Source organism: Shewanella sp. SP1S1-7 (genome assembly GCF_031932105.1).
GTDB lineage: Bacteria > Pseudomonadota > Gammaproteobacteria > Enterobacterales > Shewanellaceae > Shewanella > Shewanella baltica.
In genome coordinates this window covers 115343-173013 of record NZ_JAUOEU010000007.1, presented here as the reverse complement: position 1 = coordinate 173013, position 57671 = coordinate 115343, and the positions used below count along the sequence as shown (strand labels likewise).

General features: G+C 47.3%; 47 protein-coding genes (1 of these 47 cut by a window edge). 40 read left to right on the top strand and 7 right to left on the bottom strand.

Translation table 11 applies throughout. The features are described from left to right. The 28 genes from Q4Q49_RS08270 to Q4Q49_RS08135 form a co-directional block, all read left to right on the top strand. Positions 1 to 207, top strand: partial view of a fimbrial assembly protein gene (locus Q4Q49_RS08270; RefSeq protein WP_311999105.1) — the final stretch only. It extends 396 nt beyond the left edge of the window; only the last 207 of its 603 coding nucleotides appear in the window; its start codon lies beyond the left edge, outside the window; it ends in the stop codon at positions 205 to 207. Continuing rightward, the gene (locus Q4Q49_RS08265; RefSeq protein ID WP_259511413.1) at positions 204 to 854 is read left to right on the top strand and encodes an MSHA biogenesis protein MshJ; all 651 of its coding nucleotides are present in this window, start codon (positions 204 to 206) and stop codon (positions 852 to 854) included. The genes Q4Q49_RS08270 and Q4Q49_RS08265 overlap by 4 nt, the downstream gene beginning before the upstream one ends. Beyond that, positions 841 to 1161, top strand: coding sequence for an MSHA biogenesis protein MshK (locus tag Q4Q49_RS08260; protein ID WP_311999104.1), 321 nt, complete (start codon positions 841 to 843; stop codon positions 1159 to 1161). The genes Q4Q49_RS08265 and Q4Q49_RS08260 overlap by 14 nt, the downstream gene beginning before the upstream one ends. A 14-nt stretch (positions 1162 to 1175) precedes the next feature. Further along, positions 1176 to 2855, top strand: a complete 1680-nt coding sequence (mshL, locus tag Q4Q49_RS08255) for a pilus (MSHA type) biogenesis protein MshL (protein WP_311901059.1) — start codon at positions 1176 to 1178, stop codon at positions 2853 to 2855. Between the two features lie 6 nt (positions 2856 to 2861). Continuing rightward, positions 2862 to 3770, top strand: a complete 909-nt coding sequence (locus Q4Q49_RS08250) for an AAA family ATPase (RefSeq protein WP_311901058.1) — start codon at positions 2862 to 2864, stop codon at positions 3768 to 3770. After that, on the top strand, positions 3767 to 5134 hold the full coding sequence (locus Q4Q49_RS08245) for a tetratricopeptide repeat protein (protein WP_311999103.1): 1368 nt from the start codon (positions 3767 to 3769) through the stop codon (positions 5132 to 5134). Before Q4Q49_RS08250 ends, Q4Q49_RS08245 begins: the two co-directional genes overlap by 4 nt. Then, the gene (locus tag Q4Q49_RS08240) at positions 5131 to 6891 is read left to right on the top strand and encodes an ATPase, T2SS/T4P/T4SS family (protein ID WP_311999102.1); all 1761 of its coding nucleotides are present in this window, start codon (positions 5131 to 5133) and stop codon (positions 6889 to 6891) included. The genes Q4Q49_RS08245 and Q4Q49_RS08240 overlap by 4 nt, the downstream gene beginning before the upstream one ends. A 2-nt stretch (positions 6892 to 6893) precedes the next feature. Then, positions 6894 to 8114, top strand: a complete 1221-nt coding sequence (locus tag Q4Q49_RS08235; RefSeq protein ID WP_259511419.1) for a type II secretion system F family protein — start codon at positions 6894 to 6896, stop codon at positions 8112 to 8114. A gap of 50 nt (positions 8115 to 8164) precedes the next feature. Further along, on the top strand, positions 8165 to 8659 hold the full coding sequence (locus Q4Q49_RS08230) for an MSHA biogenesis protein MshF (protein WP_311999101.1): 495 nt from the start codon (positions 8165 to 8167) through the stop codon (positions 8657 to 8659). A gap of 75 nt (positions 8660 to 8734) precedes the next feature. Then, on the top strand, positions 8735 to 9352 hold the full coding sequence (locus Q4Q49_RS08225) for a prepilin-type N-terminal cleavage/methylation domain-containing protein (RefSeq protein ID WP_063883339.1): 618 nt from the start codon (positions 8735 to 8737) through the stop codon (positions 9350 to 9352). A 111-nt stretch (positions 9353 to 9463) separates the two neighbouring features. Continuing rightward, positions 9464 to 9982 carry a type II secretion system protein gene (locus Q4Q49_RS08220; protein WP_311999100.1) on the top strand — a complete coding sequence of 173 codons (519 nt, stop codon included), beginning with the start codon at positions 9464 to 9466 and terminating at the stop codon, positions 9980 to 9982. Between the two features lie 171 nt (positions 9983 to 10153). Further along, complete coding sequence (locus tag Q4Q49_RS08215) at positions 10154 to 10651, top strand: type II secretion system protein (RefSeq protein WP_311999099.1); 498 nt, start codon at positions 10154 to 10156, stop codon at positions 10649 to 10651. After that, positions 10641 to 11195: a type II secretion system protein gene (locus Q4Q49_RS08210; RefSeq protein WP_311999098.1), complete on the top strand. Its 555-nt coding sequence runs from the start codon at positions 10641 to 10643 to the stop codon at positions 11193 to 11195. The genes Q4Q49_RS08215 and Q4Q49_RS08210 overlap by 11 nt, the downstream gene beginning before the upstream one ends. Beyond that, a complete protein-coding gene (locus tag Q4Q49_RS08205) occupies positions 11195 to 12055 on the top strand; it encodes a type II secretion system protein (protein WP_311999097.1) in 861 nt (286 codons plus the stop codon). The genes Q4Q49_RS08210 and Q4Q49_RS08205 overlap by 1 nt, the downstream gene beginning before the upstream one ends. Beyond that, positions 12045 to 12524, top strand: coding sequence for an MSHA biogenesis protein MshP (locus Q4Q49_RS08200; RefSeq protein WP_311999096.1), 480 nt, complete (start codon positions 12045 to 12047; stop codon positions 12522 to 12524). The genes Q4Q49_RS08205 and Q4Q49_RS08200 overlap by 11 nt, the downstream gene beginning before the upstream one ends. Beyond that, positions 12514 to 17145 carry a DUF6701 domain-containing protein gene (locus Q4Q49_RS08195; protein ID WP_311999095.1) on the top strand — a complete coding sequence of 1544 codons (4632 nt, stop codon included), beginning with the start codon at positions 12514 to 12516 and terminating at the stop codon, positions 17143 to 17145. Before Q4Q49_RS08200 ends, Q4Q49_RS08195 begins: the two co-directional genes overlap by 11 nt. Before the next feature lie 340 nt (positions 17146 to 17485). Further along, the gene (locus Q4Q49_RS08190) at positions 17486 to 18535 is read left to right on the top strand and encodes a rod shape-determining protein (protein ID WP_105251284.1); all 1050 of its coding nucleotides are present in this window, start codon (positions 17486 to 17488) and stop codon (positions 18533 to 18535) included. A 44-nt stretch (positions 18536 to 18579) separates the two neighbouring features. Next, positions 18580 to 19590, top strand: a complete 1011-nt coding sequence (gene mreC / locus Q4Q49_RS08185) for a rod shape-determining protein MreC (RefSeq protein ID WP_242326472.1) — start codon at positions 18580 to 18582, stop codon at positions 19588 to 19590. Further along, positions 19587 to 20075, top strand: a complete 489-nt coding sequence (gene mreD, locus Q4Q49_RS08180; protein WP_226059500.1) for a rod shape-determining protein MreD — start codon at positions 19587 to 19589, stop codon at positions 20073 to 20075. Before mreC ends, mreD begins: the two co-directional genes overlap by 4 nt. A 2-nt stretch (positions 20076 to 20077) precedes the next feature. Beyond that, the gene (locus tag Q4Q49_RS08175) at positions 20078 to 20680 is read left to right on the top strand and encodes a Maf family protein (protein ID WP_311999094.1); all 603 of its coding nucleotides are present in this window, start codon (positions 20078 to 20080) and stop codon (positions 20678 to 20680) included. 242 nt (positions 20681 to 20922) lie between these two features. Then, positions 20923 to 22389, top strand: coding sequence for a ribonuclease G (rng, locus tag Q4Q49_RS08170; protein ID WP_220592998.1), 1467 nt, complete (start codon positions 20923 to 20925; stop codon positions 22387 to 22389). Continuing rightward, the gene (locus Q4Q49_RS08165) at positions 22389 to 26645 is read left to right on the top strand and encodes a YhdP family protein (protein WP_311999093.1); all 4257 of its coding nucleotides are present in this window, start codon (positions 22389 to 22391) and stop codon (positions 26643 to 26645) included. Before rng ends, Q4Q49_RS08165 begins: the two co-directional genes overlap by 1 nt. Then, a complete protein-coding gene (locus tag Q4Q49_RS08160) occupies positions 26569 to 27399 on the top strand; it encodes a carbon-nitrogen hydrolase family protein (protein WP_311999092.1) in 831 nt (276 codons plus the stop codon). The genes Q4Q49_RS08165 and Q4Q49_RS08160 overlap by 77 nt, the downstream gene beginning before the upstream one ends. Before the next feature lie 113 nt (positions 27400 to 27512). Next, positions 27513 to 28961, top strand: a complete 1449-nt coding sequence (tldD, locus tag Q4Q49_RS08155) for a metalloprotease TldD (protein WP_311999091.1) — start codon at positions 27513 to 27515, stop codon at positions 28959 to 28961. A 265-nt stretch (positions 28962 to 29226) separates the two neighbouring features. Continuing rightward, the gene (locus tag Q4Q49_RS08150; protein WP_311999090.1) at positions 29227 to 30648 is read left to right on the top strand and encodes a TolC family protein; all 1422 of its coding nucleotides are present in this window, start codon (positions 29227 to 29229) and stop codon (positions 30646 to 30648) included. Continuing rightward, complete coding sequence (locus tag Q4Q49_RS08145; RefSeq protein WP_006083247.1) at positions 30638 to 31612, top strand: HlyD family secretion protein; 975 nt, start codon at positions 30638 to 30640, stop codon at positions 31610 to 31612. Before Q4Q49_RS08150 ends, Q4Q49_RS08145 begins: the two co-directional genes overlap by 11 nt. Positions 31613 to 31692: 80 nt before the next feature. After that, the gene (locus Q4Q49_RS08140; protein ID WP_172481251.1) at positions 31693 to 32910 is read left to right on the top strand and encodes an ABC transporter permease; all 1218 of its coding nucleotides are present in this window, start codon (positions 31693 to 31695) and stop codon (positions 32908 to 32910) included. Position 32911: 1 nt separating this feature from the next. After that, positions 32912 to 34057: an ABC transporter permease gene (locus Q4Q49_RS08135; RefSeq protein WP_311999089.1), complete on the top strand. Its 1146-nt coding sequence runs from the start codon at positions 32912 to 32914 to the stop codon at positions 34055 to 34057. Positions 34058 to 34147: 90 nt separating this feature from the next. Here Q4Q49_RS08135 and Q4Q49_RS08130 read toward each other — a convergent pair whose 3' ends face one another. After that, on the bottom strand, positions 34148 to 34549 hold the full coding sequence (locus Q4Q49_RS08130; RefSeq protein WP_220776333.1) for a hypothetical protein: 402 nt from the start codon (positions 34547 to 34549) through the stop codon (positions 34148 to 34150). Between the two features lie 388 nt (positions 34550 to 34937). Here Q4Q49_RS08130 and Q4Q49_RS08125 point away from each other — a divergent pair, with 388 nt between their 5' ends. Beyond that, positions 34938 to 35093, top strand: a complete 156-nt coding sequence (locus Q4Q49_RS08125) for a hypothetical protein (RefSeq protein WP_311999088.1) — start codon at positions 34938 to 34940, stop codon at positions 35091 to 35093. Beyond that, the gene (locus tag Q4Q49_RS08120; protein ID WP_311999087.1) at positions 35090 to 36421 is read left to right on the top strand and encodes an APC family permease; all 1332 of its coding nucleotides are present in this window, start codon (positions 35090 to 35092) and stop codon (positions 36419 to 36421) included. Before Q4Q49_RS08125 ends, Q4Q49_RS08120 begins: the two co-directional genes overlap by 4 nt. Before the next feature lie 137 nt (positions 36422 to 36558). Here Q4Q49_RS08120 and Q4Q49_RS08115 read toward each other — a convergent pair whose 3' ends face one another. Together Q4Q49_RS08115 and yjgA are read right to left on the bottom strand one after the other, a co-directional pair. Beyond that, the gene (locus tag Q4Q49_RS08115; protein ID WP_311999086.1) at positions 36559 to 39069 is read right to left on the bottom strand and encodes an Ig-like domain-containing protein; all 2511 of its coding nucleotides are present in this window, start codon (positions 39067 to 39069) and stop codon (positions 36559 to 36561) included. A 29-nt stretch (positions 39070 to 39098) separates the two neighbouring features. After that, positions 39099 to 39635: a ribosome biogenesis factor YjgA gene (yjgA, locus tag Q4Q49_RS08110; RefSeq protein WP_011847919.1), complete on the bottom strand. Its 537-nt coding sequence runs from the start codon at positions 39633 to 39635 to the stop codon at positions 39099 to 39101. 174 nt (positions 39636 to 39809) lie between these two features. Between yjgA and pmbA the strand changes: the two genes are divergently transcribed. Continuing rightward, complete coding sequence (gene pmbA / locus Q4Q49_RS08105; protein ID WP_311999085.1) at positions 39810 to 41153, top strand: metalloprotease PmbA; 1344 nt, start codon at positions 39810 to 39812, stop codon at positions 41151 to 41153. 221 nt (positions 41154 to 41374) lie between these two features. On the opposite strand, the gene Q4Q49_RS08100 is transcribed toward pmbA, so the two are convergent. After that, positions 41375 to 43501, bottom strand: coding sequence for a TonB-dependent receptor domain-containing protein (locus Q4Q49_RS08100; protein WP_311999084.1), 2127 nt, complete (start codon positions 43499 to 43501; stop codon positions 41375 to 41377). Between the two features lie 268 nt (positions 43502 to 43769). Then, positions 43770 to 44618 carry a transporter substrate-binding domain-containing protein gene (locus tag Q4Q49_RS08095; protein WP_311999083.1) on the bottom strand — a complete coding sequence of 283 codons (849 nt, stop codon included), beginning with the start codon at positions 44616 to 44618 and terminating at the stop codon, positions 43770 to 43772. A gap of 275 nt (positions 44619 to 44893) precedes the next feature. Between Q4Q49_RS08095 and Q4Q49_RS08090 the strand changes: the two genes are divergently transcribed. Together Q4Q49_RS08090 and fumC are read left to right on the top strand one after the other, a co-directional pair. Then, positions 44894 to 45118 (top strand): ribosome alternative rescue factor ArfA, encoded by a 225-nt coding sequence (locus Q4Q49_RS08090; RefSeq protein WP_006087026.1) that lies wholly within the window; start codon positions 44894 to 44896, stop codon positions 45116 to 45118. Between the two features lie 216 nt (positions 45119 to 45334). Continuing rightward, positions 45335 to 46738: a class II fumarate hydratase gene (fumC, locus tag Q4Q49_RS08085; protein WP_311999082.1), complete on the top strand. Its 1404-nt coding sequence runs from the start codon at positions 45335 to 45337 to the stop codon at positions 46736 to 46738. Between the two features lie 172 nt (positions 46739 to 46910). Here the strand turns inward: fumC and rimO are convergent, their stop codons facing one another. Then, positions 46911 to 48329, bottom strand: a complete 1419-nt coding sequence (gene rimO, locus Q4Q49_RS08080; RefSeq protein ID WP_311999081.1) for a 30S ribosomal protein S12 methylthiotransferase RimO — start codon at positions 48327 to 48329, stop codon at positions 46911 to 46913. Between the two features lie 417 nt (positions 48330 to 48746). On the opposite strand from rimO, the gene Q4Q49_RS08075 reads away from it, so the two are divergent. Beyond that, positions 48747 to 49460 carry an oxidative stress defense protein gene (locus Q4Q49_RS08075; protein ID WP_311999080.1) on the top strand — a complete coding sequence of 238 codons (714 nt, stop codon included), beginning with the start codon at positions 48747 to 48749 and terminating at the stop codon, positions 49458 to 49460. A gap of 97 nt (positions 49461 to 49557) precedes the next feature. Here Q4Q49_RS08075 and Q4Q49_RS08070 read toward each other — a convergent pair whose 3' ends face one another. Then, positions 49558 to 51711, bottom strand: coding sequence for a TonB-dependent siderophore receptor (locus Q4Q49_RS08070; RefSeq protein ID WP_311999122.1), 2154 nt, complete (start codon positions 51709 to 51711; stop codon positions 49558 to 49560). Between the two features lie 292 nt (positions 51712 to 52003). Here Q4Q49_RS08070 and Q4Q49_RS08065 point away from each other — a divergent pair, with 292 nt between their 5' ends. The 6 genes from Q4Q49_RS08065 (at position 52004) to Q4Q49_RS08040 (ending at position 57327) form a co-directional block, all read left to right on the top strand. Next, positions 52004 to 52777 (top strand): EAL domain-containing protein, encoded by a 774-nt coding sequence (locus Q4Q49_RS08065; protein ID WP_311999079.1) that lies wholly within the window; start codon positions 52004 to 52006, stop codon positions 52775 to 52777. 122 nt (positions 52778 to 52899) lie between these two features. Then, complete coding sequence (locus Q4Q49_RS08060) at positions 52900 to 53361, top strand: hypothetical protein (protein ID WP_006087020.1); 462 nt, start codon at positions 52900 to 52902, stop codon at positions 53359 to 53361. A 254-nt stretch (positions 53362 to 53615) separates the two neighbouring features. Then, positions 53616 to 54473 carry a methyltransferase domain-containing protein gene (locus Q4Q49_RS08055; RefSeq protein WP_311999078.1) on the top strand — a complete coding sequence of 286 codons (858 nt, stop codon included), beginning with the start codon at positions 53616 to 53618 and terminating at the stop codon, positions 54471 to 54473. 569 nt (positions 54474 to 55042) lie between these two features. Then, a complete protein-coding gene (gene pnuC, locus Q4Q49_RS08050) occupies positions 55043 to 55612 on the top strand; it encodes a nicotinamide riboside transporter PnuC (RefSeq protein WP_409373167.1) in 570 nt (189 codons plus the stop codon). Between the two features lie 161 nt (positions 55613 to 55773). Then, complete coding sequence (locus Q4Q49_RS08045) at positions 55774 to 56508, top strand: nucleoside phosphorylase (protein WP_006087017.1); 735 nt, start codon at positions 55774 to 55776, stop codon at positions 56506 to 56508. A gap of 126 nt (positions 56509 to 56634) precedes the next feature. Further along, positions 56635 to 57327: a Crp/Fnr family transcriptional regulator gene (locus tag Q4Q49_RS08040; RefSeq protein ID WP_311999077.1), complete on the top strand. Its 693-nt coding sequence runs from the start codon at positions 56635 to 56637 to the stop codon at positions 57325 to 57327. Positions 57328 to 57671 lie beyond the last annotated feature (344 nt).

Below are 57671 nucleotides of genomic sequence, written 5' to 3'. Positions count from 1 at the left end.
CTTAGTCATATTGTCATTAATGAGCAAGATTTTATGTTCGAAGGTTTTGCCGACCATCCCCAAAGCATTCCGCAGTGGATTGGCAAACTTAAGACTACGCAGACTTTAAAGGGGCAAGCTTTCTCGTCGATGAGCATGGATCGCGGTGAAGATAAACCTTTGGCCTTTACCTTGAAGAGCGATAACAAGGAGGAGGCCGCGCAATGAAGCAAAAGTTAGCCCAACTAGGACAACAGTTTGATGCGTTAAGTCGCCGTGAGCGAGTGCTGATCTCAGTCGCTATTCTGGCCGTGGTCGGTATGCTGAGTTATTTACCCTTAGAGTCCCTGTGGAAAACCCATGTGGCGTTGTCACAACAGCTAAAAGCCTTAGAGCAAGAAAACGCGATTTCGGCCCAGCAGGTTGACTTGTATCAGCAACGTTTAGCCTTAGATCCCAATCAAGATTACCAACAGCGTTTAGTCTTGTTAGAGCAACAAAATCAAGCCTTAGATGCCCAGCTCAATGAGCAGATGGTGGATATGGTGCCGGCAGACTATATGCCACAGCTGCTGGGTAATTTACTGGGACAAGTGCAAGGGATTAAATTAATTAAGTTTATGTCGATAGCGCCCATTCCCCTGTTAGCTGTGGGTGAAGAGAAGAAACTCAATCTGTATAGCCATGGTATTCGTATGAGCTTAGAGGGCGATTATTTCTCTGTGCTGCGCTTTGTGGAAGCCGTTGAGGCCATGCCTGATAAACTTTATTGGAAGCGTCTCGACTATAAAGTCGCAGAATATCCCCAAGCGACAGTAGAGATTGAACTTTATACCTTGAGCATTAATAAGGACTTTATCAGTGTCTCTAAATAAGTCTTATATTATCAGTGTGTTGTTATTGGTCAGCAGCCCTATGGTGTCTGCTGAATCACTGCGCGACCCTACCTTGCCTGGTAAAGGTTTTGCGGTGGTCGGTCATGCGAGCCAAGCGCAGGCTCAGGCAATGGTACTTAATAGCATAGTGAGTTCAGGCAACACGGCTTATGCTGTGATAAATAACAAGATATTGTCTGTTGGCGACAGCATTCAGGGGCTGAGTATCGTCAAGATTACCCCCACTTATGTGTCGCTGTCCGATGGACGGAAATTGACATTGTTTCAAGCAATAACAGAGAGATAGGGAATACACCTCAGATGAAAGCGATTAAATACTTTACACCTCTGCTCTCACTTTGCCTTGTGGCGTGTCAGACCACAAATAGGCCACAGCCGGAGGCGAGTAAGGCGGCACTAGCGGCCTCAATGGCGACGGCGACGGCATCAACGACGCCACCGCCTGCTACTATGCCGGATGCGGTTCAGCGAGAATTGAATTCGGGCGCTTTACTGTCAGGCTTAACCCCTGCGCTGGAAACAGAGCGTCGTTTCGATGTCTCTGCCCATGATGTGGATGCCAAAGTATTTTTTCCAAGCTTAGTCCAAGGTACGCCGCTGAGTGTTGCCGTGCATCCTGATGTGCAAGGTACGATTTCGTTATCCCTTAAAGGTGTAACCTTAAGCGAAGCGATTCAAGTGGTTGAAGATATCTACGGTTACGAAGTGAGCCGTGAAGGGCGTATTCTAAGAGTGTTCCCCGCTGGAATGCGTACTGAGACGTTTCCGCTGAATTATCTTTATATGGAGCGTGATGGCTTATCAGTGACTTCAGTGAGTTCTGGACGCATTTCCGATAGCAATAATTCCAATAGCAATTCGAGCAATAACAACTCAAATAATAGTGGTTCGAGTAATAACAGCTCCAACAGCAGTAATGGTAATAACTCCAGCAGCAATGGCAGCAGCGATAGCAGTAACGGCACATTTATCCGCTCGCGCACTAAGACTGATTTTTGGGGCGAGCTGAAAGAAACGCTGACGGCGATTATTGGTGACACAGGAAATGGGCGGCAAGTGGTGGTTACGCCGCAGGCGGGTTTAGTGACCATTCGTGCTTTCCCAAGTGAATTACGCCAAGTTCGCACTTTCTTAAATTCCGCCGAGAGTCATCTGCAGCGCCAAGTAATCTTGGAGGCTAAGATCATCGAAGTCACATTATCTGATGGCTATCAGCAAGGTATCCAATGGGAGAATGTGCTGGGTCATGTCGGCAATACGAATGTGAATTTTGGGACTTCGAAAGGCCCTGGTTTAAGCGATAAAATCACTTCGGCGATTGGTGGTGTGACCTCGCTGAGTATTAAAGGCTCCGACTTTACGACCATGATCAATCTATTAGATACCCAAGGCGATGTGGATGTATTGTCTAGCCCAAGGGTGACTGCATCGAATAATCAAAAAGCTGTGATTAAAGTCGGTACCGATGAGTATTTTGTCACTGACGTTTCATCGACCACAGTAGCGGGCGCAACGCCTGTGACCACTCCACAAGTCGAGCTCACGCCGTTTTTCTCAGGCATTGCCTTAGATGTCACGCCGCAAATTGATAGTGACGGTAATGTGTTATTGCACGTGCATCCATCCGTTATCGATGTGAAAGAGCAGACTAAAGATATCAAAGTGAGTGATGCTTCGTTGGAGCTACCTTTAGCACAGAGTGAAATTCGCGAGTCTGATACCGTTATCCGCGCCGCTTCCGGTGACGTAGTCATCATAGGTGGCTTGATGAAGAGCGAAAATACCGAAGTCGTCTCGCAAGTGCCTTTGTTGGGTGATATTCCTTTCCTCGGGGAATTGTTTAAAAACCGCAGCAAGCAAAAGAAGAAAACTGAGCTGATTATTCTGTTAAAACCTACGGTAGTTGGCGTCGATACCTGGAAAACTGAGCTACAACGTTCTAAGACCTTATTAGATCGTTGGTATCCGGAGACAAAATAAGCTTCTATGTATCAGAAGCATTTTGGCCTAAGCCAAACCCCATTTTCATTGACACCCAATACCGGATTTTTTTTCGGCCTATCGCCACACGTAGAAGCCTTGCAAGTGTTGCAAACTGCGCTACAAACGGGTGAAGGTTTTATCAAGGTGACAGGGGAAGTGGGGACAGGTAAAACTCTGATTTGCCGCAAGCTTATCAATGAATTACCGACTAAGTTCCATTGCGCTTATCTACCCAATCCTTACCTCACGCCTGCAGAGTTACGCTGGGCGGTGGCGAGTGAGTTAGGCCTTAAATACGCCAGCAATATCGACCAGCAGCAGCTCACTGGGCTTATCCAGCAGCAGCTTTTAGCTTTGAGCGCCCATGGTCACGCCATCGTATTAGTGCTCGATGAAGCGCAGGCATTGCCGGACGAGAGTTTAGAGGCGCTGCGGTTATTCACTAATCTCGAAACCGAGACGCGTAAGTTATTGCAGGTGGTGTTATTTGGGCAACCCGAACTTGATGAAAGACTTAAACGCCAAGAATTCAGGCAATTAAGACAACGTATTACTTTTAGCTACAACCTTCGCCCACTGACATGGGATGAAACCGATGCTTATATTCGTCACAGATTAGCCATAGCAGGGCGTGCGGGCGAACCACTCTTTACATCACGGGAAACACGTCAGATTGCCTATGCGTCCCGAGGGATCCCCAGATTGATCAATATTCTTGCCCACAAAGCCTTGTTACTGAGTTTCGGCGAGGGTGCTACGCGTGTGCAAACCTCCCACGTTAAAGCGGCGATTCAAGACACTGAAGATGCGAGCGTACGCCGATTATTGTCGTGGAAATGGCTGCCTTTTTTCACTCTGATAACTGTGGTGTTCGGTTTGGGATTACAACACGTTTTGAGGAGTGTTGTATGAGTGTGATCAACAAGATGTTGCAGGACCTCGACAAACGTCAGCAGGGGCACGAACTCAGCAATGTGGCTCAACCGCAGGTGCAATATTTAGCTCGCAGGCGTTCATCATCTCACTGGCTGCTGCTCTGTGGTTTGTCACTGCTACTCGGTGGCGGCGCGGTTTATGGCTGGCAATTTTTCATGGCAGAGCCTGCAGAAGCGACAGCTTCATCTCAAGCGCAGGAACAACATACATTAACCGCCCAAACAGAGTCTGTGCGGATCGACAGTGTTGCCTCAAAAGAAGCTTCACCTAACGTCGATGCCGCTGCTGAACCATTGAAGCTTGCGACTGCGCAGAAGATTGCGGCGGCGATGACAGCGAATAGTGAAGAGTTTGAACTAAGTGCCACCGAAGTGGCACCGAGTCAGGCACCAGAATTAGGAACCGCAAAAGAAGCTAAGCATGAGCAACAAGCTCAGTCTCAGTCGCAACCACAACAAAAACCACAAGCAGACGTGAGCCTTGCACTCGCAGATGACAAGGTCGATACGGTAAGCGAGCCAAGCCACTCGCAGCCAAGCCATTCACAGCCAAGTAGTGCGACATCGAGTGTGCGTAGCGCCGAGGTCACTGTAGCTGCGCCCTCTGCGTTAATGATGTCGGAGCGGGCCAGTGTGGCCGCCGATAATGAAGGTCACGCGAGTAATGGGCTTAACGTACAAGAAGTTAACGCTGATGCAGGTACTCATCGACTCGCGCCCAAAGAACAAGGGCAAATGGCAATTACTGAGGTGAAGTTAACGCCAAAGCAGCTGGCAAAGAAGCGGTTCACGCTAGCGAGCGAGGCCGAAAGGGATGGCAAGCTCAAAGAAGCCATTAGTTACTATGAGCAAACATTAGGCTTTGATCCCAGTATGCATGAAGCGCGCAAGCAGTTAGCTGCGCTGCACTATGGGCAAGGTCAATTAGCCAAAGCCAGCGAAGTGTTGCAGCAAGGTATGCTGTTATTCCCGCAGCAATTAGACTTTGCCTTATTGCTCGCTCGGGTTCAGCAAGCCGCTGGTCAGGCTGACCTCGCATTAGTGACGTTAGCTAACATACCTGATACGCATCCGCTGGCGAGACAAAAGTGGATGGCACAATCGGATCTGGCGCAAAAGCTAGGGCAGTTTTCCGTGTCGGAACAAGCCTACAGGCAGTTATTACAACAAGAACCCCAACAGGCTAAATGGTGGATGGGACTGGCTTATACGCTTGATTCGCAGCAGCAATTTACCCAAGCACGCCAAGCCTATCGGACTGCATTAGGCCACAGAGGCTTATCGGCGCAGGCGAGTGCCTTTATCGAACAACGTTTGACTCAGCTAGGAGATAGCCAATGAAACCCAGATTAAAAATGCGTTTAGGCGATCTGTTAGTTCAAGAAGCCATTATTACCGAAGCCCAGCTACAACAGGCGTTAGGCGAGCAGCGCAATACGGGCAAAAAACTGGGCCGTACCCTCATTGATCTGCAATCGATTACTGAGCATCAGTTACTGCAGTTCTTGTCGCAACAATTGAATGTACCTTTGCTGGATATCAGTAAAATGCCAATCCCTGCGGAAGTGGTACATCTTATTCCTGAGGTGCAAGCCCGACGTTTCCGTGCTTTAGCTGTTGAAGACAGGGGCGATAGCGTACTGGTAGCAATGAGCGACCCCGCCGATTTGCAGGCGCTCGATCATCTCGAAATGCTTATCGCACCTAAGCGTTTGAAGTTAGCGGTAGCGCCCGAGCAGCAACTGCTGCAAGCGTTTGATAACTTATATCGCCGTACAGATCAAATTGCTCAGATCGCCGGTAAGCTTGAAGAAGAATACGCCGCCGATGAGATGTTCGATTTAGCCAGTCTGACTTCGGGCGACAGTGACAATGAAACCACAGTGGTTAAGTTGCTGCAGTCGATTTTTGAAGATGCGGTGCAAATGCGCGCCTCGGATATTCATATCGAACCCGGTGATAAAGCCTTGCGTATTCGCCAGCGTATCGATGGCCAGCTACACGAAACGATTCTGAATGAAGTTAATATTGCCGCGGCTTTAGTATTGCGACTTAAGTTAATGGCTGGACTCGATATTTCTGAAAAACGTTTGCCGCAGGATGGTCGTTTCCACATGGAGATCAAAGGTCATCATATCGATGTACGTATGTCGACCATGCCGATTTACCATGGCGAATCTGTAGTAATGCGGTTACTCGATCAATCGGCGGGTTTATTGACCTTAAACGAAACCGGTATGCCGCCTGCTATTTTGGCGCGTATTCGTAAACAGATTAAACACCCCCACGGCATGTTGTTGGTCACTGGTCCCACGGGTAGCGGTAAAACCACCACTTTGTACGGTATTTTGAGCGAGCTCAATACCGCCGACCGTAAGATCATCACGGTGGAAGATCCGGTCGAGTATCAATTGCCACGGATCAACCAAGTACAAGTTAACCATAAGATTGGCTTAAACTTTTCCAACGTATTGCGCACCACCTTACGTCAAGACCCCGATATCATCATGGTAGGGGAAATGCGTGACCAAGAAACCGTGGAGATTGGTCTGAGGGGCGCATTAACGGGTCACTTTGTGCTATCAACCTTGCATACTAACGATGCGGTCACCAGTGCGCTGCGTTTACTCGATATGGGCGCTGCGAGTTATTTAGTTGCTAGTGCCTTAAGGGTGATTATTGCCCAGCGTTTAGTGCGCCGTGTTTGCCATAGCTGTGGCGTTGAGTATCAGCCGACACCGCAGGAAAAAGCTTGGCTGAGTAGTGTGAGTCGTAAAGATTTTACCCATGCAAACTTTAGAATCGGTACCGGTTGCCAGAGTTGTAACGGCAGTGGTTATCGTGGCCGTATAGGTATTTTTGAGATCCTCGAGCTCGACGAAAAGATGATCGATGCGATGCGTACCGGTAATCCGCAGGATTTCGCCAGAGCCGCGTTGCAGAGCCCTAACTTTACCCCGCTCGCCGAGTCAGCGTTGCAATATCTGAGCGAAGGCATGACGACCATTGAAGAGGTGGCTAAGCTGGTAGAGGATGTGAGTGAATCACAAATACCTTTGTCGAAGGATATTATTAGCCAACAAGGCGTTGAGGCGTAATTATGCCGATTTATCAATACCGTGGACGCAGTGGTCAAGGTCAATCCGTTACGGGGCAATTGGATGCGGCATCGGAAAGTGCCGCTGCTGACATGCTATTGGCGCGGGGGATTATCCCCCTTGAGGTCAAAGTCGCCAAAGTGGTTAAGTCATTCTCACTGGCTAAGTTATTTGGTGGAAAAGTCGCGTTAGAAGAATTACAGATTTTTACTCGGCAAATGTACTCCTTGACCCGTTCTGGCATCCCGATTTTGCGGGCGATTGCGGGCTTGTCTGAAACCGCGCATTCCCAGCGGATGAAAGATGCGCTCAATGATATTTCTGAGCAGCTCACCGCAGGCCGACCCTTGTCATCATCCATGAATCAACATCCCGATGTATTTGATTCCTTGTTTGTTTCTATGGTGCACGTGGGAGAAAACACCGGTAAGTTAGAGGATGCCTTTATTCAGCTGTCGGGTTATATCGAGCGTGAGCAGGAAACACGGCGGCGAATTAAATCGGCCATGCGTTATCCCATGTTTGTCTTGATTGCGATTGCACTCGCTATGGTGATCCTCAATATCATGGTGATCCCTAAGTTCGCTGAGATGTTTTCCCGCTTTGGCGCCGACTTACCTTGGGCGACAAAAGTGCTGATAGGTACATCGAATCTGTTTGTGAATTATTGGGCGCTGATGTTGGTGGTGTTGATTGGCACTATTATCGGCATTCGTTACTGGCACCATACGGAAAAAGGCGAGAAGCAGTGGGATAAGTGGAAGTTACACATCCCTGCCGTGGGATCGATTATCGAGCGCTCGACGTTAGCTCGTTATTGTCGCAGTTTCTCTATGATGCTCAGCGCTGGCGTGCCGATGACGCAGGCCCTAAGTTTAGTGGCTGATGCGGTAGATAATGCCTACATGCACGACAAAATAGTCGGTATGCGCCGTGGGATTGAGTCTGGTGACTCTATGTTAAGGGTATCGAATCAGAGCAAGTTATTTACGCCACTAGTGCTGCAAATGGTGGCCGTGGGCGAAGAAACAGGGCAAATCGATCAATTACTCAATGATGCGGCAGACTTCTATGAGGGCGAAGTAGACTATGATTTAAAGAACCTCACCGCTAAATTGGAGCCTATTTTGATCGGTTTTGTGGCCGTGATTGTTCTCGTGTTGGCCTTAGGGATATACCTGCCCATGTGGGATATGCTCAATGTGGTCAAGGGCGGTAAATAATCGATATGGATAATGTTTATCTCCTCTCTTATGTGTGGGGCTGAGGTTAAATGCAGACTCAGCAAAAGGCAGAAAGCGATCTATTACGCCTCTATGGGCGTATGATAGCCATAGGGTTAGTGTTGGTTATCATGGCGGTGATTGGTGCTAAGTACTTTTTTACCCTACCGCAAATCGCTGCCCGTGGATTAGAAGTCGATCATGCGCGTTTTTTAAATGTGCTGGTGATGGTGCGCTCCCAATGGCTATCTTTGGGCAAGCCGCCGCAGATGCAGTTGAATTGGGAGGCGTTTGACAACATATCCAAAGACACTGAGTTTAGTGTCGTCGATATCAATAGTTTAGGATGGCCACAACCTAAACAGTTAAACGGCCAAGGTTGCCAAGATTTGTGGCAGCAACTTATGGGTGCCGAAGTGGATAACGCAGGGCTGGTTGCTGATTATTTAGTTAAGGATAACAGCTGTCACTATCGGTCGCACAATGGCGATAGTTTAGGCTATCAACTGAACTCTGGCAGGGTCATTTTTTTGACTGCACCCTAAAATATTGTTAACTCAAAGGCTTTTTAAAATTGATTTAGCTGTTAGAATAAAATTTCTTAAGTATGGGGCATATATATGAAAACTAAGCAAACAGGTTTCTCATTAATAGAGCTTGTGATTGTGATTGTGATTTTAGGGCTACTCGCCGCAACCGCGATCCCACGATTTTTAAATGTCACCGATGATGCTGAAGACGCCAGTGTTGATGGTGTCGCGGGTGGTTTATCGACTGCCGTTAGCTTTGTGCGTTCACAGTGGGAAGTCGATGGGCGCCAAAATAGCAGCGTGATCCTCGACGGCAACACAGTTAATGTCGATACACGTTTTGGCTATCCGACAGGAACTTCAGTAACGGATGTGACTGCTATGACGGATGCGAGTTGCCAACAAGTATTTAATACCGTGCTGCAGAGCGCTCCTCGTAATGTGCTCTACACTCAAGATGCACGTAATCAACGTTATACCGTGCGCGTGATTGATGGTGCAGGTGGTAGCGCTAATTCGATTACAGGTACTGTCGTTGCTGGTTTAGATTTATGTGTTTATCACCAAGTGGCTTCACTGGTGCTAAATCAAACAACTGGCGTACCGACTCCAACACCGGATTTATCAACAGCTGGTGCGAAAGGAATCGTGTATAACCCAGGTACAGGTAAGGTGCTAAGCTTTACTCAAACGCCATTTGTGCCATAGGCTGTAATTAACAGTTTTATTTTGTTCATGTTTTAAGTAGCTTAGTTCAGAAGTGACTTAACTTAATCAGTACTCACACGAGTACTCACTTATAAAGAAAGGTAGTTTGATATGAAAAGACAACAAGGTTTTACCTTAATTGAATTAGTCGTAGTGATCATTATCTTAGGTATTCTTGCTGTCACAGCGGCACCTAAGTTTATTAACCTGCAAGGTGATGCGCGTGTTTCTGCACTGAATGGCTTAAAAGCATCAATTCAAGGTGCAAATAGCTTAGTTTATTCAAAAGCTGCGTTAGCTGGTGAAGAAAAAAAAGCATTTGATGCAACAATTCCTCCTTCTGTAGATATAGGTACCGGTACCCCAGCGGTTACACATTTTGGTTATTTACAAGCTGACGAAGCAGAGCTTGAAAATGCTATCGATATTTCTTTCGATGCAGGAACCAGTGCTACAGATCCAACAGTTGTTACTAGCACTGGTGCAGATTGGATTATATTTGAAGGCACTGGTATTGTGACTATGTGGCAAAAAGGTGCTCCAGCAGAATGTCGTATCACCTATGAACAAGCTACGAGTGCGACAGTAGTTCCTGTTTTATCCGCAGTTCCTGATGCTTCAGATTGTTAATATTAGTTAAATAAAAGGCCTGCCTAGCAGGCTTTTTTTTTAGGTAAAATGTGGTTCTTACATGATTTTAAAGAAATGAGCCTGCCAATAATTTACCGACATTTATTTGCGTTAATCATACCGTTGGCAGAAACTGAACCTAGCACTTGAAATCAGCAATTAACCCGAGCGATGCTTAACTTCTCTATGTCAAAACAGGCCGGATTTACCTTAGTCGAATTAGTGACGACCATCATCTTGATTTCAATTCTTGCTGTGGTTGTACTGCCTCGCCTGTTTACCCAGTCTTCCTACAGCGCTTATAGCCTACGTAACGAGTTCATTAGCGAGCTGCGTCAAGTACAGCAAAAAGCGCTCAATAATACTGACAGGTGTTTTCGTGTAACTGTTTCTGGCACTGGTTATCAAGTGAGTCAATTCTCTGCCAGAAATGGAGCAGCTTGTTCTGGTACTGAATTATCGCCAAACCCGCTTTATACCCAAGCTTTTCAAGGTGGTGCTCAATTAGTGCTAGTAAGCCCTAACAGTACTAACAGCAGCAACTTCAGCCTCGATTTCGATATCGATGGTAGCACTTCGTTGGCTTGTAATGGGCCATGCATTAATGTGATTGCTAATGACACTGTGATGATTAACGTCTCCAGCGAGGGTTATATTTATGCGAATTAATCCTCTACTGTTTTCAATAAAAAAATCAATAAAAGCATCCCCAAAAGCCAAACCACAGCAGGGTTTTACCCTTATCGAATTAGTCATTGGTATGTTGGTGATTGGCATTGCGATAGTGATGCTAACCAGCATGTTATTTCCCCAAGCAGATCGTGCGTCCAGCACCTTACATAGAGTACGCAGTGCTGAGCTTGCCCATTCGGTGATGAATGAAATCTGGGGCAAGCGTTACGATCAAAACATTAATGCCAATGGCGGTACGCCGGCCTGTGGTAGTCCGCTAGGAAGCAATTGTTCCATTTCCTTGGGTCCTGAGGTGGGTGAGAGTCGTAACGACTTTAACGATGTGGACGATTACAACGGCTTAAATGAAACCGCGACTATGCTCAATTCGAGCCAAACCTATGCCGCTGCTTATCCTAACTATCGTTTAAGTGTCACTGTCGCCTATGGGCCTGCGCCCAATACTAAGCTAGTCACCATTAATGTGACGACGCCGGACAATGAAGTGATCACTTACAATCTGGTGAGGAGCAATTACTAATGGGCTCTTTAACTGCACAGCGTATGCAAACATCCACACGAGGTTTTACCTTAGTCGAGATGGTCACAGTTATCTTGATTCTGGGGATTCTTGTGGTCGGGGTGAGTAGTTTTATTATTTTTGGTACGCGGATTTTTGTGGAGTCGAGTTCAGTCGATCAGGTACTCGGTCAGAGCCGTTTTGCCGTTGAGCGAATGACCCGTGAGCTACGTAGTGCTTTGCCCAACAGTGTGCGTCTTAATAGCGATTCGCTGACCTATCAATGTGTTGAATTTGTACCGATCGAGGCCAGCACAACTTATCTTACTATGCCAATCATCCCCGCTGCGGCTGCGAGTTCTGGGATAGTTATTCTAGATAATACCGCGAGTGCGATTCGCGTGAATCAATTCGCTTGGATCTATCCTTTGGTTGACGCCGATGTGTATAGCAGCGCGAGACAAAAACGGGCACAGGTTAAAACGATTGCTATCTCGGATCCCTCTTTTGAGCATCAAGTGACACTGACTTTTACTGCGCCAACACGTTTTGCCGAAGCATCACCACGACAAAGGATCTATTTTGGTTCGAGTCCTGTGAGCTATTGCTTTGAAAAGGGTGCAAGCGGTAATGATTTACAAATAGTGCGTTATGCTGGTTATAACTTTAATACCGTTCAACCAAATCCAGCCACTATGGGTACGGGCGTGCTAATGGCGCAAAGTGTGGCGAATCGTCTCGATAATAGTAATGACTTGCCGTTGATCTTAACGCCATCGAGTTTAGTCAATAATGCCATGGTGCACTTGCAGCCAAGATTTAATGTCAATGGTGAGACGTTCCAATATCGACATCAAGTGCAGGTAATCAATGTTCCTTAATTCACAGCGTCGCTCGATAGGGCGTAATTCAGCATCCAGATCATCACTATCAAGATCGTCCTCTCACGCTCTGCCTGTGCGGCAGCGTGGCAGTGCGTTAATCATTGGCGTGTTTGTGATTACCGTGATGTTTCTGCTGGCATCGGCACTGATCAATATTGTGGAAGACGGTGATGTTGGGCTCACCCAAGAAGTATGGGGAACCCGTGCCTTTGCTGCGGCGAACAGTGGCGCCGATGCGTCGCTGGCTAAGTTGTTTCCATTGAATGGCAATGTTGGAACGTGTTTAGCATCAGATGTTTGGACACCGCCCGATGTAACTGGTTTTCATGCCTGTAGTGTGACGTTGACTTGTACAGCATATGCGGTAGACACAGTCACTCAATATCGAATCAGCAGTAAAGCGGTATGCGAAAGCGGCGAAACGCGCGTCAGCCGACAAGTTGAGGTAGAAGCCCGTGGGAATTAATCTTTTTCATCGTGCCATATTGGCAGTACTTATCTTGAGTTTCCCTTCTGCTGTGATGGCATTCGACCCTATTGACCAGAGTGTTATTTTTGCCAAGGTTGCTCAAGGGCATCATGGCGATAACTCTAACGTATGCCATCAGATATCATCGCCACAGCTGATGATAAACGGTAATGGCATTATTAATGGTACTGGTGGTGCTGCATTAGATTATTGTTCGAGTAACGATGGCAGCGGGCTTGCTAATAACAGTTGTGATAACGGTTCTGGTGGAGTGCGTAAATGTACTATCGATGGCAGTGATATTCGAGGGTTAAAATTAACTGGGAGCAATGCTTTTTTATCGAGTAGCGGCGCTGGTGGCGGTTATGGTTCTTGTAATAGTGGCGAGCAATTAACACTTGGTGCTAATGGGCAAAATCAGTTTAGCAATGTTTCGCTTTATTCTGCTTGTACTCTGACTCTATCGGCAACTCAAAATGAGTATCGATTTAACACTATCGCTATTGGGGGCGGGGCGACGCTCGTTTTATCCGAGGGGGACTATTGGGTAGATAGTTTTACCTTGAACCAAAATGCTAAGGTGATTTTGCAAGGTAATGTCCGCATTTTTACCAAACAAAAATTTGAGTTAAATGGCGGTAAATTTAATGAAAATAATACGGCTTCTGCACTTATTATCGGTTATAGCGATATTCAGCTAAATAGTGATGCTTTACTCAATGGGCGAGTTTATAGCGATGCAACATTAAGTTTAAATAATAACTCGATTATTAATGGTCGTGTCACGAGTCGTTATTTAGTCATGAGTGGTGGCAGTATTAATGAAGATTTGCCTGTTGCACCGCTACAATTACAGTTTGGTAAAGCGACCACTACTTCAGTGACGTTTGCCAATGCTTTCCCTGTTGGCGTGAAACCACTTATTTTCCTTATGCCGACAATATCAACGGCGAATACTAGCAACGATGGACCTGCATCAACCTTTGTATCATCTGTGACTAATACCGGATTTACTTGGGTGCAAAGTGAACCAACGAGTCCCTCAAACCGCTATATCGCTTCGAATAGTATGCCGGAAGTGCATTGGATTGCTGTGACGGCAGGTTCACATGTTTTATCCGATGGCAGTCAACTTGAAGCAGGTAGAATCTCTACCGTTAACGCATTGAACATGAGTAACTCTGCCTGGACGAATGTGCCGCTGAATACGTCTCTGAATGTCGTATTGAATCAGTTGCAGACGCGCAATAATTCTTCCTGCTGGCTGACAAGCGTGGCACAGTTAAATTCGAGTGGTATTCAACTCAATTTAGATACCTCTGAGGTCCGTTCTGGAACTCAATGTAAACCTGGTAATCTGCGAAGTTTACAATCAGAAACGATTGGTTATTTAGCGGTAAAATCCAGTGTTGGCACAGTCATACTGAATGGTGAGGATGTTCACTATCAATTCGGTACTGCACTTACCCACACAGGCGGGGGAAATACTAAAACGCTGGCTGAGCAATGTGCTTACAACACGAGTTTGACTGGATTTGTTAATCCTCCGACTTTAGTCGCGGGGAAAGATTCTCGTCGAGGTGGCGATGGTGGCTGGCTAAGACGCTGTAATTTGAGTGCAACTCAAGTCAGTATGGTGAACGACGAAGATACCTATGGCGATAGTGAGCGTAGTCATCTTGCTGAAGACTATGGCTTTGTTGCGCTGGAGAAAGTCGCGCCAGTTGAAGAGTGTTTTACTGATGACTTTTCCCGCAGCAGCTTAGGTAACGATTGGGCAACGAAAGTGCTGGGTTCTTCTACTCCGCCGGCTATCAACGGGGGGCGATTAAGAATCACGCCAGCATTGGGTAATCAGGCCACTGCAAGTACTTACCAGCGGTTATTTCCTGCTGAAGGCAATCTCGTCACGATAGAGTTTGATTATTATGCTTGGTCACCTACATCTGGAACGGGAGGTGATGGGGTTGCGGTTATTTTATCGGACGCTTCTGTTACACCGCAACCTGGCAGCTTTGGCGGTTCACTCGGATATGCACAACGTGATGATGGTACGCCGGGCTTTGCGGGAGGTTGGATTGGTGTCGGTTTAGATGAGTATGGTAATTTTTCCAATCCGAATGAGGGGAAGATCGGTGGCCCTGGATTTAGATCTCAATCGGTAACATTACGCGGTTCTGTGGCGGCAAATTATCAGTATTTGGCTGGTACCGCGGCGAATTTGAATCCTAGAATTGATGTTCGTAGTACGTCAACCGCAGCACCCAATCATAAATATCGGATTAAAGTTGATTCAACTATCACAGGTCAAGCTTGGGTATCGCTAGACAGAGATGTGCGTGATGGTAATGGATATCAGGTACTTGTCCCTCGATTTAATGCGAGAGCGATATCAGGTCAAGATTCTGTTCCTGCCGATTTTTATCTGTCATTTACGGGTTCTACTGGTGGCGCCAATAACAACCACGAAATCGATAATTTTAAAGTTTGTGCAATAAAATCCAAACCGATTGGCTTACAAGTACATCATTTTGAATTTGATTACTCATCATCACCGCTCACCTGTAAGGCAGAGCCTATGCAGATCAGAGCGTGTGCTGATGGAAATATTCCTTGTACCCTGTTTACTGATCCAGTTAGTGCGCAATTGTCACTGAATCCTGCTAGTAATGGCGGTTGGTACCAAAATGGCAGTAGTGTTAGTAATGTCGGTTTCATCAACGGAATCGCCTCTGTTGACTTACGTCATAATGTCACCACCCCAGTCACAATCGGAGTATCGAGTTCAAATCCTGCCACCGTCCCTGGTAGTAATACCTTGTGCCGCAGTGGCGCTGGCGCGTTATCAACCGCGGCTTGTACGCTGTCATTTGCAGATAGCGGCTTTTTAATTGATATGCCAGATAAATTGGCCAATAAAGCCCAAAATGCGACTATTTCTGCGGTCAGGAAGTCAAACGACAACCTAGAGTGCGTGCCGACGTTTGCTGGTCAAACAAAAAGGGTCGATTTATGGAGTCAATATATTTCGCCTGTCGCTGCATCTATGTTTACCCCAACAGCCGTTAGCGTTAACTCAACGCCTATCAGCGGTTCGAGTTCGTCACCTTCTCCCCTGAATTTATCCTTTGATGCCAGCGGTAAAGCAACAATAGCGGTTAATTATAGCGACGCTGGTAAAGTTGGGCTAAACGCCAAATATACTGGTGTCGCAGGCACTCCCGATGAAGGGCTGGTGATGATAGGTAGCGATCCCTTCGTCAGTTTTCCAGTTGGTCTGTGTGTTACGCCCAAAGACAGCGGTGCTTTGTGCTCTGCGGGAGACGTTAGCTGCGCTGTGTATAAAAAAGCCGGTGAGAGTTTTAATTTGCAGATTGCTGCTAAAGCCTGGGTTGCAGATAACGACAGTAATTATTGCGATAACCCAAGTACGCCTAATTACGTTCAATCCAGTATTGTATTGTCGAGTCAATTGGTGGCGCCAAGCTCTGGTGTTCAGGGGGGAGTAGGTATTGCCAGTTACGATCAAGTGGCTGCGACAAATAATCTCAATACAGTCGTTCAAAGTATCAGTGAGGTGGGGGTATTTACCTTTAGTGCTGCGCCGCCCGCGAGTTACTTGGGATCAAGTTTTTACTCAATACCACTGGCAAAGAGTACCAACATAGGCCGATTTGTTCCTGACCGCTTTGGGGTGAACGCATCGAGCGTAATGCCTGCATGTAGCAATAGCTTTAGTTATATGGATCAAAATTTTGCTGTGGCATTTAATCTTAAAGCGCTAAATATCGCTGGCGTTGTGACAGAAAATTATCGTGGCAGTTTTGCTAAGGCATCGGGATTGCTGGTGGGGGAAAATAATGATGATGGTAATGATATGCAGGCACGATTAAATGACGTGGTTGTACCTTTGCAATCGAGTTCTTGGGTGATAGGTGAGGCTAACATAGATTATCAACCTCATTTCTCGCGCCTCCCTGCTTTAGTCGGTGGTGAAGTTGATGGTCCCTATGAACAAATGCTCTTGGGGATTAAAGTATTTGATAATGACGGTAATGTGAGTTCAGTAGCAACACCCAATATGAATGCTTCCACCCTTGGCGACTGCAGTGTCGGTAGCAATTGTGATGCAGTTGTATTATCCGCTAACCAACAGAAATATCGTCACGGCCGTGTGGTGATGGATAACACCTATGGTCCTGAGACAGAAATACTGCGTATGCCGACTCGAGCCGAATATTGGGATGGTAGCAGTTGGGTATTGAATACCAACGATAGCTGCACAACGGCTGTGTATGGTTTGGGTTCGCAGGTGGACAATGCTGGCCTTGGCTACAACTTTGATCCCGACTTAGTGGCGGGGCAAAGTGTTGTACGTTCTGGCGGGACTGCTACATTCCAAGCTGGCCAATTTGAGTTGCTCTGGCAAGCTGTCACCTCAAGTGGTGCGCCATACCGCGGTCAAGTGACGGCGCCCTTGGATGTGCCGCCATGGCTAGAATGGTACTGGAATTGGAATGGCGTATCACCAAGCGTTCTCACAGAACCGCGGGCGAGCGCGTATTTTGGCCGTTATCGTGGCCATGACAAAATCATCTATTGGCGTGAGGTAAACTAATCTGAGTGATTTCAGCTATTGAATCAAACTGAGCCTTTCGTATGAAATGCGCATCAGTTTCATTTATTGAAGGTTGATGAAAACCCTAGTGACAGATTTTAAATGCAATTTCTGAGTTTGACATTTGTTGCTTATTTGTATGTTTCTTCGTTTTAAGTTGTCGATATTTTCGTCAGTAAACAGTATTTTCCGCTTAAATACTGTTTTTTAGAGGACGATTTGAAAAAAAATCACTCCATTAGCGATTGTTAACCTCAACGGTCTTGTGGAATCAGGGTGGCATTGATAAAGTTAGCTGATTTTTCTTTTCTTCTGACTCCACAGAATACAGGCTAGTTACATGTTTAAGAAGCTACGCGGCATTTTTTCTAATGATCTATCGATCGATTTGGGTACAGCTAACACATTAATTTATGTTCGTGGCGAAGGCATAGTCCTCAATGAGCCTTCTGTTGTTGCTATACGTGGTGAGCGTAGTGGCTCCGGTCAGAAATCTGTTGCCGCGGTCGGCACAGAAGCTAAACAAATGCTAGGTAGAACGCCTGGCAATATCCAAGCTATCCGCCCAATGAAGGACGGTGTAATTGCAGACTTTTATGTGACTGAGAAAATGCTGCAGCACTTTATCAAACAAGTGCACAACAATAGTTTTTTTCGTCCAAGTCCACGGGTTCTAGTGTGTGTGCCGGTAGGTGCTACTCAAGTTGAACGCCGTGCGATCCGTGAATCAGCCATGGGTGCTGGTGCTCGCGAAGTGTATTTAATTGAAGAACCTATGGCTGCAGCTATTGGTGCGGGTTTACCTGTATCTGAAGCGACAGGTTCTATGGTGGTGGACATCGGTGGCGGTACGACTGAGGTCGCGATTATCTCGCTAAATGGCGTAGTGTATTCGTCTTCTGTGCGTATAGGTGGTGATAAGTTTGATGATGCCATTATCAACTATGTTCGCCGTAACTACGGTAGTTTGATTGGTGAAGCCACGGCTGAGCGTATCAAGCACACTATCGGTACCGCTTATCCTGGCGATGAAGTGCTAGAAATTGAAGTCCGCGGCCGTAACTTGGCGGAAGGTGTACCTCGTAGCTTTACACTGAATAGCAACGAAATTTTAGAAGCCTTACAAGAGCCATTATCAGGTATCGTAAGTGCTGTGATGGTGGCGTTAGAGCAATCTCCACCAGAATTAGCTTCAGATATTTCTGAGCGCGGTATGGTGTTAACCGGCGGTGGTGCGTTATTGCGTGATTTAGACCGTTTATTAATGCAAGAAACCGGAATTCCGGTCATGGTGGCGGACGATCCATTGACCTGCGTAGCACGCGGCGGTGGTAAAGCCCTCGAAATGATTGATATGCACGGCGGCGATCTGTTCTCCGAAGAAACCTAATTTAACTTCGGTATAGGGCGGTTAATCACCGCCTTAGCTTTCCTATGAAGCCAATTTTTGTTCGTGGTATTTCAAACCAATTCCGTCTGACACTGGCAATTATTTTGTCGGTGGCTTTGCTCGTGGCTAATCATCGCCTCGATCCTGTTCGGCAAAACCTCTCCTCTGTCTTTAGTCCATTACAGTATTTAGCCAGTATGCCAGGCGCAGCGCTCGACTGGTCATCTGAAAGTTTTGCTACCCGTAATATGTTGGCACTGCAGAATAAAGAACTGCTCAGACAACAACTGCTAATGAGTGAACGCTTACAGCGTTTCGAACATTTACGCCAAGAAAATGAGCGTTTGCGGGCATTGTTAGGCTCACCCGCCTATCTGGATTCGCGCAAGATGGTGGCCGAAGTGCTAGAGGTCGCCAGCGATCCTTTCCATCACTACGTGGTGTTGAATCACGGTTCTCGTAGCGGTGTATTTGTCGGCCAGCCAGTGGTGGATGCGCAAGGTGTTGTCGGCCAAGTGGTGCAGGTCAGTGAAATGACCAGTAGGGTGCTATTGCTCTCCGACGTATCACACGGTTTACCTGTGCGTATTACCCGTAATGATGTGCGCCTGGTCGCCAATGGTACGGGTGAGCTTGATGAGATAGAACTGCGCCATGTGGCCAAGAGTACCGACATTCGTGTCGGCGATTTATTGGTGACTTCAGGCTTAGGCAATCGCTTCCCCGAAGGTTATCCCGTCGCACGGGTTTTGGAAGTCTTAACTGAAGACGGCCAAAGCTATGCTCGAGTTACTGCTCAACCACTCGCAGCGTTAGATCGTATTCGTTATGTGTTGTTGATTTGGCCGTCTCCCGATTCAGGTGTGACCTTGCCAAATCAGCCCACAGCTCCTGCTGCGGATCAATCGCTTAGCGAAGAGGCATCAAAAATCGGCAGCGCAAGCCCTGCTGAAGGCACATCTGCAGAGACGACTAAGCCTGTGACGACACCCGCAGCCACTGTGGCCAAACCGGCAACGGAAACCACTCCTTCAGCGACTGAGGTGCATCGATGAGCTTTCAAGCTGCCAATGGGCGCTTTATTGTTTGGGTGACATTATTTATCGGCGTGATTAGCCAGATCATGCCTTTACCGAGTGCGGTTGATGCTTGGCGTCCCGACTGGTTGTTGATGATTGTGCTCTACTGGTCAATCGCATTACCCCATAGATACAACATCTTAACCGCTTGGGTGTTAGGCCTAGTGTTAGATATTTTATTGGGCGCTACCTTAGGCGTGCGCTCTTTAGCTATGTCTTTGGTGATTTATGTCGCCATCTTGCATTGCCAGCGATTGCGAAATTTTCCTAAATGGCAACAGTCGTTGGTGATCATGCTGCTCATTTGTATGTATCACTTAGTGATTTACTGGGTCGAGTTTGTCATGCAAGAGGCGGTGTTCGATACCGATCTATTCTTACCTGCGATTTCGGGACTCGTGATCTGGCCTTGGATATTTTGGATTCTACGTCGGGTTCGACGTCATTATAAGGTTCGCTAACTGTGGATTTAGTTTTAGCTTCGACTTCACCACGTCGTAAAGAATTATTGGCCCACCTTGGGCTCGGTCGTCCTGAGTTTTGTTTCACGCAAGTGGCGCCGGATATCGATGAAACCGTGCAGCAAGGTGAAGCGCCAAGGGATTATGTGCGACGTTTAGCCGCAGAAAAAGCCCATGCTGGACTGGCATTATGCGCAGATATGTCACAGCCTGCTGTATTAGGTTCTGATACTATCGTTGTGCTTGAAAACCAAATATTAGGCAAACCGCTGGATGTGGCCGATGCTAAGCGTACGCTCAGTGAATTATCTGGCCGAACGCATACAGTAATGACCGCTGTGGCGCTGACTTACCAAGCGGATGCCGATTTAAGCTTCAAAACCTCAGTGCGTTTGGTCGAAACACAAGTACGTTTTTGCGCCTTATCGGCCGCCGATATTGATGCTTATGTCGCTTCAAAAGAGCCAATGGATAAAGCCGGTAGTTACGGTATCCAAGGGCTTGGTGGTTGCTTTGTGGCTGCGATTGAAGGCAGTTATTCTGGCGTTGTGGGTTTACCTTTGGTTGAAACCCGTGAGTTGTTAGCCGAGGTTGGGCTGATTTAACGGCTTGTGGCTGGTATTGCGACTTGGGCTTGAGGTTAGAATGAACCTTATGGAGGTTTTAGGCTCTTAATCGAGTATCTCCATGACGTTACCTTTAGCCTTGAACCTTGAACCTTTATTAGGTTTTCATGCTTAGATAGTTGGTAACTTCTAGTTTGTAGCTTCGATTAATTAATCTAGTTTCCCGAATGGGGTGAGTCGTGAATACCAGTCGCTTAAATCCAAATAAAATACAGCGCAAGATGGGTTCAGAATTACTGATCAACGTAACCCCCTCTGAGGCGCGGGTTGCCTTAGTTGAGCATGGCGTGCTGCAAGAAGTACACATTGAACGCCGGATGAAACGGGGTTTAGTCGGCAATATTTACAAAGGTAAAATCAGCCGTGTGTTGCCCGGTATGCAAGCCGCTTTTGTCGATATTGGCTTAGATAAAGCCGCGTTTCTACATGCTTCCGACATAGTGCCGCACACTGAATGCGTCGCCGATGTTGAGAAAGGGCATTTCGTTGTCCGCGATATCGCCGAATTAGTCCGCCAAGGACAAGATATTATGGTGCAAGTGGTTAAAGATCCGCTGGGCACTAAGGGCGCGCGCCTGACAACCGATATCACGCTGCCTTCCCGCTATTTAGTCTTTATGCCTGGCTCTAGCCACGTTGGCGTTTCCCAGCGTATCGAGCTTGAAGAAGAACGCAGTCGCCTTAAACAAATCACTCTGCCCTATGTCGATGATGACGGTGGTTTTATTATCCGCACCGCCGCCGAAGGTGTGGGTGAAGACGAATTATCCCAAGATGCGGCGTTTTTAAGGCGAGTTTGGTCAAAGGTGAGCGAACGACGTAAGCGCAGCGGTGTGTCGCTCTTATATCAAGATTTAGCCTTACCTGTGCGGATTGTACGTGACTTTGTTGGCACTGAGCTTGACCGTATTCAGGTCGATTCTCGCCGTACCTTTGCCGAGTTGCAGTCCTTTGCCCAAGAGTTTATGCCTGAAATTGCCGATAAGATTGAGCATTATTCAGGGCCTGCGCCAATTTTCGATCTCTACGATGTGGAGAACGAAATTCAACGTGCGCTTGGTCGTAAGGTTGAGCTCAAGTCTGGCGGCTATTTGATTATCGATCAGACCGAAGCTATGACGACTGTGGATATCAATACCGGCGCCTTTGTCGGACACAGAAATCTTGAAGAAACCATTTTTAATACCAATCTCGAAGCGACCCAAGCCATAGCGAGGCAGTTACGTCTGCGTAATCTCGGCGGCATCATTATTATCGATTTTATCGACATGATGACGGCGGATCATAAGGCTCGGGTGCTCAGCAGCTTAACCAGTGCCTTATCTAAAGACAGAGTGAAAACCAATGTGAGCGGTTTCTCTGGCTTAGGTTTAGTTGAAATGACCCGCAAGCGAACCCGCGAAAGTCTAGAGCACGTGGTTTGCGGCGAATGTCCCGCCTGCCATGGCACGGGCAGCATGAAGACGGTGGAGACGGTTTCTTATGAGGTATTTCGCGAAATCATCCGCTTAAACCGCGCCTATGATGCCGATGAATTCCTGTTGTACTGTTCGCCTGCCGTGTATCAAAGCTTACATACCGATGAAAATCATCTGATTGCTGAGCTTGAGGTTTATATCGGTAAGCGTATCCGTTTGCAAAATGAGCCTATGTACTCACAGAACAAATACGATGTGGTGATGATGTAGTGGCAGCACCTTTTACTGCAAAAAAACTAAGTCGTTTTTGTTGGCAATTTATCGCGCTAATCTTAGTGCTATTTGCGCTTGCAGTGAGTTTGATCCGTGGCTTATTGCCGCAGGTTGATGGGGTGCGCCAGCAACTGGTTGATTACGTAAAAAACGAATATAAGGTTGATGTGCAAGTGGGGGAATTATCCGCCCACTGGCAAGCGTTTGGTCCGGCAATTAACATAGATAATTTAGTGATCCCGCCGCAGGAACAACTGCCCGTCACTTTGATTATCAAGAATGTGCAAGTAAAGTTAGATTTTTGGCAATCGCTGCTGACTTTCACGCCGCGTATCGAAGATGTCAATTTTGATGGTGTCCATATCGCGTTAAACATGGACAAGCTGACCGAAAATAATCCCGACGCAACCAATAAAGCGCCGCAAGTTGATTGGCTCTATGCCCTATTGCTCAAGCAACTCGACAGATTTTCGTTAACCCATGCCACAGTGCAGTTGCTGAGTTTGCGCCAAGAGTTTCGCCCGATCCATATTCGCCAGCTAAACTGGCGCAATAACGGTGAGCGTCACCGCGGTGCAGGGGAACTGTATCTCGATGATAATGCCTCTGAGCATGAATCTCTGGGATTACAGTTAGATCTCAATGGCGATGGCGCTAATCCCGACAGCTTAACGGGACAGATTTATCTGGCGGCGAACTCATTAGACTTAGGTGAGTGGGCGTCGCGTCAGCCTAACCCCTATGATGCGAGCAAAAAATTACCCTTAGAAGGGGTCGTTAATCTTAAGGCTTGGCTTACGTTTGCCGATCGCAGCATCAGCTCTGCCATGGTGCATTTTGAGCCGAGTTGGTTGCAATGGACCTTAAAGGAAGCGCCACAACGATTTGAAATCCAAGCGGGTGATATCATTTGGCAGCCAAAGGATTCAGGCTGGGAAGTACAGAGCTCAGGGCTCGACTTTGTCACTAACGGTGAGCATTGGCCGCAGTTAACGCTGGCGGCTAAGCGTCAACATGACGAATTCTTTGCCTATGTGAATCAAGTTAACACTCAAAACCTATTACCCCTGTTACCGCTATTCCCCGGAGTCGATAAAACCGTATTACATCAATGGCATGCTTTAGCGCCTGAAGCCAGCATTGGGCCCATTCGACTGTATCAAAAGGCCGATCAGCCTTTGCTCGCCACTACTGAAGTGAAACAGCTACATTGGCAGAAGGTCGACGGTATCCCCAATACCCATCCTTTAGATCTGAACTTACATTGGCAAGACAAGACGCTGTATTTCTCTTTGCCAGCACAAGTTTATAGCGTGGATTTTGGGGATGAATTTTCGGCGCCACTCGTCTTTAACGGTGCGGCAATTGATGGTCAGTTCAATACTGCAGAGTTGAGTTTAAACGTGCCGCAGTTGCAGCTTGAGAACGATGACATAGGCTTAGATGCTGCGCTTAAATTGGATTTCAGTGCTGCGGCGCATATGGCGCTGGCCGCTAATGTTCATATCAATAATGTCGCCAATGCCGACAAGTATTTCCCCAATAAGGCGATGGGCGAATCGCTGGCTGAATATTTGGATACAGGGCTTAAATCGGGTCAGACTCAAGATGCACAGGTCGTTTGGCGTGGTCCGTTAAACGGTTTCCCTTTCGATGACAATAGCGGCGTGTTTCAAGCGGCATTTACTTTAACGGATGCCCAATTCCAGTTTCAACCCGATTGGCCTGCGGTCACAGACTTATCCCTTAATGCTTTGTTTGAAAATGCTCGTATGGATCTTTGGCTCAACCAAGGCAAGCTAATGAACGTGGATGCCACGGGTGCCCATGTATTTATTCCCGCGATTGGCGAGCACACGCTGCTGAGGATTGAAGCTGAACTTGCCACCCAAGGCAGTGCGGCAACTAAAGTATTACAAGCTTCACCTTTGGCGGGGTCAGTGGGTAAAACCTTAGATGTCGTGCAAGTACAAGGCGCTGTGACTGGCAATTTGGATATCAGTATTCCGCTGTATGACGGAGGCGCAGAAGATATTCGTGGTCAAATTAGTTTTGATAACACGCCGGTGTATATTGCCCAGCCCGGACTGCAGCTCAATGGCGTAACGGGTATCGTCGACTTTGCAAATGAGGTGGTGACAGGTAAAGGGATTAAAGCGCGTTTGTTCGAACAGCCGCTCAACTTAACCTTTGATACTCAGCCTAAAGGCAAAGATTTTAGCCTTAATCTTTCACTCAAAAGTCGTTGGGATCTGAATCGTCTCCCCGAAGCATTGCATAATCCTTTGAGTGATTTCTATCAGGGTAAAATCAGTTGGGACGGCGCTATGACTATGCTGTTTACTGAAAAAGGTTATCAAATTCAAGCCAAAGTAACTTCGGATATGGTTGGCACTCAACTGTCATTCCCGGGATATTTTGCCAAACCCGAAGATGAGCCGCGGCCTTTAGTCGCTGAGTTTATTGGCGATCAAAATGATGCGACCTTAGATGTCAAACTGGCGAGTCATGCCGAGTTTATCGGTGGGTTTGATGCTGAAAAAGGTGCTAATTTCAGTTATTTTGATTTGTTATTGGGGCGTTTATTCGATGAGGATGAAGCCCGAAATACTGAGAAAGGTCATATTCAAATTGACCTTGGTAAGGCGAAACTAGCCGACTGGTTACCTGTGATTAATGCCTTTGTTGGCCAAGAGAAATTACCTAAAACCGGCATCCTCGTCGACGATATCGCCCATGACAGTTTATTCCCTGCGGTGGCGAGTATCGATTCCCATATTGGCCGCCTCGACCTTTTAGGACAACAGCTGACCGAGCTTAGGCTCAATGCGAAACCCAATGAAACGGGCTGGCGTTTTAATACCGTTGCCAACGAATTTGACGGCTGGGTCGATTTCTATCCCAACTGGCGAACCCAAGGCCTCAAAGTTGTGGCGAGCAAATTCTATTTTTCACCCGAGGTTAAGTCGGATACCGATGCCGATTTTGCCAGTGATCAAGTGCTCACTAACCTGCCACCCGTGGCCGTGAATGTGGAGGATTTTCGTTTCTTCGATAAGCCTTTTGGCAAGCTAGTCTTGCAGGCGGGCCCACAAGCGGCAGGCTATAAAATCCAAACCCTGTCGTTGACTACGCCCAATGTGACCTTGCAGGGCAGTGGTATTTGGCAACAACAGGCAGGGCAGAATAAAACTGATTTGAGTGTCGAATTGAACGCCACTCAGTTTAATTACCTCTCGGCCCAATTGGGCATAGATCCCGGCGTCAATGAAGCGCCATTAAAGGTTAACGCGGATTTGTCTTGGCAAGGTGCGCCTTATGCTTTCTCCCTCGAAACCTTAAATGGCAAGGTGAAGTTCGACTTAGGCAAAGGGCATTTATCTCAGGTGAGTGATAAGGGCGCGCGCATTTTTTCCTTGTTCAGCTTAGATTCTTTGGTACGCAAACTGTCGCTGGATTTCACCGATGTCTTCGGTCAGGGCATGTATTTCAACTCCTTCAATGGCAATCTGCAAATTGATAACGGTGTAGTGAAAACCACTGATACCGAAATGGATGCGATTGCGGGCAATATGAAGGTCCGTGGCTATACGGATCTCACCACTGAAAGTTTGAATTACGACATCCGCTTTGTGCCGCAATTAGCCTCGAGTGTGCCGACTGTGGTATTGCTCAGTACCAGTGCGTGGACGCTCGGTCTGGGCGCATTTGCGCTGACAAAAGTGCTTGAGCCTGTGATTGAGGTGATTTCAGAAATTCGTTTTCGGGTGACCGGCACTATGGCTGAACCTGTGGTTGAAGAGCTGGAGCGTAAGAGTAAAGAAATTGAAATTCCTGAGGCCATTTTACCTGTTGTTGGAGTTGAGCGCCCAGCGGCGCCGACCGAAGCCGCAAGTCATAATACCGATATCACTCAGCCGGTAGAGACGAAATCTGAGCCACAGCTTCAAGAAGCACAATCAGAAGCGCTTGAGCCAAAAGACGTTAAGCCTGAAGAGGCCAGAACTGAAGAATCAAAGTCAGAAGAGCCAAAGCCAGCCACAGATCAAATGAAAGCGCCCGATTTAAAGTTGGTGCAACCTCAAGCAACGCCTTCGCCTGAAGCGCCGAACACGCCTGCCACACCAGAGAATCAGCCAGCAGTAGAACCGATTAAGCAAATTCAGGGAGATCAGAATGCACATCAGCCTGTTGCAATGTCAGAGCAGTCGCGACGTCAGCGCCAATCTGCTGTTTATCGAATCGCAGCTTAACGAACTCAAACGGGATGCCGATGCGCCCCATTTAGTCGTGTTGCCCGAATGCAGTTTACTGTTTGGTGGCCACGAAAGTCAGCAACTCGCCTATGCGGGTGATGCTCATCAGAGCCCGCTCAAATCGGCGTTAAGTGCACTGGCCGCCAAATATCAGGTATTTATGGTGGCAGGTACTATTCCGGCGCTGGCTGAGGATGGCCGCGTCTATAGCCGCAGTTATCTGTTTGATGATAAAGGTGATACTTTAGGGCATTACGATAAGCTGCATCTCTTTGATGTGGATGTTGCCGATGGTACAAAGCAATATCGCGAGAGCGAAACCTTCTGCCCCGGTGATCACATTAGCGTTATCGATACACCTTTTGGCAAAATTGGCCTAGCCATCTGTTATGATTTACGCTTTCCCGACTTATTTAGGGCGATGCGTCTTGCGGGGGCCGAGATCATTACCTTGCCATCGGCCTTTACCAAAGTGACCGGTGAAGCCCATTGGCAAGTATTGTTACAGGCAAGAGCCATTGAAACCCAATGCGTTATTCTTGCTGCAGCTCAGTGGGGACAGCATAACGAAGGCAGTCGTGAAACTTGGGGGCAGAGCATAATAGTCGGTCCTTGGGGCAATATTTTGGCTGAACGTAAAACGGGTACGGGTTGGGTGCAGGCTGAGGTCGATTTAACCGAAATGCACAGTATTCGCCGTAAAATGCCCGTGATGCAGCATAATCGTTTCCTTGAGCCAAGCTTGAAATAACCGCCCGCACTGGCGAGCGGCAATACCGAATTAGACAGCGATTTACGTACAGAATTAGTACAGCGAATTTACACTCAGAATATCAAGATCCCTTGGGGTCAAAGAGAGCATAGATGCCATTTTTAGCACAAGTAGAGCAAAGTTTATTGAAGAATGGGTTAGCGTTAGAGGGGTTGCAAACCTATCTAAACACCATACATCAGCACAAAATCGATTATTCCGATCTCTATTTTCAAGGTAGTCGCCACGAGTCTTGGGTGCTGGAAGACGGCATCATTAAAGATGGTAGTTTCCATATCGAACGCGGTGTAGGCGTGCGTGCGATCAGCGGTGAAAAAACCGGTTTCGCCTATGCCGATGATATTACGCCAGCAGCCCTAAGCGCTGCCGCTCATGCCGCACGCGGCATTGCCAGTGCCGGTGAGCAAACTCAGGTTCAAGCCTTTAAACGTCAAAAAGCCTTGGCATTATACGACAGCTTAGATCCGATTGCGGCGATGGAAGAAGTCAAAAAAATCAATCTGCTGAAAGAAGCCGATGCTTTTATTCGCAGTTTAGATAGCCGCATTATTCAAGTGGTGGTTAGCCTTGCGGGCGTGCACGAAGAAATCCTTATTGCCGCCAGCGATGGCACTTTAGCGGCCGATATTCGTCCTTTGGTGCGCTTTAACTGCAGCGTGATCTTAGAAGAAAACGGTAAACGTGAACGTGGCGGCGCCGGTGGCGGTGGTCGTCATGACTACAGCGTATTAATGGCAAGCGATGACACTGGTTTACCTATGTGTTTCGCCTTTGCCCGAGAAGCCGTGCGCCAAGCGCAGGTCAATCTCAATGCCATCGATGCGCCGGCGGGTGAAATGCCCGTGGTGTTAGGCAATGGCTGGCCGGGTGTATTACTCCACGAAGCGGTTGGACATGGTTTAGAGGGTGACTTTAACCGTAAGGGCAGTAGTGCTTTCAGCGGTAAGGTGGGTCAGTTAGTCGCCTCTAAGTTAGTGACAGTGGTCGATGATGGCACCTTGCCTAATCGTCGTGGTTCACTCAGCATCGACGATGAAGGTGTGCCGACTCAAAGAACCGTGTTGATTGAAGACGGTATTTTAAAGGGTTACATCCAAGACAAACTCAATGCTCGCTTAATGGGCGTCGCACCAACGGGTAACGGTCGCCGTGAGTCTTACGCGCATTTACCTATGCCACGTATGACTAACACTTATATGACGGCCGGTGAGTCGGATCCAAGCGAGATCATCAAGTCAGTCAAGAAAGGCATTTACGCGCCGAACTTTGGTGGCGGTCAAGTGGATATCACTTCGGGTAAGTTTGTGTTCTCCGCATCCGAAGCCTATTTGATTGAAAATGGTGAAGTCACACAAGCCATTAAGGGCGCTACCTTAATCGGTAACGGCCCTGAGGCTATGAGCCAGATTTCTATGGTCGGTAACGATATGGCCTTAGATCAAGGTGTTGGCGTTTGCGGTAAAGACGGCCAAAGTGTCCCTGTTGGCGTAGGCCAACCCACCTTGAAGTTAGATCGCTTAACAGTGGGTGGTACGGCTTAGTATTCGTTGAGCTTTTAGATGCGCGATGGCAATAAGCGTGGTAATAGGTAAGGCTTTGTTCGGCTTTAGGCTCATATTGAAATGTATGTTCATGCTTAAGTGCATGAGCATGTTGAGCGCCAAGGAGCAAAACGGAGATAAATCGCCTTAGTCGCTCGGTCGCAGAGTACTAGGTTCGATCCTCTGTGATCGTCCTTCTAGCCGCTTACCATGATGGATGTTATCATTCGCAAAGGAAATTAGAGTAACTACTCTAGAGGTGTTAATGAAACTATCACGTGTGGCTTGGCTGTGTTTACTGCCCTTGCCTTGTTTATTGCCTTTGGCTGGTTATGCCCAGCCCACGAGCTTCACCGACGCTTGGCAACAAGTGCTCAAGGTGAGCGACAAGTTGCAAGCGCAATCCCAGGAAGTGAATCGCGCTAAAGGTGAAGAGGAGGCGGGCGAGAGCTTGAATCTGCCCTCCTTGAGCCTTAATGGCAGTTATACCCACCTCGAAAAACCGATTGAACTCGATCTTCGGGATCTCAATCCCTTAGCCTCCCTTGATCCCGCCACTTTACCACCCGCCCTTGGCGGAGCACTGGCGAGTATTCCGGGATCATTGTTTGTCACGCCTTTTACCGAGCAAGATATCTTCCGTGCGAGCTTACAAGCTATGTGGCCGATTTATACGGGCGGGCAGATCACCGCAGCCCAAGGTATACACGCGGCTATGGTGGCTGAGAAGCAACAAGAATTACAGCTCGCCACCCGTGATTTATTTACCCTGCTGGTGGACCGATATTACGCTGTCGATGTCACGCTGGCGCTGGTGAATACCCAAACCGATCTTGTCGGCTCTTTAACTAAGCATGTCGACCATGCGCTAGCATTAGAGCGAGAAGGTCAAATCGCTAAGGTTGAACGCCTCAATGCGCAGGTCGCCTTAGACAATGCCAAAGTCAATTTAGGCAGCGCTCGCCGTCAACATGAAATGGCGGTTATCGCCCTGTCGCGTATGTTGCAGCAAAGCGATGTCGGCACAGAGTCACCTTTATTTGTCTTGCCGCATGCGCCGTCTTTAGGTCAGCTCACTCAAGTGACGTTGAGCCAACATCCAGCGCTTAAATTGCTCGAAGCCAAGGAAGCTCAGGCCAATGGCTTGGTTTCATTAGAACAGGGTAAGTATTACCCCACAGTATTCCTCTTTGGTAATTACACACTTTACGAAGATGACAGCCTGTTTTCTCAGGTAGAGCCCGATTGGATGGTCGGTGTCGGCGTTAAAGTGCCCATCCTCAGCCGCGACGGTCGCAGTGGTAAGGTCGAGGCCGCCAAGAGTGCACTCTTGCAGGCCCGTTACACCAAGGCGCAAACGCGGCAAGACTTGAGTCTGTTACTGGACCAAAGCTATCGCCAATTATTACAGGCCGAAGAAGAAGTGAAGGCGCTCGATACCTCACTTGAACTCGCCACCGAAAACCTGCGCCTGCGGGAAATCGCCTTTAATCAAGGGCTTTCAACTTCTATCGACAGAGTCGATGCCGAGCTGAAACTCAGCGCAGTTAAAACTCAACAACTGGCCGCCCGTTATCGTTATGTGCAAGCCTATGCCAGATTAATGGCCATCAGTGGTCAATTAGATGAATTTATCGGTCGTACCATAGCCCTTACCCAAGTGCAGGAGACAAACAATGCGCGCTAACAGAATACTTGCCCTTGTGGCGTTGGTCGCATTAGGCCTTATCTTGGCCTATGGCCTCAAGCTGGCTTACAGTCCGCAGCCGAGCCTGTTGCAGGGCCAGATTGAAGCCCGCGAATACAATGTCTCCTCTAAGGTGCCAGGCCGCGTCGAGCAAGTGCTGGTGCGCCGTGGTGACAGTGTGGCCGAAGGGGATTTGCTGTTCGCCATCAACAGCCCTGAGTTGGATGCTAAGTTGATGCAAGCCGAAGGTGGCCGCGATGCCGCTAAAGCGATGCAGCTTGAAGCTAACAACGGTGCCCGTAGCCAAGAAGTGATGGCGGCCAAAGAGCAATGGCTCAAGGCACAGGCAGCGGCAACGCTGGCTAAAACTACTTATACTCGCGTCGAAAATCTCTTCAACGAAGGTGTGGCCGCGAGACAAAAACGCGATGAAGCCTTTACCCAATGGCAAGCGGCGAAATACACAGAGCAAGCCGCATTAGCCATGTATCAAATGGCACAAGAAGGCGCGCGGGTCGAAACCAAAGCCGCTGCCGCCGGGAACGCCCGTATGGCCGAAGGCGCGGTAAAAGAAGTTAACGCCATTATGCAAGATAGCCAAATGCGCGCGCCTAAATCGGGTGAAATCAGCGACGTGCTATTGCAGGCAGGTGAATTAGCGCCGAGCGGTTTTCCGATTGTGAGCCTGATTGACATGCAGGATTCATGGGCCGTGTTCCAAGTGCGCGAAGATCAACTTAAGCGCTTCAAGCAAGGCCAAAAAGTTCAGCTGAATATTCCAGCGCTCGGGCAAGATGTGGAATTTACTGTGTCCCATATCAGCGTCATGGGCGATTTTGCCACCTGGCGCTCGACCGAAAGCGGCCACGATTTTGATATGCGCACTTTCGAGATGGAATTGCGTCCAAGCCAGCCGATTGCCGATCTGCGTGTCGGCATGTCTGTGCTGCTGCGCAGTGAGTAAAAGCCGTGACTGAACGCACGCCCAACGCCAATACGGTCGACAAGACTAAGAGTGAATCACAGCCATCGAGCAGAAGCTTTATGGCCTTGCTCATCGCGTTAATTCGCCGTGAGCTCAGTGCGCTGTGGCGCGATCCTTGGCAGTTGGCGCTGATCAGTTATATTCCGCTGATCGGGATTTTCTGCCTGTGGTGGCTATTCAGTGCAGGCTTACCGAGACAACTGCCAGTGGCGATTGTCGATCAAGACCACAGTCAATTAAGCCGTATGCTGACCCGTCAGCTGAAGGCTAATCCTGTGACTGAGCCACAAAACTTCACCGATTTAGCCGCGGCCGTGTCGGCGATGCAGCAGGCGAAAGTCTACGCTATCGTGGTCTTTCCCTATGATATGAAAAAAGATTTGCTCACTGGCCACAAGCCCACCATAGATGTGCGCTACAACAGTCAATTTTTGCTGGTGGGTAAGTTACTCTCAAGCCAAATTCAGTTGAGTCTGGGTGATGGTTTGTTGCAAGTTGCGGGCTTAAAACAGCTCGCCAACGGCACGCCTAAATCCCAAGTGGCAGTCAATTTAAGCCCAATCAAAAGCCAGACAACGGCTTTGTTTAATCGAAATAACAACTATATAGGCTTCTTAGTGCCGCCAGTGCTCGTGGCGCTGTGGCAGTTATTATCTATGTTGGTCATGGCCAACAGCTTAAATCGAGAGCTGCATCTCGCGCCCATGACTCAGGTCAATGGCATATCGAATACCTTAACCGAGCATTTTTGGCCTAAGGTGCTGGCGAAATTAGTGTTGCTTACGCCGATATTGATGCTGCAGGGCGGCTTTATTTTAGCTTGGCTGTACTTGTATCTCGCGCTGCCGATGGCGGGCAGTTTAGCCCTATTGCTGTTAGCGCAATTAGTGATGTTGCTGGCGGTCTGGAGTGTGGTGTTATTAATCTTTGTGGTAATGCGTGACAGTGCGCGGGTTATCAGTTTTTGCACAGCCTTATTTGCGCCCGCTTTTGCCTTTATGGGGATCACTTTCCCCACCCATGATATGCCGCAATTGGCGCAGTGGTGGCGATTGATAATGCCGTCGAGCCACTATATTGAATCCCATGTGAGTATCGTCAGTTATGGCGCCGATTGGCCGAATGTGGCGAACCAACTCAGCGGTTATTGGGGCTTTATCTGTTTGCTGCCTTTGATATATTTGTTATCGCGTAAATTACTGCCCATCACGATCACCGCCAATACTATCGTGACTGCATATGACTCGGACGCAGCCTTACCTGCGAAGGGGCAATAGGATGAATATGTGGCGACTGATATTAACTGAACTTAAGGCCATTATTAGCGATAAAGCGATCGCAGTGACCTTGTTTGGTGGTGTGCTGTTTTATTCGATTTTATATCCTTTACCTTATCTGAACCAAGTGCCGACCGAGCAACAACTGATCGTGGTAGATTTAGATCATTCCTCCCTAAGCCGCCAGTTGATCCGCCATGCTGACGCCAGTGCAAAAATCCAAGTCATAGGCCAAGTGGGTTCGATTACCGAGGCGAAGCGTTTTATTGAGACGCGCAAGGCCCACGGCTTACTGGTGATCCCAGAAGGTTTCCGCCGCGACTTAATGCTGGGTAAGGGAGTGACGTTAAGTTATGGCGGTGACGCCAGTTATTTCCTGATTTACTCCGCGGTTGTCGAAGGCTTAGTGAGCGCGGGTATGGACGCGGGCAAGCAAGTGCAATTGATTGGCATGTTGGCCCAAGGCACAAACCCTAAACAGGCTGAGCAGAGTGTCAACTCGATTCACCTCAATAGCGTGCCTGCCTTTAACCCAAGCCTAGGTTATACGCCCTATGTAGTACCTGGACTATTTTTGCTGATCTTGCATCAAACCTTGCTCATAGGCACAGGTATTTTAGGGGCAGGGCAATGGCGCCAGAAAGGCTATTGGCAGCAGGTCTCGCCCTTACAACTCTTATGTGGGCGAATACTCGCCTTCATGTTGATTTATCTCTTTTTTACTAGCTTCTACGTCGGCTATTGCTACCACTGGTATCACGTCAGTATTCAAGCGAGCCTTGGCACAGTGGCATTATGGTTGTTGCCTTTTTTATTGGCTACCGCCGCTGCTGGGGTCGCCATGAGCACCTTGTTTACCCGTCGCGATTTACCGACCCAAGTATTGTTGTTGATTTCAATGCCAATCCTATTCGTGTCGGGTTTTGTCTGGCCGATAGCGCTCATCCCCGAACCGTTAGTATTAGGTTCGCAGTTTATCCCCGCCGTACCCGCGATTATGGGGATGTTAGAACTCAATCAAATGGGCGCAAGTTGGGCGAGTGTGATGCCCAAGTGGCTACAACTCTGGGGCTTATTTGCGGTTTTTTTCGGCTTAGCTATCTTAGGTATTAAGCGCAGAGTGAGATTGTTGGCTGAAGCTAATTAGTTTTGATGGACTCGCGGGACAGAGTATCTCGCGAGTGTTTACTGGGCTTGAACTTTACAGGGGCAGTTTAGGTACTTCTGTAATTAATCTTTAGAAGTAAAGACTTTCTACAATTTTACCATCGACGAGCATATCGCACTTATCGCCTGAGCTCGATTTAGTCGCTTGAATGACGCCGGCAATCGCGCCAAATGCGCCGCCTTGACTGCTGAGCACTGAGCCGAAATAGCATTGGCTAGAAATCTTGAAATCCTTGTATTTACCGCTCAAGTTTTGGGTCGGAGTATAAGGAGGGAAAGTGCCTTTCATAACAGAGTCGCCATTTACTGAGAGTGAAATGTTTTTGCGTTCTGTATCAAAACTGCCACCAAAAACTAAGTTAATACCATCGATTTCAACGGTTTTTTCTTGAGCGATAATAGGTGGTTTTGCGGCGCAGGCGGCGAGAAAACAGCTGCCAATGGCCAGAGAGATTAAAGTAATTTTACGCATGTCATCTTCCTTTTGATGCGATAAAACAAATGAAGCAGTCGCTTCGCAAATTAAACGGCCCCTGTTTAATTTTTTGCCGAACGATTATATCTATATCTGCTTCATTTCCAATAACAAATTTAATACAAATGAACAATTATCCTGTCTTGAGCTTATCCCTGCTTATTCCGTTAAGTTAACTCTCATCGCGCAGATAGCCAGCAAAGTGCCCTTGTTGGGTTGTCTTCTTATTGGTTTTGGGGGAGAATGCGCGCCGAAAAAATGGCCGAGGTACTCAGTATCTCGGTTATTTTTATTTAGAGAGTATGCGTTTTAAAACAATTGAGGCCGGTAAACATCCGGAAATGATATGAGGTTCGGCTGAACCTATTTTAATGAGGACAAATCAATGGGGCTGTTGTGCGCCGAATTTTTGGTCATTGCCGTAAATCAAGTTGTTGAATTAGCCATTAAGCCTAAAGTGCTGATGGTGAGTGACATGCCAAAACCAATTGTAGATGCATGGTTAGCTGTTCAACCCTGTGTGATGGGGGTGTGCTCATGAGTCAACACAAACCGGGTTTGAAGCAGACCCTCAATTTATGGCAAGTGGTAGTGATGGGGCTCGCCTATCTCACGCCTATGGCTGTTTTTGACACCTTTGGTATTGTTTCCGAGATTACCTCTGGCCATGTGGCTACGTCTTATCTATTCGCGCTGGCGGGAATTTTGTTTACCGCGTTCAGTTATGGCCACTTAGTGCGTAAATATCCCTATGCGGGGTCAGCCTACACCTACGCCCAGAAAACCTTTAGTCCGAATGTCGGCTTTATGGTGGGCTGGTCGTCACTGCTTGATTATATGTTTATGCCAATGATCAACATGTTGTTGGCAAAAATCTATTTAACGGCCATGTTCCCCACTGTCGAACCTTGGATCTTCATTTTCGCACTCGTGACCATAATGACCCTGCTCAATCTTAAAGGGATTGATTTGGTGGCTAACTTTAATGGGGTGATAGTGTTTGTGCAGATCGCCATTATCCTCGTGTTTATAGCATTAATGGCCTATAGCATTTCCCTTGGTGAAGGCGAAGGTGCGATTGCGAGCGTACGGCCTTTTTATACCGATAATATGGCGATAGTGCCGTTATTTACTGGCGCCACTATTTTGTGTTTTTCCTTCCTCGGCTTCGACGGTTTGAGCTCGCTGACTGAAGAAACGAAGGATGCGCAGCGTGTTATTCCTCGTGCTATCGTGTTGACTGCCTTGATTGGTGGGGTGATTTTTGTCGGCGTGTCTTATTTCCTTCAGCTTTATTTCCCCGATATTTCCCGCTTTCAACAGCTTGATGCAGTATTGCCCGAAATCGCACTCTACGTTGGAGGAAACCTATTTCAGTCCATCGTATTAGTGGCGACTACAGTAGCCGTGTTGGCATCCGGCATGGCTGCCCACGCTGGCGTTGCACGGATTTTGTATGTAATGGGGCGAGATAACATGCTGCCACGTAAAGGGTTTGCTTATATCCACCCTAAGTGGCGTACCCCTGCATTTAATGTCTTGTTGGTGGGAGCGCTGGCGCTGTCTGCGGTATCATTTGATTTGGAAATGGCCTTAGCCTTAGTGAATTTTGGCGCCTTAGTGGCGTTCACCTTCGTGAACTTAGCCGTCATAGTGCAGTTTTATGTGAGGGAGCGACGTAATCAATCCTTTAAAGATCACCTGCAATACTTAGTGCTGCCCCTGTGTGGCGCGGGTACTATTGGCGTGCTTTGGGCAAACTTAGAGCCACAGTCATTAGAATTGGGATTAATTTGGGCTGCCGTGGGAGCTTTATATCTAGCCCTGCGTAGCTTACGTTTACGCCGAGCAGTAGAGTTACAAAATTAGTTGCTGCATAGGATCATAGAGTCGCAGCTATTGCTAACAACTGACAAGGGTTTGATTGAGGCATCATAGCCTTCTAATAAAACGTCCAACTGAAAAGACCCGCATTCGCGGGTCTTTTCAGTTTGCTTAATCGAGTTTTAAAGCGATGGCACTGTGAAACCTAAGTTGTCAGTGACCACATTTTTAGGGGTTGTGACTTTCAGCGATACACTGGCATTGGCCGATGCCGTAAATTTCAGCGGCGAACCTAGACTGCCTTTCGCATACACAGTATTGGGCACTTCGAAGGTTTTAGGCGCTCCAGCACAATCGACGCAAAGTTCGATACTTGTGTTAGCAGGCATGATTTGATTCGCACTGTCGTGGACATAAACGACAAACTCAGAGCTAGCACCAACGGCGACAGGTTTGATGTTATTCACACTCGGCAATAACACACCGTCTTGCATCACACTGATATAAGCCTGTGAGCCTGACATGCTCATTACTAAAGCTTTGCGGATATAGGTTTTGTTGGCTTGGTCTTTGCCACAGAGTGTGCTTTCGCATTGTGGACCGTTAAATTTACCATCGGCAAAACTATATTCTTTTGCTTGAGTATTCCAAAATGGTTCGGCTGAATTCCTAATGCCATCTTCATTGTCATCCCTAAACGCATCACCTAGATCACTAAAACCACTAGGAAGATAGGCTTCGATGTCCATACCATTGCCTGTGCATTTTTTTGCAACGCCTGAATTCGTTAAACAAGCCAAGTCAGTCACAGGCGTGCCATTGATGTCTTTACTGATATCGGCATCATCAAAGATGTTATTGCCATTGGTATCGAAGAAGGTTTCGTGACCTAAGGCATAAGCGAGAATCGTGATGCGGTGATCGGGTACGCGTGCCGTTTGTGAAGTCCAAACAACGCTACAAGTCCCTTTTTTAGTTAAACATGGAGAGGTTATGCCGCCACCTTCTGTCGTGAAGTTGACAGCAGTATCATCGGGTGCTGGATTGCCAAAACTATCGGAGGCTCGAATGGTGATCGTTGCGGTTTCACCATTAAAGTCACCCGCTTCTGGATTGAATACTGTCGTTGATAGGCTAAACCCAAGCTGTTGCGGCAAGCCGGTATTGACTGTCAGTTGCTCTGACTGGCTAGTGATGACTTCTTTAGTATCAGTATCAACGGCGGTAGCGACCACACGCACAGGTGTGGGGACAGTGCCGGATAATACGCGCACACTGGCGATACCTTGGGAGTTAGTCAGGCTTTGCGCATTCGCAGTGCCATTAGCAAAACTTAAACCACCAACCACAGTGTCTAAGGTAAAGCTGACTTCTTGCTGCGCTGCGGGTTGGCCATTGGCGCTGGTGACTTTGAAGCTGACTAAAGAGGATTCGCTTGCACCAGTGCCGCCCGCACCTTTAATGCGAATTAGTGCTGGCTCTGCTGACTCAAAACTTAAGCTGGCAAGCGTTTGGCGTTGCAGTGTGAACGGGAAATTTGCCGTTAGCGTCTGATTGCCTGCTACTGTCGTGGCGATGATTTGGTCGCTACGTTCACTGTTGCCACTGCAACTTGTGTCTTGGAAGGTTGAGCTCGCATTACCCGATAAGGTCGTAACTGGGGTATCGAGTGTCGCACTATTACTGCTGGTGCAATCTGAGCTAAAGCTGATGGAAGAGGGGGGTTGCACTCGGGTAATAGTACCGTCATTGGCCTCTAAGACTAAACTTGCGGTCACCCCAAAGCTGCCGCCTGCGCTGATCTTATATGCGCCATTGGCATCGGCGGTTAAGGTGCTCGCCAGTTTACCTTCAGTAAAGACAGCGCCATTGAATGAGCCGAGTTTCAGCGTACCTTCTTGATTGACGGCATCTTTACTCAAAACTTCATACAGACTGCTGGTTTGCAACGATTGACCTTGATAGTCCACTGTTACTGTGAGGGAGTTTGCCCCTAATTCAGTTGCACTTGGCGTATAAGGCACCTGGGCAATACCTTGATTGTCGGTTAATGCACTTGCAGGATTCAGCGCTGCAGAGCCGGCGCTGAACGTCACTTTCGCGCCTTCGATGCCGTTGCTTTCGCTATCGAGCAATATGGCTTGCAGTTGTACCGACTCATCGACTTTGAAGCGAGTCACTAAGGCTGAGCTATTTAAAATACTGGCGCTGAGTTTAGGAGCTGCAGGAGAGGTACCATCGCTAGCACTTAAAAACTCAAACTTGCGCGTAGCTGTTAGCGCCGTTGTGGAATCTTTTGGAGTTGTCGTTGCAGTAATTGTCCCTGCATTGACAAGTAAATCAGGATTACTAACGATAATAATGGCTTCACCGTTATTGTCTGTTAGTTTGCTATTAGGTGTTAATACACCAAGGTCTGTCGTAAAGTCGACTTTCTGATAGCTCACTGTAGCGGAGCCTTTCTTTAACTTCGCGACTGCGCAAAAACCTGTGTCTTTAGGGAAACTATGGAGTGAAGTCAAACTGCCGCATTCAGAACCCGATAAGGTTTTAAAGTCGATAGACAGTTTATAGATACCGTCAGTGGCATCTGTGCCACCGTTATCTTCGTCCGCAGGGCCGTTACAGGCCCCGAGTCCAAATAGTCCAATAAAAAGCAAAGCTAGGCTACATAACGTTTTGCTAAGTCGCATAAGCAACATCCTTGTGGGGCTGAAGTTAATTAGTCTTGGATTTCGCTGCGTAGATATTTAAACAGCTCTTTAGATGATTTTGATTCTGGACCTTTGGCCAGTTCTTTGGTGGCTTGACGCACCAAAGTACGCAGTTTTTGTCTGTCTAATTGCGGATAATGCTCAACTAAGGTTTGAATTTCATCATCACCTTGGGTGAGTAAGCGTTCACGCATTTTTTCGAACATCTGCAACTTCGCAGTTTCGTTGTTGTTTTTATTCAACACGATAGCGAGTGAAGCCTTGATAGGCTCAATATCAAAATTACGCATCAATTTGCCGATATACTGCATGTGGCGACGATACGCCTCAGTATTAACCTTGATTTTGCGTGTTTGCAGGATAGCGTCGTACAAAAACTCATCCAGCTCGATTTTATCTAGCTGAGTCTTGCTCAGTGAAACAAGCTCCATACCGACTTTTTGCACGGCTTCACTATCACGCTTGTCAGTTGTTTTACTGCTGACATAATCTTCATCTATGTCGTAGGGCTGTTTAAAATGTTCTGAATCACCAACAATCTTCATATCGATAAAACCTCAAGTAAATAACTGGCTAATAATAACATCTCCAGCCAAAAATCGCCTAGGTGAATGTGCTTAGGATACGCTCTCAAGCCTAAGTCAGCCGCGAATAATTAATGTGAATGGGATTTGTGTTTGTTATGCTACGGCAATTGCCGACAACGAAAGAGTAGCTTTGTGTCTTTGAACAGAATCGATAGTGAATTGGGCGCGCTGAAAGATGCGGTGGCCGTGGCGCTGGAATATGCCAACAAATTAGGAACGAACGCTGCCGAAGTGGCGATCAGTAAACAACAAGGTTTGTCGGTTTCTACCCGTTTAAAAGAAGTTGAAACCGTTGAATTTAATAAAGATGGTGCCTTAGGGATTACGGTTTACCGCGATGGTTGCAAGGGCAGTTCATCGACGTCGGATTTAAGTCCAGAGGCCATCGCCTTAGCGGTGAAAGCGGCCGACGATATCGCCCGTTATACTTCTCCGGATCCATTCAGTGGTCTTGCCGATAAAGCCTTGATGGCAACTCAGATCCGCGATCTTCAGCTGTATTATCCAGAAGATATTTCCCCCGATGAGTTAGCCCAACTGGCGATCCGCGCCGAAACTGCGGCACTCGATGCCGATCCGCGCATTAATAATTCCGACGGCGCCAGTGCCAATGCCCACACTGCGGTTAAAGTGTATGGCAACAGCCACGGTTTCTTAAACGGGTATTGCAGCTCGCGTTATAGCTTAAGTTGCAGCGTGATCGGTGAAGATAGCGAAGGCAATATGCAACGGGATTACGATTACACTATCGCCCGTAAATTCAGCGAGATGCTTGCACCTGAAACGGTCGGTTTAAAGACTGCCGAGAAGACAGTAAGCCGCCTCGGTGCACGCAAGATTGCTACCACGCGTTTACCTATTTTATTAGCGCCAGATATCGCCACAGGGTTAATCGGCCACTTTATCGGTGCGATCAGCGGTGGCAGTTTATACCGTAAATCCAGTTTCTTATTGGATTCGATCAACACCCAAATCTTCCCCGATTGGTTCAATATCGAAGAGCAGCCGCATTTACTGGGCGCACTGGCGAGCGCGAACTACGACAGTGAAGGCGTGTCGACCCAAGATAGACGTATTATCGACCGCGGTATGTTAGAAACCTATTTGCTGACCAGCTACTCAGCGCGCAAGTTAGGCTTAACCAACACGGGTCATGCGGGCGGTATCTATAACTGGACCCTTGGCCACACAGGCCAAACCTTCGACGAATTGGTAAAAGACATGGGCACAGGTTTGATTGTGACCGAAGTCATGGGCCAAGGCGTGAACATGGTAACGGGCGATTATTCCCGTGGTGCGGCGGGTTTCTACGTTGAAAATGGTGAGGTCCAATATCCAGTGGAAGAAATCACTATCGCGGGTAACTTGAAAGAGATGTTCCGTGGCGTGCAAGCCGTGAGTAAGGATTTTGATCTGCGCTCATCGATTCGTACCGGCGGTATCTTGTTATCTGAAATGAAGATTGCGGGTAACTAATCCATAGTCTCACTCGTTCAGCCGTGCTGCATAGCGCTTAAGTCGTCTCAGTGCTTTATTGCCTGTACTCTAGTGTCAGTAGCATGAATGTGGTTTGACCATAAAAAAGGGCAAGCGATTAATCACTTAATCTGCTTGCCCTTTTTGTTTAACGCGCCGATTAGGGCTATTCGCCCTAATCAGCGGTATTGTTACAAATCCATGTCGTTAAAAATCAGTCGTTAAAACGCATAGCTTGCGCTGAGTTCGAACGAGCGGCCTGCACCGGCAATCTGCTTAAAGCCATTGGTATTATCGGCCTTAAATTCCGCCACACTCACACCGCCTAGCGGTAGCTCATAGTAGCTGTCGAATAGGTTATTCACCGCGAAGGTGACAGTCAGATCCTGCCATTTCATGCTGCTGTTTAAGTTAAGCAAGGAGTAGCTATCGGTTTCATTTTCAAGGCGGCGGTCATCCACGCGATCTTTGGTCGCAACCCATTGCCATGAAAGACTGTTTTCCCAGTTACCGAGTTGATGTTGCAGTGCCAGCTCGGTTTGCAGCGGCTTGATTTGATATAAAGGCTCATTGCCTTCATCTCGCTCACCACGGGTCACATTCACTTTGCCTAACACTTGCCATTTACCTGTGCTGGTTTCGGCAAACTGATAGAGCGCATTAAAACGTGCACCATAGAGATTGGCATCTAAGTTAGTGAATTGAAGAATATTGCGTTTGCCATCAGCTGAGCTAGTGCGATTGAAACTGCCAATCACTTCGGCATCGATATAGTCAGTCACCGCTGTGTACCAAGCTGTGGTCGAGACTTGCCAGCTATCACCGTTATATTTGTAGGCTGCGCTCAGGGTGTGGGCAGTTTCTGGCTTTAGATCTGGATTACCCACATAACCATTACCATCGCCATACCAACCTATCATAGTGGTTGCCATAGTGCCGCGACCCCAGCTGTAACGCTCGTACAGATTGGGGGCTCGATTCTTGCGGGCAAGGCCAAACTCAAGTTGTTGATTGGCCGATAACTGATAGCGAGCCAGTAAGGTGGCGTCAATCAGATCATCATTACGCTCTCTGTCCATCTCGTTAAAGGCCTGCGCCGCAGCGGCATCCATATTCGGCATGCCCATCATTGGCATGTCACTATAAGCTTGGACTTCACCTGTATTAGTGGTGACATACTCAAAGCGAACACCCGCCGATAACCACCAGCTAGGGCTCAAATCTTGCTGCCATTCGCCATAAACGGCGGCGCGGCGACGTTCGCCATCATTGATGTTGATGTAGTCATTGGGCGCCATCATAGTGCCAGGCACCGCAGGCCAAACATCGTCGAGCTGGTAGCTATAATATTCTTGGCCGACCAGCAAGGTGCTGTCATCGCCCATTGGCAAGCGCCAGTGCAGTTGATAGCTGTAGTCATCACCTTCAGTGTTCATCGGCATCTTGCCGGTTTTTTCTGGGGTGAAAAAGCCCATCTTGTGCTTCACGCCGTGCCAATTGAATTGGGCACTGAACTCACCGTCATCGTCGAGTTTGAGTTGATAACGGGCGAGGGCACCGTAACTCTTGTTATCCGTCATATCCATGTATTGGTTAGCAAAACCTTGAAATGGAATATTTTGATGGGTCAGTTTGATGGCAACTTGTTGAGTCTCATCGCGCCATGCGGCGGTCAGTGCATGGTTTTGGGCGCGGTACAGGGTATCGATGACTTTATCGCCATTGCCATCTTTATAGCTGTTGGCATCTTCATAGGCGCCTTGATAGCTTAGGCTGATATTTTTGCTGGCAACTGTGGCATTGGTGCCCAGTAGCAAAGTGTCGCTCACGCTGCGGTATCCCGTTGAGATATCGCCGCTATTCCACTTGATGCTATCGCTTTCGCCAAATTTAGGATTAAGGCTGCTGACTTTGATCACCCCCGCGATATTGTCGCCACCCGCGCTGACTGGCGATACACCCGCAATCACTTCGGCTGTGGTGATTTGATTAGCGGAAATATAGGACAGTGGTGGATTCATTTGATTGGCGCAGGAAGCGGTAATGTCCGCACCATCAACTAACACTTTGATGCGATCGCCCATCATGCCATTGAGAATAGGCAGAGCTGATACGCCACCCGCTTCGGAGAAATCTACTCCTTGTCCTTTCAGCAGGTTTTCAGCCGAACCTAACGTGTTGCGGTTTTCGGTCTGTTGGCCGTGGACTTCTAAGCGTTCAATATTGGCTAACTCGCTGTCATCGGCCATTGCCTGTGGCGCTAGCGATAAGCCCATGGCGATTGCGAGGGATGAGGAAATTACTGAAGTTTTAAACGGGTGAGATAAATACGCAGAATTTGCAGCCATCTTATTGTCTTCCATTCACTTGGATTAATTGCGCTGCATTATAAAGAGCATCTAAGAGTGACAGGTGCGGCATATTGTCGCAGAGGGCAACAAAGCGGGTTAAAAACAGAATTGAGCTTGAGCAGAAGGTAAATTCCTCGCACTTGAATCACTTAGGCCATGATTTTCTTTGACTCTTTAAACATTGTGCTCATCAATCATCGATAAGCGTATCAATGGAACCTGCTTTATCGGCCGTTAGAGGTGGGGTGAGTTTTTAAGACTTGAGCTAACCAAAATACTTGCTATACAGCCGCTGAGTTTCGCCTTGGGAATCCATGGCGGCGAGTGCTTTGGCAAACTGGAAAGCTTTAGAATCAGGCGCCAACACTGTGGGATTATTGTCTGGGCTGATGGGGTTGTCGGCGCGATAATTCGGGTTGTGCCTACCGCGGTAGTGACGGCTTTTTTTCGAGAAGCCGAGGTACATTTCCTGCGCAGATTGGCAGCAGTCATAGTGGAGTTTGAACTGAGTGGGGTCGCGATCGTTAAGGTAATAATGCAGTGTGGTTTGATCGTAGATGAAAAAATCCCCTTGGTTTGAAAGCAAATAATCCAAGGCTTTAGATACATTGAGTTCAGGCGGTTTACGTACTTGTATTTTGTCGGGCAGGCCACCAAAGTCGTAACTGCCAGGGGCGATTAAGAGGGTCATCTTGTTGTTGACCAACTGCTCAATCGAGCGAATATCGGCGGCGCCTGCACGGCTAATGCCTATGGCGCGTTGTGAAAGTCCATTAGGGATAAAATGCGCGTATTTAGCCCGATCTTCGGTGAAGTTAAGCCCAGGATAAAAGTCGATATTGCCGAGCTTGAGATCCCGCAGTATGCGTAATTTAGGTGCGCGCACTATATTGAGTTTGCAGCCAATCTTGTCCGCCGCTGCTTGGTAAAGATCGTGATAAAATCCCGTGTTATTGGGCTCATCTCCGATAAAAGGTAAGCGTTCGCTGGTGCGATACCCCATGGTAATCACACAGGCGTCTGAACTGGAAAAGGCATTGGCGAGCGGGGCTTGAAGCGTCATCAGCAAGAGCAGTGCGCCGAGCCAAGGTTGAGCGACTAAGGTGGATTTCAAATTGATCTCCTTATCTGTCGATTACAAAGTGTAACCTGAGTGCCAATAAAGGTTATGGCAAAATCCGTAAACTAAATCTTAAAATTCATTAACTAAATCTTATTGATTATTAAGCTTAATATATTATTTTTGTTTGAATAATCTATCATACTTTCCTACTAGTCAACGCCATTTTTTATGTTGGAGTGCACAAACTCTGTACATCTGATTTGATTGCGTTATAGTTTGCGCTGTTAGGCCATGGGCTTAACTTTCATTAAGCAGTGAGGCATAAAATGACTAAACAAAAACCGCAAAATATGACCTTAGAACACGAAAGTGGCCGAGGCACCATTACCGACAACGCACTTAAAGCGTTAGTGACGAGTCCCTTGTTTAGGACCCGCACCGAGAAAGCCAAAAAGGGCAAAGGGTCATATGACCGTAAGGCACAAAACCGAAAGGGGCATCAGCATAAGGGCGATGCCCCTTTTGACTTTCTAGGTCTGCGCTTTTGCTAATCTGTTGTTTCCCCTGTTTTAGCCCACAGGCTTTAATCCCTCGTTAGTCCTGCCCGTTCCTGCTACTTCCCCAGCCTCAACATCCGTCTTTACGCTTAAATCAGCCTTATTGTCGATAGTCGCTTTCCTTCTGAGAGCTTAGCTTGGAATGAATTGGTACTTTTACCCTGAGCGAGTATGGTGAATGCTTAGAGGGTTCTAGCGAAGGAGATGCGCATGGCACAGCAATATCGAATCGAACACGACACTATGGGTGAGGTAAACGTCCCCGCAGACTGTTATTGGGGGGCGCAGACCGAGCGTTCACGGCAGCACTTTCGTATCGGTGTCGAAGCGTCAATGCCGATTGAAGTGATCCACGCATTTGGCTATCTCAAAAAGGCCGCCGCCATCACCAATCAACAACTCGGCACTTTGACTCAAGCTAAAGCCCAACTGATTGCCCAAGTGTGCGATGAGCTGATTGCGGGCGAACTCGATACGCAATTTCCCTTGGTGATTTGGCAAACGGGCTCGGGCACACAAACTAATATGAACGTCAATGAAGTCATTGCCTATCGCGGCCATGTGCTCTCGGGTGGGCAACTCACCGATGCAGTTAAATGTTTGCACCCCAATGACGATGTAAATCGCTCGCAATCTTCCAACGATACTTTTCCCACCGCCATGCACATTGCTGCCTATCGTCAAGCCGTTGAGCTGGTTTTGCCCTGCATGAAGTCACTACAGCAGAGCTTGCAGCACAAGGCCGAGGAATTTGCGCACCTAGTTAAAATCGGCCGCACGCATTTTATGGATGCGACACCGTTAACCTTAGGCCAAGAGTTTTCGGGTTACGCCGCGCAGTTAAGTTATGCCATCGAAGGCATTGAGCACAGTCTCAAGCGGGTGGCCGAGTTAGCCTTAGGTGCGACCGCCGTGGGCACTGGGCTAAATACCCATAAGGATTACGCCGTTAAGGTGGCGGACAATATCGCAAAACTCACGGGTTTGCCCTTAGTGACGGCGCCGAATAAGTTTGCTGCCCTTGCTGCCCACGATGAATTAGTCGCCCTGTCGGCGGCCTATAAAGTTGCGGCGGTCAGTTTAATGAAGATCGCAAATGATATTAGGATGTTAGGTTCTGGACCGCGCTGCGGCATCGCTGAATTATTACTGCCTGAAAATGAACCAGGCTCGTCAATCATGCCGGGCAAAGTCAACCCGACTCAGGTCGAGGCCATGACTATGGTGTGTGCGCAAATCATGGGTAATGATGTCGCCGTTAGCATTGGCGGCAGCAATGGTCAGTTTGAGCTCAATGTGTTTAAGCCGATGATCATCGCCAATGTGCTGCAATCGGGGCGCTTATTGGGGGATGCTTGTCAGTCGTTTAATGACCATTGCGTGGTCGGCATAGTGGCAAATGAACCTCAGATTGCTAAGCATGTGGAAAACTCACTCATGCTAGTGACGGCGCTGAATCAACATATCGGTTATGAAAAGGCCGCTAAGATAGCCAAAAAAGCCCATAGCGAGCATAAGACACTGCGCCAAGCGGCATTTGAACTTGAGTTGGTGACAGCAGAAGAGTTCGAGCTTTGGGTCGATGCCAATAAGATGTTAGGGCCAGATGCTTAATTCATAACGTCTCAGACTAGCCGTTGATAAATGAGCGAAAGAAATAGTGAGGTGAAACAGTGGAGTAAGGAAGCTGAAGCATTCGCAGTGTTAATGCTGACGAAATGTTAAAAACAAAAAGCGAACCAGAGGTTCGCTTTTTGAGTCATAACCTGTCCTGTATCAGAACGGCTTAGTCTTGGGTGTCAGCGTCGACTACTTCGGCCCACAGATCGTGTTCGTCTGAATGGGTGATGCGAGCACGAACCAACATGCCAGGTTCCAGCTCAGTTTCACCATTGATAAACACCATGCCGTCGATTTCAGGTGCATCGGCGAAGCTGCGGCCAATGGCGCCTTCTTCGTCTACATCATCAATCAGAATATCTAAAGTACGGCCAACGAAACGGGCTAAACGCTCGGCGCTGATCTCGGCTTGGACTTCCATAAATCTGTGGTATCTGTCTTCTTTCACTTCTTCGCTGATAAGCTCGGCGATGGTGTTGGCGACAGCGCCATCCACTTCTGAATACTTAAAGCAACCGACGCGATCGAGGCGGGCTTCTTTTAAGAAATCGAGCAGGATTTCGAAGTCTTCTTCGGTTTCACCTGGGAAGCCGACGATAAAGGTCGAGCGGATCACTAGATCGGGGCAGATTTCACGCCAGCGTTGAATCGCTTCTAACTGACGGTCAACACGGCCTGGACGCTTCATCATCTTGAGGATGCGTGGGCTTGCATGCTGCATTGGAATATCCAAATACGGCAGGATTAAACCTTCGGCCATCAGCGGGATCAAATCATCAACCCATGGGTAGGGATAGATATAATGCAGACGCACCCAAGCGCCCATTTTACCCAGTTGTCGAGCTAGGCTAGTAATGTCTTGCTTGACTGGCATACCGTTCCAAAAATCGGTACGACCGCCTTTGTCTTTGCCGTAGGCCGAGGTGTCTTGGCTCACAACTAAAATTTCTTGCACGCCTGATTCCACTAAACGCTTAGCTTCATCTAAGATGCTGCCCGCATTGCGGCTGTCGAGGTCACCACGTAGTGAAGGAATGATGCAGAAAGTACAGCGGTTGTCACAACCTTCTGAAATCTTTAAATAAGCGTAATGCTTAGGCGTTAACTTAACCCCTGTTTGTGGGATTAATGACGTGAAAGGGTTGTGTTCTGGCTTAGGCACATATTTGTGAACATGCTTCAACACAGCTTCGTAGCTGTGTGGGCCCGTGATTTCTAGCACATCAGGGTGCACTTCACGGATTTGGTTTTCTTTGGCGCCAAGACAGCCAGTGACGATCACTTTGCCGTTTTCTTCTAAGGCTTCACGCACAGCATCCAGAGATTCTTCAACCGCAGCATCGATAAAGCCGCAGGTGTTGACGATAACTAAGTCGGCATTGTCGTAGCTGTTAGTCACTTCGTAGCCGTCGATGCGTAACTGAGTCAGAATACGCTCTGAATCCACGAGGTTTTTTGGGCAGCCCAAAGACACGAAACCGATGCGATTCCCAGTGGTAACAGCATTAGTGCTGGTGGCTTCTAATGTTTTGACTGGGATATCAAGCGTGGTCGTTTGCTTGGGTTTAAAAGTTTCAACTGTCATGGTTTCTCGCTGAGGTATAAGCCGCCTTAAAAAAGATGGCGGATTATACCTGAAGTGATTAAAAGGTACAGTAGCTTTGGCTGAAAAGTGTACAACTGGGGCGCTGAATATGCCAGTTAACCCTAAGGCCTATTTTAGGTGTGGATATAGAAATATCCGCTAGAGATCCGCAGTCGAACCCATAGGGATAAAACGAGCTAAATATTTTTCAGAAAAAATAACCCTTTTTAAAATCCGCCGCGTTTATAGGGAGCAAGAGACAGTTTGTTGATGCTGTTACATATTGGTACAAGTATTGGCACTTTTTACTGATAGCCTAAGCGCTAAATAAGCGACACAGTCGTGTTAACCGTCTCGTTTGAATATGCGTTCTATTTGAAGTGGTTTAGCTATAAGCACATTATTTTGGAGTCAGTTATGAAAAATTCTCTTTTAGCGGTATTGGTGGCGGGTGGTCTTTTTTCGAGTGCGTTTATGGCGCCAGCGGTACTCGCTGCAGAGGTCGATTTCCCCCACATTGAAACCATGGGTGTGAGTCAAATCCAAGTCGAACCCGATATGGCGGATGTGAATGTGGAAGTGGCCGTGACCGAAAAAACCGCTAAAGCCGCCAAGGATAATTCCGATGCCGCCGTGGCTAAGTTTATCGCCCGTCTCACTGCAGCGGGTGTGGCTAAAGATCAGATCCAGAGCGCGAATTTAAATCTTCAGCCGCAATACACCTATGTGCAGGATAAGGCACCAGAGCTGACGGGTTACACCGCCAGTCGTCAAATTACCGTGACGGTAACAGACTTAAGCCGCTTGAATGCAATCTTAGATTCAGCCTTAGAAGAGGGCATGAATCGGGTGAACAACATCGCCCTTAAATCAAGCAAAGAAGCGGAATACGTCGCCAAGGCACGCCAAGCCGCGATTGTGGATGCTAAACAAAAAGCCGAGTCTTTGGCTAAAGGCTTTGGTGAAAATCTCGGCAAGATCTGGCAGATCCGTTATTACGATCAACGCCCTGTGCAACCAGTGATGTTACGCATGAACGCGAAAGCCGATGCTATGGGCGCCGCCGAGAGTTATCAATATGGTCAAGTGAGCATAGAAGATAGAGTTGAAGTGATTTATAAGTTGAAGTAGTCAGTGTTGAAGTAATAAGTGCTGAAGAATAGAAAAGGGCAGACTTAAATCGAGTCTGCCCTTTTTGTTCGCCAGTTCTTATTGGCTGCCGCTAGGGTTACATCTTCCAGCTTACAGTTGCACTATAGTTGGCTGGTGCACCGTAGAAACCTTGGGCCCAATAGAGGCTGTTGAGGTATTTCTCATCGGTGATGTTGTTGGCGTTAACGGTCAGGCTAACATTGTCGGTAAATGCGTAGCGCGCCATCAAATCGACGATAGCATAGGCATCTTGTTTCGTGATAATAGGGTCACCCGCATTGGCAAAACCATCAGCAACTACGTCATCCTGTGTGCGAGAGATATCATCCTGCCAGCGCATGTTAACACCAAAGCTTAAGCCTTCGAGTTGCTCAAATTCATAGACGGCACTTAACTTAAATAACTTACTTGGCGTGTATTCTTTTACCAGTTTGGCAACATCATCGCGGCCATTAATGTTGAAGTCGGTATAACCTAAGCTCACTTGTAAGCCCGGATAAACTTCCCCCGCGATATCCAATTCGTAACCTTTGCTATTGATCCCATCACCAGCAATAAAAATCGTGTTATCAGGATTGCTGTTGAGTGGAACAGCCAAGTTCACTTGTTCTACATCGAAGTAGGCGAGGCTGGCGATTAACTTACCATCAAATAATTCGCTCTTTAAACCGACCTCACGGCTTTCGCCTGTCACTGGGTCAATTAATTGATTGTTAATGTCTCTTTTAATTTGTGCGAGGAAGGTTTCAGTATAGCTAGCGTAGGCGACCAGTTCGGGCATAAAACGATAGACAAGCCCTAGGTAAGGGATGAAATCTTGTGCATCGGTATCCCGTGATTCACCGTAGGACTCACCTTCTGCTTCCCATTGGTTAAAGCGGCCACCAGCAATTAAGTGCATGTCTTCAAACAAATTAAATCGTCCAGTGAAATAAGCGGCTTTTTGGGTTGAGTTAACATCGCTCCCCAATGGACTGTCGGCAAAGGTGGGATAGGGCGTATTGCCCTCCCACGTATTGAGGTCTGGCATGGCAGGGAAACCATTGCCTGTGGTGTAGTCGTAGAGTGAGTGTTCTTGTTTGTCTGAAGTCGAGTAGTTAAGGCCAAAAACTAACTGGTGATCACGGCCAAACAGATTGATATCGCCCTTAACGTACACATCGGCCAAATCGCTGCTTTCTGTTGCATCATATTCACTGCCGTAACCGGTTAGACCTCGCTCTGTGGTTTTATCTGGTGTGCCATAAACATAAAAAAGCTGGGTGTCTTCATCGGTTGATTTATGCGAGTAAGTCGCACGCAGGTGCCAGTCATCGTTAAAGTAATGACTTAGCTCAACCACAGTGTTGTGCTTCTCAACTAGCCATGATGACCAATTGGCCGAGGTGCTAGTAGAGCGATCATAATTGGTCGCGCTACCGTCGGTATAATACAGCGGCAGTGCACCCCATAGGCCACCATCTGTGTCATTTTTAATGTAAGCATGGCTGAGTGAAAGAGTGGTGTTATCGGATAATTGTGCCTCAAGCATGGCATACAGGACATTCTTGTCTTGTTGATAGCGATCAAGATAGGAGTCTTGAACTTGCTTCACCGCCACCGCTCTGGCCGCGACTTTTTCGCCCAGATTCACAGTGCCATCGAGTTCAAGGCGAGCATTGTCAAAACTGCCGTAGCTGGCATTAATATTAAGTTGATTGTCTGCCGTTGGGCGCTTACGAATAAAGTTTACCGTAGCAGAGGGATTGCCTACTCCTGTCATTAAACCATTGGCGCCGCGGATCACTTCGACGCGGTCATAAATGGCGGTATCTTCGTCAGAATGGTTACTGCCGGAACTTAATGGTAGGTCGATACCATCAATCTGGAAATTAGTGATATCAAAGCCGCGGGCCGTGTAATAAGTACGGTCAGTCTCGATACGTTCAACATTGACACCCGTCGCTGTATCTAAAACTGTGTTGATATTAGTGAGTTGGAAGTCGCTCATTTGCGCGCTGGTAATCACAGAGACAGATTGCGGAATATCACTGATTGGCAATTCTAATTTTGAAGCACCACTGGCGGTACTGGCGTTGTAACCTGCAATATAACTGCCTTTGACTTCTATTTTTTCAATTTTTTTATCGGCATTTTCATTGGGAGCGGCATCATCGGCATAGCTTGGCATAGCTGTAGATAGCGCAATGATTATTGCTGAATAGAGTGTGGACAAGCGCAGTGTGTTCATCATTAAGCCTGATATTTTGGGGGGGGGATGGAAAAGTGAGCACAATATAACGTAAGCGTACGGTTAAGTTAATGATATTCGTTATCATTTACATTTGTTAAATTTTGCAGGTTAAACTCGCGAATACTACTTAAGCCTGATTTACCTTGTGGTCTGCGTGGGTGAGGTAAGTGCTCATGATGAAATACCAACACCTTGTGGTGAAAGATTTTATTAACATGATGAACAGTAAAAACTGGCAAATTTAACCATTTATCCTCACACTAGTAAGGTGATGTTTAGGAGGCCGTTTATGGATTTTCCCGCTCAAATAAAGCAACAAACTTGCATGGATTGCTTAAGTGGTAAGTCATTAGGATTTGAAATTCGAATGGCATTTCAACCTATCATTCATTGGCCTAGTCGTGAGAACCACGGGTATGAGGCACTTGTCCGTGGGCCCAATGGAGAGGGCGCTGGATGGGTGTTTGAGCGGATTAACGAAAGCAACAAATACTATTTCGATCAGGCCTGCCGAGTTAAAGCGATAGAAACCGCCTCCAAACTGGGACTCGATAAGATGCTCAGTATCAACTTTTTACCTAACGCCGTATATAACCCTGAGACCTGTATCCGCGCGACGATTGAAGCCGCCGACATGTATGGGTTTGATATTCACAAAATCATGTTCGAAGTGACAGAGGGTGAGCAAATTGTCGATCGGGCGAAATTAGTCCGCATCTTCGAGAGTTATGCTAAGCGTGGTTTTATCACGGCAATCGATGATTTTGGCAGTGGTTTTGCTGATTTAAGTTGGTTAGATGCCCTGCGTCCCCAAGTGCTAAAACTCGATATGACTTTGATCCGTGATATCGATGTCGATAAAGAAAAACAGCAGGCAGTGGATGAAATACTGCGTATTTGTCTAGAACTTAATACAAGAGTCTTGGCCGAAGGCGTTGAGAGCGAAGCCGAACTGAATTATCTCGCTGGAATCGGGATTGAGTATTTTCAGGGTTATTACTTTGCTAAACCTAAGCTCGAATATTTAACTACCTATGAAGAGCTGAACTTTCAAGCGCCATAGTCGTGCTCGTTCAACATCTTAACCTATCTGGATCTTCTGCTTTGTGCGTTCACCATAGAATCTAAAATGGCGATATCGACACATCTGACTAAGCTTACTCTGACTCAAACAAAGGAGGTGTTATGAAACAATTTACAGCTTTAACCCTATTGGTATCTTGTTCCCTGTTGCTTGCTAGCCCAGTATTTGCCCACGGTGAAATCGGTGAACCCTCGGATGGCGCCAAGGGAATGGCAGGTGCCATGGGCACCATAGAATTTAAACCCTCAGATTGGCAAGAGAATAAACAGAGCTGGTGGAAGGACAGTGATGGTGTTGCACCCGGTGTTGCCGGTTGCCATGTCGGTACCGATGCACAAGGTGTGCCTAATGGCAGAATGTTTGGTGAGGCGTGTTTGCCCGATGGCTTGTTAGTCGAATCCAATCCCGGCAAAGATGTGATACACGGTCACAGTGACGACTTAGGTCATCCTGATACCTTTGACTGTAATGCTTGGTGTGTTGGCGAAGGTAAAACTGCGGGAATGTGTGAAGTGGCCGCTGCGCCGCCTTGTGAGCAATCCGCGAGATGCGCCTGCAAGTAGTTAATCGCGAGTGTGAGCTCGATGTGTGTTGTGAGTTCACTGCGATTTCATTTCTTTGGCTAACATATTCTTCTGCTGGTGATTATCGCGCTTAGCGCCTCTCCTACCCAACATACTTATTTGAATCCTTGAGTGCACAATTGGCCGCTTTAGCTTTAGCCGTACTTAGCTGTGGGGCAATTGTTTGTTTCTGATATCGGCTAATTGATATATCATGCGCCACCTAAAATTGCCCTTGTTACCTATTCGCTACTATGTCTTCCAACGCGCTCTATACCGATTTATCCGGCTATTACGATTTAATGTGTTCTGATATTAACTACCAGCAACAGAGTGCGAGCATTCATCGTCTGCATCAGTTCCTTGGCAATAACGGTAAACAACACCTTGATTTAGCTTGTGGTACGGGTCCGCATGTGCGGCATTTTATCGATCTTGGTTATCAATGCAGTGGCCTCGATATCAATCAGCCCATGCTCGACATGGCCATGCGCCGTTGTCCAGAAGCTCAGTTTAACCTGCAAGATATGACAGCTTTTTATTTAGAAGAGCGCGTCGACTTGATTACCTGTTTTTTATATTCCATCCACTACAGTGCTTGTATCGAACGACTTAAAAGTTGTATCGCCAGTGTGCACAGTGCGCTCAATGACGGCGGATTGTTTTGTTTTAACACGGTCGATAAACACAGAATCGATAACACGGCCTCGGTTAAGCATTTTGCCGAGTTTGATGGTAGTCATTTCGCCTTTGAATCCGGTTGGCATTACAGTGGTCAAGGCGAGAAACAGTCCTTAAAGTTGAGTATTGCCAAAAGCAGTCTGCCGTTTACTGAGGTGTCGGCTTCGCCTTTATCAGTCTCTGATATGAAAGGTTTAGGCTCGCTGGAAGCGGGGTTACACGCCGCAGGTTTACAGGAAGTTGGCTTACAAGAAGTTCACAGCATTGAGCAATGGCAAGATCAACATGCCATGGTCGCGACCAGCTTCACAGAACTGCAGGAACTGTTAGCCCCCTATTTTGAAGTACATGTTTTCGAACATGATTATGAAAGAATCGTCCCGTGGGATCTCGCATCCGGCAACGCGCTGTTTGTCTGCGTGAAGATTTGACCTTGGGTTGAAGGTTGGGCAATTGGGCAATCGTCTTCGAACTTCGTTTGAACTTTCATTCTTTTAACAAGAAAGTCAAAGTCGTTGGGCTCCACCCGTGATAATTCATTAAGCGCTGACCAAAAGGGGAGAAGTACCTGTTCTCTTTTTGGCTTATTTGTAAAATATGGCCGGCATTCTCAACGGATTTGAAAGCCCTTTGGCTCATAGCTAAAGGGCTATGGCTTTCGAAGTCCTCGCTTTACATCCATGTAAAATACTCCTGTTCGGCAATCCTCGTCTCTCGCTCACAAGCCAGAAAAACACCGATTTTTATTTATCTTGTGGCAACTCTGAGGGAAGGTGTATTTCTGGGTGATAAGTACTGATGTTTAAATATGTTAGATATATAAGCCCTACTTGTCCGATCATTTTGTCCCCTTAAGCAAACCGCATTTAAACTAGCCAAAAGCGGGATTGGATCACGAAATCAAACCATCGCCAATGAAAGGGACAAAAGTCCGTTTCTTAGCCTTGATTATTGAGTATTTTCATTATCTCAATGTTTAACGGATAAAAAGGATCGCTATATGGACATTATTTCATGGTTTAGTATCAACAATACCTTTGTTAATATTCCCCTGGGCAGTGGCTATGCCATGTCATGGATTGAAATGGTTGGCACTGTATTTGGTTTATTGTGTATTTGGTGTGCAAGCAAAGAGAAAACGATTAACTATTTTTTTGGTTTAATTAATGTGACTTTGTTTGCAATCATCTTTTACCAAATCCAACTATATGGATTATTAATTCTGCAATTATTCTTTTTTGTCGCCAATATCTACGGTTGGTATGCGTGGACTCGTCCCAATACTATTGATGGCGAATCACTACAAGTGCGTTGGCTATCTAAACAAAAACTGCTCATTACTGGCGTAGTGAGTATTGTCGCTATTTGTTTGATGACTATCTTCATTGACCCTTTCTTTGCAGCGTTAGCTAAAATCGCCACTAACACACTCAACGCCTTCGGAAATGATATCGTCCTTAAACCTTTAGATCCTGATGCCTTCCCGTTTTGGGATGCCACAATGACTGTATTGTCAGTGGTCGCGCAAATTCTCATGACCCGCAAGTATGTTGAAAACTGGATTCTGTAGGTTGTGATAAACGTGATTAGTGTTGGTGTGTATGCTGCGCAAGGTGTTTACGCCATGTCTATCGAATACGCAATTCTGCTATTCATCGCATTGAATGGCACGCGAGTATGGATGGCAACTGCAAAGTCTAACCAAGCCAAATCCTCAAAGAAGGCGGTGCTATGAACCTACAACCACACATTGCCGTCAGTGCTGACGATATAGCTTCTAGAGTGATTGTGTGTGGTGATCCTGCTCGTGCAGCGCGTATCGCGGGTTGGTGTGAAAACGGCAAACAAGTTGCCAGTAATCGTGAGTTTCAGTTATTTAATGCACGATTTAACGGTATAGATGTCACGATTTGCAGTACAGGTATAGGCGCTGCTTCAATGCTGATTGCATTAGAGGAGCTTAAACAGTGCGGAGTTACTACCATCATTCGTGTTGGATCTGCAGGAGCGTTGCAACACAATATTGGCCTAGGAGAATTGATTATTGCCGAAGGGGCTGTTCGTGACGAAGGGGGCTCCTTGAGCTACCTTCCTGCATCCTACCCTGCTGTAGCCGATCATGCCTTAGTTGCGGGCTTACTTAGTGCAGCTAAGCAACTTCAAAGTAAATATTACTTAGGCTTAGTGCGTTCCCATGACAGTTTTTATACCGACCAAGAGACGGAAATTTGTGAGTTTTGGCACCAGCGTGGTGTACTTGCTGCTGACATGGAAACCTCTGCACTGTTAACGGTCGGGCGTTTCCGTGGTTTGCAGGTTGCATCCATTCTTAATAACGTTGTTCTATTTGAGCAGGAAGTTAAAGAAGGTATTGGTCAGTTTAAACAAGTTAACGGCAGTATGATTGAGGGGGAAAAGCGTTCAGCAATGATTGCGTTGCAAGCGCTAACAAGCCATAGGAGTTAACTTCAACAATCGTAGTCAATGGCGCGCTACTCTATCGATGGAATCTATTTTATGTGCCTCGAATGAGTGGACGCGTTATTGCTGCGGCATGTAAAGTGATGCCATCACAATGATTGGTCACAACAAATGCAGATCGAGCCAAACCCGAATACTCGCTTTTATCCATTCCTTAAAGCACACAGTGAGCAATTTCGGCAGAAATTAATGCACTGTGCAGTCGCTACTCGTCACCTCATCAAAGGTTCTGCTCTGCTAACCCAAGGGCAAGTTGTAGACCATTTATACCTAGTGCCTCACGGCCGAGTCTCTATGAATATTACTGTCGCTAGTGGTAAGCGTTTTCAGCTTGGTGAGGTGCAGTGTACTGAACAAATCTTTGGTGAAATGGAGTTTTTAAATCAAAATCTTTGTCAGTGGAGTGTAGTCGCTGAACAAGATATTGATGTAACGGCTATTTCCGTGGCAAAACTGACGAGAGATTTACAGGCTCATCCTGAAATGGCGATGTTTTTTGCCAGTGCTTTAGCTGATGATTATCAAGACTCCATGGATATCTATACCCAACGATTATTACGCCCCATAGTGTATAACATTGCCTATGATCTATGGATACGAGATAGCAATACTGTTGTCCTTGGTGGTTTTGCTAAAATCGACCCTGAAGCTGAACGTTTTGGTACTATTAGCCGCGTTTATCGACGAGCAGTGAAAGAGTTAGTTGTTCGTGGCTTAGTCCGGAAACAAGGGGCACATTTGGAAATTTTAGATCGCCAAGGTTTAAAAGCCTTTCTTGATGACAGTAGCCATAATGATTTGTAGTCAGATTATATGTGCCTGTGAGTGTGGTAAAACGAATTTATATTAGTAAATAAGTTAGACATTCATTTTGATAACGTTACTTCGCGATAATTATTCCCATAATAGATAATGCTTAATTTTTCTAAGTTAAGTTAGGCTAAGTTAATTTTAGCCGTATCGTTTAAGTCCTATTTATAAAGGAAAATGTATTTTCCTTTATCCTGTTTCATCATCCATGATATCTCAATGGCATTCTTATTCGAGCACTTCGACTACTTCGCAGAGGAAGATGCATTGCTTGAATTTAGGTGTTGTTAGCTCCTAAAAACAAAATGAGTCTTGGGTGCTCTGTCTTTTCAATTCTC

Bases quoted from the DNA above. Each gene is read 5' to 3' on its own strand.
- Q4Q49_RS08265 (WP_259511413.1), top strand. From the start codon at position 204: ATGAAGCAAAAGTTAGCCCAACTAGGACAACAGTTTGATGCGTTAAGT.
- mshL (WP_311901059.1), top strand. From the start codon at position 1,176: ATGAAAGCGATTAAATACTTTACACCTCTGCTCTCACTTTGCCTTGTG.
- Q4Q49_RS08250 (WP_311901058.1), top strand. From the start codon at position 2,862: ATGTATCAGAAGCATTTTGGCCTAAGCCAAACCCCATTTTCATTGACA.
- Q4Q49_RS08245 (WP_311999103.1), top strand. From the start codon at position 3,767: ATGAGTGTGATCAACAAGATGTTGCAGGACCTCGACAAACGTCAGCAG.
- Q4Q49_RS08240 (WP_311999102.1), top strand. From the start codon at position 5,131: ATGAAACCCAGATTAAAAATGCGTTTAGGCGATCTGTTAGTTCAAGAA.
- Q4Q49_RS08235 (WP_259511419.1), top strand. From the start codon at position 6,894: ATGCCGATTTATCAATACCGTGGACGCAGTGGTCAAGGTCAATCCGTT.
- Q4Q49_RS08230 (WP_311999101.1), top strand. From the start codon at position 8,165: ATGCAGACTCAGCAAAAGGCAGAAAGCGATCTATTACGCCTCTATGGG.
- Q4Q49_RS08225 (WP_063883339.1), top strand. From the start codon at position 8,735: ATGAAAACTAAGCAAACAGGTTTCTCATTAATAGAGCTTGTGATTGTG.
- Q4Q49_RS08220 (WP_311999100.1), top strand. From the start codon at position 9,464: ATGAAAAGACAACAAGGTTTTACCTTAATTGAATTAGTCGTAGTGATC.
- Q4Q49_RS08215 (WP_311999099.1), top strand. From the start codon at position 10,154: ATGCTTAACTTCTCTATGTCAAAACAGGCCGGATTTACCTTAGTCGAA.
- Q4Q49_RS08210 (WP_311999098.1), top strand. From the start codon at position 10,641: ATGCGAATTAATCCTCTACTGTTTTCAATAAAAAAATCAATAAAAGCA.
- Q4Q49_RS08205 (WP_311999097.1), top strand. From the start codon at position 11,195: ATGGGCTCTTTAACTGCACAGCGTATGCAAACATCCACACGAGGTTTT.
- Q4Q49_RS08200 (WP_311999096.1), top strand. From the start codon at position 12,045: ATGTTCCTTAATTCACAGCGTCGCTCGATAGGGCGTAATTCAGCATCC.
- Q4Q49_RS08190 (WP_105251284.1), top strand. From the start codon at position 17,486: ATGTTTAAGAAGCTACGCGGCATTTTTTCTAATGATCTATCGATCGAT.
- mreC (WP_242326472.1), top strand. From the start codon at position 18,580: ATGAAGCCAATTTTTGTTCGTGGTATTTCAAACCAATTCCGTCTGACA.
- mreD (WP_226059500.1), top strand. From the start codon at position 19,587: ATGAGCTTTCAAGCTGCCAATGGGCGCTTTATTGTTTGGGTGACATTA.
- rng (WP_220592998.1), top strand. From the start codon at position 20,923: ATGGGTTCAGAATTACTGATCAACGTAACCCCCTCTGAGGCGCGGGTT.
- Q4Q49_RS08160 (WP_311999092.1), top strand. From the start codon at position 26,569: ATGCACATCAGCCTGTTGCAATGTCAGAGCAGTCGCGACGTCAGCGCC.
- tldD (WP_311999091.1), top strand. From the start codon at position 27,513: ATGCCATTTTTAGCACAAGTAGAGCAAAGTTTATTGAAGAATGGGTTA.
- Q4Q49_RS08150 (WP_311999090.1), top strand. From the start codon at position 29,227: ATGAAACTATCACGTGTGGCTTGGCTGTGTTTACTGCCCTTGCCTTGT.
- Q4Q49_RS08145 (WP_006083247.1), top strand. From the start codon at position 30,638: ATGCGCGCTAACAGAATACTTGCCCTTGTGGCGTTGGTCGCATTAGGC.
- Q4Q49_RS08140 (WP_172481251.1), top strand. From the start codon at position 31,693: ATGGCCTTGCTCATCGCGTTAATTCGCCGTGAGCTCAGTGCGCTGTGG.
- Q4Q49_RS08135 (WP_311999089.1), top strand. From the start codon at position 32,912: ATGAATATGTGGCGACTGATATTAACTGAACTTAAGGCCATTATTAGC.
- Q4Q49_RS08130 (WP_220776333.1), bottom strand. From the start codon at position 34,549: ATGCGTAAAATTACTTTAATCTCTCTGGCCATTGGCAGCTGTTTTCTC.
- Q4Q49_RS08125 (WP_311999088.1), top strand. From the start codon at position 34,938: ATGGGGCTGTTGTGCGCCGAATTTTTGGTCATTGCCGTAAATCAAGTT.
- Q4Q49_RS08120 (WP_311999087.1), top strand. From the start codon at position 35,090: ATGAGTCAACACAAACCGGGTTTGAAGCAGACCCTCAATTTATGGCAA.
- Q4Q49_RS08115 (WP_311999086.1), bottom strand. From the start codon at position 39,069: ATGCGACTTAGCAAAACGTTATGTAGCCTAGCTTTGCTTTTTATTGGA.
- yjgA (WP_011847919.1), bottom strand. From the start codon at position 39,635: ATGAAGATTGTTGGTGATTCAGAACATTTTAAACAGCCCTACGACATA.
- Q4Q49_RS08100 (WP_311999084.1), bottom strand. From the start codon at position 43,501: ATGGCTGCAAATTCTGCGTATTTATCTCACCCGTTTAAAACTTCAGTA.
- Q4Q49_RS08090 (WP_006087026.1), top strand. From the start codon at position 44,894: ATGACTAAACAAAAACCGCAAAATATGACCTTAGAACACGAAAGTGGC.
- fumC (WP_311999082.1), top strand. From the start codon at position 45,335: ATGGCACAGCAATATCGAATCGAACACGACACTATGGGTGAGGTAAAC.
- rimO (WP_311999081.1), bottom strand. From the start codon at position 48,329: ATGACAGTTGAAACTTTTAAACCCAAGCAAACGACCACGCTTGATATC.
- Q4Q49_RS08075 (WP_311999080.1), top strand. From the start codon at position 48,747: ATGAAAAATTCTCTTTTAGCGGTATTGGTGGCGGGTGGTCTTTTTTCG.
- Q4Q49_RS08070 (WP_311999122.1), bottom strand. From the start codon at position 51,711: ATGAACACACTGCGCTTGTCCACACTCTATTCAGCAATAATCATTGCG.
- Q4Q49_RS08065 (WP_311999079.1), top strand. From the start codon at position 52,004: ATGGATTTTCCCGCTCAAATAAAGCAACAAACTTGCATGGATTGCTTA.
- Q4Q49_RS08060 (WP_006087020.1), top strand. From the start codon at position 52,900: ATGAAACAATTTACAGCTTTAACCCTATTGGTATCTTGTTCCCTGTTG.
- Q4Q49_RS08055 (WP_311999078.1), top strand. From the start codon at position 53,616: ATGTCTTCCAACGCGCTCTATACCGATTTATCCGGCTATTACGATTTA.
- pnuC (WP_409373167.1), top strand. From the start codon at position 55,043: ATGGACATTATTTCATGGTTTAGTATCAACAATACCTTTGTTAATATT.
- Q4Q49_RS08045 (WP_006087017.1), top strand. From the start codon at position 55,774: ATGAACCTACAACCACACATTGCCGTCAGTGCTGACGATATAGCTTCT.
- Q4Q49_RS08040 (WP_311999077.1), top strand. From the start codon at position 56,635: ATGCAGATCGAGCCAAACCCGAATACTCGCTTTTATCCATTCCTTAAA.